Below are 57,539 nucleotides of genomic sequence, written 5' to 3' on the forward strand. Positions count from 1 at the left end.
ATAAGTTCTGCCATCAGCCCGTAAAACGCAGCGACGAGTGCGGAGCATTACGCGTTCACGCGGAACCTTTGTCGTTCATTCCGCCACGGCGGCCATGCCGCCCACCACTGCGTTAAACCCGCTATCCACGTGCACGATTTCCGCCGTCACCCCGGCCGCCAGATCCGATAACAGGAACGCCGCCGTATTCCCGACCTGTTCGATCGTCACGTTGCGCTTGAGCGGCGCGTTCTGTTCGACGAACTCGAGAATCTTGCCGAAGCCCTTGATACCGCTCGCGGCCAGAGTCTTGATCGGACCCGCCGAAATGCCGTTGACGCGCACGCCTTTCGCGCCGAGCGAGACCGCCAGATAACGCACGCTCGCTTCGAGCGAAGCCTTGGCGAGGCCCATGGTGTTGTAATTCGGAATCGCGCGCTCGGCGCCGAGATAGCTGAGCGTGAGCAGCGACGCGTCCGGCGTGAACATGGATTGCGCGGCCTTGGCGAGCGCCGGAAAGCTGTACGCGGAGATGTCGTGCGCGATGCGGAAATTTTCGCGCGTCATGCCGTCGAGGAAATCGCCGGCAATCGCTTCGCGCGGTGCAAAGCCGATCGAATGGACGAGGCCGTCGAGGCCGTCCCAGCGTTGCCGGAGCGAGACGAAGAGGGCGTTGATCTGGGCGTCGTCGGCGACGTCGCAGGGGAATACGAGATCGCTGCCGAACTCGTGGGCGAATTCGGTGATGCGGTCCTTGAAGCGCTCGCCGACATAGGTGAACGCCAACTCGGCGCCTTCACGCTTGCAGGCTTGCGCGATGCCGTAGGCAATCGAACGATTCGACAGCAAGCCGGTCAGCAGGATACGTTTGCCAGCGAGGAAGCCCATGAAATCTCCTGATCGGATCAGCGCGCCACGCACGTCGACACCATGCGCAACGGACGTGCGGATCGCGCGGGTTTATTGGGTAGAATTCTCTCACATTGCACTTGCCCACTGACCATCAAGGCCCCCATGACAACTGGCTCGCGACGGGTTCCAACGCCTCGTGCACTTCGGTGCAGCGCGATTCACCAACCCTCGCGTAACGGCCTTGCGTTTGCGCCGCGTTCCTGGCGCTCCGTCTGCGTCACGATGATGTGCGGCATGCTGGCCGTGGCCGGTCTGCTGGTGGCGCCACGGGCGCACGCGGTCTACGCGATCGCGCAATACGGCGCGCCGAAATATCCGGCGGATTTCAAGCATTTCGACTACGTCAATCCTGATGCGCCGAAGGGCGGCACGCTGGTGCTCGCCAATCCGAGCCGCCTCACCAGCTTCGACAAATTCAATCCGTTCACGCTGCGCGGCAATACGGCGCCCGGTGTCGACCTGATTTTCGAAAGCCTCACCGTCGGCAGCAGCGATGAAGTGGCAACCGCCTACGGGCTGCTCGCCGACGACATCATCATCGCGCCGGATGGCTTGTCGGTGACGTTCCACATCAATCCGCGCGCACGGTTTTCGAACGGCGATCCGGTCACCGCCGACGACGTCAAGTTCTCGCTCGACACGCTCAAAAGCCCACAGGCCGCGCCGCAATTCGCGTCGATCTTCGGCGAAATCACGCGCGCGGTGGTGGTCGATCCGCATACGATCCGCTTCGAGTTTCACCAGCGCAATCGCGAACTGCCCTTGCTCGCGGGCGGCATACCGGTGTTCTCGCGCAAGTGGGGATTGAAGCCGGACGGCAGCCGCATTCCATTCGACCAGCTTGCGTTCGAAAAGCCGATCGGCAGCGGGCCTTATCTGATCGAGCAATACGACAACGGCCGCACGATTACCTACCGGCGCGACCCGAATTACTGGGGCGCGGCGCTGCCGGTGCGCGTCGGCATGAATAACTTCGATCGCGTCGTCTACAAGCTGTATTTGGATAACACGGCGCGGCTGGAGGCGTTCAAGGCGGGCGAGTACGACGCACTGGTCGAGTATGTCGCGCGCAATTGGGTGCGGCGTGACGTCGGCAAAAAATTCGATAGCGGCGAGCTGATCAAGCAGGTGTTCCCGCAACATAACGGCACCGGCATGCAGGGCTTTATGCTGAATACGCGCCGGCCGCTGTTTCAGGACGTTCGCGTGCGCAAGGCACTCGATCTCGCGCTCGACTTTCAATGGCTCAATCGCCAGTTGTTCTTCAATCAGTACACTCGTATCGACAGTTTCTTCGCCAACACCGATCTGCAGGCGAAGGGTCTGCCTTCTCCGGGCGAGTTGGCCTTGCTCGAGCCGTGGCGCGCGAAGCTCGACCCGGCGGTGTTCGGCCTGCCGCCGAAGCAGCCGGATACCGATCCGCCCGGCTCGCTGCGCGCCAATCTGCTGGAAGCGCGCGCGCTGTTGCAGCAGGCCGGCTGGACCTATCGCGACGGCGCATTGCGCAACGCCAAGGGCGAGCCGTTCCGCTTCGAGATTCTCGACGACTCCGGCTCGTCCGCGCAGATGGAGCCGATCGTCGCCACCTTCATCCGCAATCTGCAGAAGCTGGGCATCCAGGCCACGTTTCGCGTGTCGGATTTCGCGGTCTATCAGAAGCGTCTGGACGCCTTCGATTTCGACACCACCACGATCCGCATGCCGGACGTGCAAGTGCCCGGCTCCGAGCAGATCGAACGATTCGGCAGCAAGGCCGCCGATACGCACGGGTCGAATAACATGATCGGGCTGAAGTCGCCTGTGGTGGATGCGATCCTGAGTGCGCTCGTGCATGCGCAAACGCGCGAGCAACTGGTCGACGCCACGCATGCGCTCGACCGTGTGCTGATGCATGGCTACTATGTCGTGCCGCATTGGTACAGCGCCACGCACCGCGTGGCGTTCAAGCGCGGTCTTGCGTGGCCCAAAACGCTGCCTCTGTACTATACGGCGGAAGGCTGGATTACGTCGATGTGGTGGTTCGCGCAGCCACAATCGCAGCCGCAGCCGCCGGCGCGACCTTAAACGCGCCAACGCGTCATTCATTCGGAAACGCCGCCATGTGGAGCTACATCCTCAAACGCCTCCTGCTGATGATCCCGACCTTGCTCGGCGTGCTGACGCTGACCTTCGTCGTGATCCAGTTCGTTCCCGGTGGCCCGGTCGAGCAGATGCAGCACGAGTTGCGCAAAGGCGCGGAAGGCGGCGCGCCGTTCGGTCTGCGCGCGCACAACGGCGTCGACGCGCAGCAGATCGCGCAACTCAAAGCGCTCTACGGGTTCGACAAACCGCCGCTCGAACGCTACGTGCTGATGCTCAAGCGCTTCTCGACTTTCGATCTCGGCCAGAGTTATTTCCGCCATCAAAGCGTGTGGTCGCTGATCGTTTCCAAGCTGCCGGTGTCGATCAGCATCGGCTTATGGACGTTCTTTCTGACGTATCTGATATCGGTGCCGCTAGGCATTGCAAAGGCGGTGCGCAACGGCTCGCGCTTCGACGTCGCGACAAGCCTCGTGGTGCTGGTCGGCTACGCGATTCCGGGCTTCGTGCTGGGCGTATTGCTGCTCGTGCTGTTCGGCGGCGGCACGTTCCTGCAACTGTTCCCGCTGCGCAATCTCACTTCGGACAACTGGGCGCAATTGAGCGTGGCCGGCAAGATTCTCGACTATCTGTGGCATATCGCGTTGCCGATCACGGCCTCGGTGGTGGGCAGTTTCGCCGTCGTCACCATGCTGACGAAAAACGCTTTCCTCGACGAGATCCGCAAGCAATACGTGCTCACCGCGCGTGCCAAAGGTTTGTCGGAAAAGCGCGTGCTGTGGAAGCACGTGTTTCGCAATGCGCTGTTGCCGCTGATCGTCGGCTTTCCGGCCGCGTTTATCGGCGCGTTCTTTACCGGCAGTCTGCTGATCGAAACGCTGTTTTCGCTCGACGGCCTCGGGCTGCTGTCGTACGAATCGGTGGTGCGGCGCGACTATCCGGTCGTGCTCGGCACGCTGTATCTGTTCACGCTGATCGGGCTCGCGACCAAGCTGATTTCCGATCTTTGCTATGTGTGGGTCGATCCCCGCATCCAATTCGAACAACTGGAGCGCTGATGAATCGAGCCCGTCTTTCCGCCGACGCGTCGGCGCGCTCCGAACCGGCGCGCGCGTTCGTCTCGCCTTCGCCGGCCCGCCGTGTGTGGCAGCGTTTTCGCCAGCAGCGTCTGGGCTACTGGAGCCTGATCGTGTTCGTCGTGGCGTTCGCGGCGAGCCTTGCTGGACCGCTGTGGTCGAACGACAAACCGCTCGTGGTGCGCTACGACGGCAGCCTGTATTTTCCGATGTTCAAGACTTACGCCGAGACCACCTTCGGCGGCGACTTCCCGACGCCGGCCGATTATCTCGATCCGTATATCAAGCATCGTTTCGACGCGCCGGGCAATTTCGCCGTGTATCCGCCGAATCGCTACTACTACGACACGCTGAATTACTTTTCGAAAGCGCCGAATCCGGCGCCGCCGTCGCGCGAGAACTGGCTCGGCACCGACGACCGCGGCCGCGACCTGTTTGCGCGTTTGCTGTACGGCTTCCGGGTGTCGGTGGAATTCGGGCTGGTGCTGACGCTGATCGGCACGATACTGGGCATCGCCGCGGGCGCCGTGCAGGGTTATTTCGGAGGACGTATCGATATCATCGGGCAGCGTTTGATCGAAATCTGGAGCGCGATGCCCGAGCTTTACCTGCTGATCATCTTTTCGTCGATCTTCGAACCGGGCTTCATTCTGCTGATCGTACTGCTCTCGTTGTTCGGCTGGATCGGTTTGTCCGATTACGTGCGTGCCGAATTCCTGCGCAATCGTCATCAGGACTACGTGCGGGCGGCACGCGCGATGGGGCTGTCGAACTGGCAGATCATGTGGCGGCATGTGCTGCCCAATAGCCTCACGCCGGTGATCACGTTCCTGCCGTTTCGCATGAGCGGCGCCATTCTCGCGCTGACGAGCCTCGACTTTCTCGGCCTGGGCGTGCCGTCGCCGACACCGAGCCTCGGCGAACTGCTCGCGCAAGGCAAGGCGAATCTCGACGCGTGGTGGATTTCGCTGTCCACCTTCGGTGTGCTGGTGGCGATGCTGTTGCTATTGACCTTCATGGGCGACGCGCTGCGCAACGCACTCGATACCCGTATCTCCGATGCGATGCGTGCCGGAGGCAATCAATGAGCGCGAATTTGCAAAGCAACGCGACATCGGCCGCGACACCGCCGCTGCTCGAACTGGATCATCTGCACGTGCGTTTCGGCGACACCGTCGCGGTGAGCGACGTGACGCTCGCGATCCAGCGCGGCGAGCGCGTGGCATTGGTCGGTGAATCGGGTTCGGGCAAGAGCGTGACCGCGCTGTCGATCCTGCGGCTGCTGAGCGACGCGCAGGTGAGCGGCTCGATCCGTTTCGATGGCGAGGATCTGCTCGGCAGAACCGAGCGCGAGATGCGCGGCCTGCGCGGCTCGGACATCGCGATGATCTTTCAGGAGCCGATGACCGCGCTCAATCCGCTCTACACAGTCGGCGACCAGATCGCGGAAACCATCGTCGTGCATGACGGCGTGAGCGCAAACGAGGCGCGCAAGCGCGCCGTGGCGCTGCTGGGACGCACGGGTATCGCCGAGCCGGGCAAGCGCGTGAACAGCTATCCGCATCAGCTTTCAGGCGGCCAGCGCCAGCGCGCGATGATCGCGATGGCGCTGGCGTGCCGTCCGCGCCTCCTGCTCGCTGACGAGCCGACCACCGCGCTCGACGTGACGATCCGCGCGCAGATCGTCGACCTGCTGCTGGAATTGCAACGCGACGAAGCGGAAAAACGTGGCATGGCCGTGCTGCTGATCACGCACGATCTGAATCTGGTGCGCCATTTCGCGCAACGCATCGCGGTGATGGAGAAGGGCGTGCTGGTGGAGAGCGGGCCGGTCGAACAGGTGTTCGGGTCGCCGCAGCATCCGTACACGCAACGTCTGCTGGCGAGCCGCCCGGAACGCACGGTGGTGCCGGTGCTGCCGATTTCGCCGGTGTTGCTCGAAGCGCGCGGAATCTCGGTCGACTTCAAAACCAAGCTGCCGGGCTTCGGCGGCTGGTTCCGCTCGGGACGGTTTCGCGCGGTCGCGGACGCGAACGTGTCGGTGCGCCAGGGCGAGACACTCGGGATCGTCGGCGAATCGGGTTCGGGCAAGTCGACGCTCGCGATGGCCTTGCTCGGCCTGCAGCGCACCGTGCACGGCGAGGTCGAGTTTCAGGGCAGGGCGCTCGACAGCTATCGTGGCGCCGAACAGACCGCCTTACGGTCGAACATGCAGGTTGTCTTCCAGGATCCGTTTAGTTCGCTTTCGCCGCGGCAGACCATCGAGCGGATCGTCGGCGAAGGGCTCGCGCTGCACCGGCCGGCCATGACGCCGCAAGCGCGCCGCGACAAGATGATCTCGGTGCTGCGCGAGGTCGGCCTCGACCGCACGGTGCTGCAACGCTATCCGCACGAATTCTCCGGCGGGCAACGTCAGCGGATCGCGATTGCGCGCGCGCTGGTTCTCGAACCACGCATTCTGATCCTCGACGAACCGACCTCCGCGCTCGATGTCTCCATTCAACAGCAGGTGCTGAAGCTGCTCGCCGGGTTGCAACGGAAGTACAACCTCGGCTTCGTTTTTATTAGCCACGACTTAGCGGTGATCGGGGCCATGGCGCATCGTGTCGCGGTCATGCAAAACGGTTCGATTATCGAAAGCGGCGAGGTTGAGGAGATTTTTGCGACACCCTCCCACCCGTACACCCGAAAGCTGCTGAAAGCAGCGCTGGACCATTGATTTACCGCTTTTTCACCAATTGGGTGCGCCTCTCGATTGTATTTTTCTATTTGTTTTGACATGTGAATACTTACTGGCTAGTATCGACCAAACTTTTTTCCGTAGACCCCTGATTTTTAGGCAAAAAATACCGACCAATGCAGCACAGAAACCTAACCCAGGCTTGCACGCGCGTCGTCGCCGGGATGTTCATTGGCGTCTTGATGGCAGCAGCTCCCGGCGCGTTCGCCGACGAAGTAAGCAGTTTTAATCAGAATGCCTCATATTCGACCCTCAACGGGTCGAATTCTTTGTCCACCCCTGCCTCGCAAGCAACCGCTCCCACTAGCGACAGCGGCGCCAAATCGTTCCTCTCCGGCATGGCCGGCAAAGCGGGCGATGTGGTTGTCGGTGCGCTGAATATGATCGGCGTGCGCTACCGTTGGGGTGGCAACACCCCGGATTCGGGGCTCGATTGCAGCGGCTTCGTGCGCTACGTATTCCAGGACACGCTCGGTATGGCGCTGCCGCGCCGCGCCGAGGAAATGAGCCGTGTCGGTGAAAAGGTTCGCGTGAGCGACCTGAAGCCGGGCGATCTGGTGTTCTTCAACACCATGCGCCGCACGTTCTCGCACGTCGGCATCTATATCGGCGACAACAAATTCGTGCATTCGCCCTCCACGGGCAGCACGATTCGTGTCGACGACATGGATGACGGCTACTGGGAAAAGCGCTTCACCGGCGCGCGTCGTATCGAGACCTCGTATCAGGAAGGCGAGGATCTGCGCAAGCGCGTGAACGCAACAATCGGCGGCAATCAGTAAGATCGCGGCTGCTGTTCCCGCATGAAAAAGCCTGCTTCGAACGAAGCAGGCTTTTTTGCGTTTGAGCGGCGGACGAGGCCGCCGCGGACCTGCGCGGGTCCGCGCAGCTCCGCGCAGGTCCGTTTACGCCGCGGCCCGGCTCGCCGCCGCCAGCTTGCGCTGCAATTCCGGCATCATCTTCGCCACCGCTTCCTCGCCGGCTAGAATCGCCGCGTTGCGCTGCGAGAAATCGCTGCCGCTCATGGCTGCCAGATTGGGGCGGATCACGACGTCGGCGTATTTGTCGAGTTCATAAGCCTTGATCGTCTGGCCCATGATGGTGAAAGTCTGCATCAGCACGTCGAATGAACTGGCCGTGAGGCCGCTTTCCGGGCGCTGCGAGATATCCACCGCGATCACGAAATCCGCGCCCATCTTGCGCGCGAACGACGCCGGCACCGGGCTCACCAGGCCGCCGTCCACATACTCGTGGCCGCCGATCCTCACCGGCTCGAAAATCGACGGCACGCTGCACGACGCGCGCACCGCGATACCGGTATTGCCGCGCTGGAACAGGATCGGCTGGCCGGTTTTCAGATCGGTGGCGACCACGCCGAGCGGCTTGGCCATCTTCTCGATCGGCCGGTTGTTGAGCGTCGTATTCAGGTAGTTCTGCAGCGCGACGCCTTGCAGAAAGCCGCGCGTGCGAAACGGCATGGCCCAGTCGCTGATCGACGCTTCGTCCATGGTCAATGCGAGCTTGTTCAGTGCGAAGCCGTTCATGCCCGACGCGTACAACGCGCCCACCACCGATCCGGCGCTGGTGCCGGCCACCAGATCGACCTGAATATTGCGCGCCTCGAGCCCCTTGATCACGCCGATGTGCGCGAAGCCGCGCGCGGCACCGCCGCCCAGCGCGAGCGCGATGCGCAGCGGCCGCTGCGGCTTGTCGAGGGGCGGCGTCGGCGTAACGGGTGTGACGGCGACGGGCGTGCTGTCGGTTTTGCCGCCGGTCGTGGTGCAGGCGGCCAGCACCGCGGACGCGGCGGCCAGTGAAAAGTTGCGGCGGGCGAGGCTAGGCGATGAGGGCTTCAACGAGTTCTCCAGCAACGGCGCGGGCGACGCAATCGGCGTCGCCGGTGGCCGCGATCAGGCGGATAGTCAGACGGACGGGATCGCCAGCGGCGATTCCATGCGCCGTGGATCTATCTCCGGCCGCAGCGCGCGCACATCATAAAGCAAAGCCCCGTGCGCGCGGCGGCGTGGTAATGAAACGTTGCAGAGGAAGCCCTTTGACGCTGCGCCGCGCGGCACGCACGCGCCACCTGGCCGTTCGGACGAGGGCGGGTAACACGCCTCTCGAAGGTATAATTCGGCTCTCGCATTTAATTCCTTCGTGCCCATGCACGGCGCTGTTTTGCCGAATGGGCGCGCTCCGCTGCCGCGCTTCGCGGGCGATGTCCGCCCCGAGCGCCGGCGCCCGTCTTCCGAGTAACCGCTAATGACCACCTCTGTTCGTACCCGTTTCGCACCGAGTCCCACCGGCTTCATCCACCTCGGCAACATTCGCTCCGCGCTTTATCCGTGGGCGTTCGCGCGCAAGATGAAAGGGACCTTCGTGCTGCGGATCGAGGACACCGACGTGGAGCGCTCCACCTCCGAATCCGTCGATGCCATTCTCGAAGGCATGGCGTGGCTCGGCCTCGATTTCGACGAGGGCCCGTTCTACCAGATGCAGCGCATGGACCGTTACCGCGAAGTGCTCAAGCAGATGCAGGACGCCGGACTGGTGTACCCGTGCTACATGTCGACGGAAGAACTCGACGCACTGCGCGAGCGTCAACGCGAAGCCGGCGAAAAGCCGCGTTATGACGGCACGTGGCGTCCGGAGCCGGGCAAGGTGCTGCCGCAGCCGCCGGCGGGCGTGCAGCCGGTGCTGCGCTTCCGTAACCCGCTCACCGGCGTGGTGGCGTGGGACGACGCTGTGAAGGGCCGCATCGAGATCTCTAACGAAGAACTCGACGATCTCGTGATCGCGCGCCCGGACGGCACGCCGACCTACAACTTCTGCGTGGTGGTGGACGATCTGGACATGCGCATCACGCACGTGATTCGCGGCGACGATCACGTCAACAACACGCCGCGGCAGATCAACATTCTGCGCGCGCTCGGCGGCGAGCCGCCGGTCTACGCGCATTTGCCGACCGTGCTGAACGAGCAGGGCGAGAAGATGAGCAAGCGCCACGGCGCGATGAGCGTGGTGGGTTATCGTGACGCCGGTTTCCTGCCGGAGGCGGTGGTCAACTATCTGGCGCGCCTCGGCTGGTCGCATGGTGACGCGGAAATCTTCTCGCGCGAGCAGTTCGTCGAGTGGTTCGATCTGGAGCATCTGGGCAAGTCCCCGGCGCAGTACGACCACGACAAGCTGGCCTGGCTGAATGCGCACTACATCAAGGAAGCGGATAACGCACGTCTCGCCGAGCTGGCCAAGCCGTTCTTCACCGAACTGGGTATCGACGAGGCCGCGCTCGCGCAAGGCGCCGATCTGGTGGCTGTGGTCGGCTTGCTGAAGGACCGTGCGTCGACGGTGAAGGAAATCGCTGAGAACGCCGCGATGTTCTATCGCACGCCGGCGCCGGATGCCGAGTCCGTCGCGCAGCACGTGACCGACGTGGTGCGCCCCGCGCTCGCCGATCTGGCCGCCGCGCTCAAGACCGTGGAATGGACCAAGGAAGCGATCGCCGCGGCATTGAAGGCAACGCTTGGCGCGCACAAGCTGAAGATGCCGCAACTGGCGATGCCGGTGCGTCTGCTGGTGGCAGGCACGACCCATACGCCGTCGATCGACAGCGTGCTGATGCTGTTCGGGCGTGACGTCGTGGTGGGCCGTATTGAAAAAGCGCTGGTCTGAGCGCGTTCGCGCGTGCCTTGAGCGGGTTTGCATGCGGCTTTGGAAAAAAGTCGCATGCGATTGCTCAAAGGGTATTTACAAAGCGCAAATTGGCCTCTAGAATCTCGTTTCTGTTCTGCAAGGGGGGTATAGCTCAGCTGGGAGAGCGCTTGCATGGCATGCAAGAGGTCAGCGGTTCGATCCCGCTTACCTCCACCATCAGAGCAGAGTGAAGTTGTTCCGAAGTGTGGAACCTGTAGCAAAAAAGACTTCACAAACAGCGGTAACGTAGTTAGAATATCGGTCTTTGTTGCTGGCAAAACAGAAGTTAGCGTGAGTTAGCAGCAAGATAAAGACAAATCTGAAAAGATTATGTCCCCTTCGTCTAGAGGCCTAGGACATCACCCTTTCACGGTGAGTACAGGGGTTCGAATCCCCTAGGGGACGCCAAACATCAGCGTCGCTTTAGTGTTCGATTTATTCGAGTAGTAAGCGGCACAGCTTGCAGAGAGAAAACCAACGCTCGCAAGTCATTGATAGGCAAACTGGAGCGGTAGTTCAGTTGGTTAGAATACCGGCCTGTCACGCCGGGGGTCGCGGGTTCGAGTCCCGTCCGCTCCGCCAGACAAAGCCCGTTCATACGAACTTGAACGGGCTTTTTCATTAAAGGTGTAAGCAGTACGTTGTCCCCTTCGTCTAGAGGCCTAGGACATCACCCTTTCACGGTGAGTACAGGGGTTCGAATCCCCTAGGGGACGCCAGCAAATCGGCGTCGTTCGGTTGGAAGTTTGAACGGTGCAGCGGTAACGCAGTGGTGAATGAGCCAGTCTCATGAGCCGCGGCGCAAGAAATCTGGAGCGGTAGTTCAGTTGGTTAGAATACCGGCCTGTCACGCCGGGGGTCGCGGGTTCGAGTCCCGTCCGCTCCGCCAGATTTGAGAAAGCCCACTTCGAAAGAAGTGGGCTTTTTTTATTCCACTGTCCGGCGCGCCTGGGTATGCTCGGGACAAACAGCCATTGCCAGCGCGCGTGGCCTGTTTTACCGTTGACCCGACTCTCCCTTGTCGCCCCGCCATGTTCGATCCCACCGAAGCTCCGTTACCGTTTCATCTGCGCAAAGCCAGCATGGACGATTTCGAGTTCGCCGAGGCGCTGACACGCAACAACATGGGCGGCTACTACCATCGCCATCATCTCGTCTGGCGTGGCGATCTGTTTCTCGGCAGCTGGCGCGAGTCGGAGAATTTCATTCTCGAAATGGACGGCACGCCGATCGGCGTGTTGCGCATCACCCAAGAGGGCGATTCGCTGCATATCCGCGACGTGCAGATTGCCGAAGGCCATCGCCGGCTCGGCGCCGGCACTTATCTGCTCGATGTCTCGCATCAATGGGCGCGCGAGCGCGGCCTGCGCGAGTTGCAATTGCGTGTGTTCGTCGACAACCCTGCGGCCCGCCTCTATCAGCGCAAAGGCTACAAGCTGGCCGGGCCGCGTCTTGCCCAACTGGGTGCGATTCGCCATCTGGCGCGACGGGTTTGAGGCGTGGCGTGTGACGCCGCGGTTTTACACACTCACTCAACGCTGCGCATCGCTCTCTGCATCCGCGCGATCCCGCGCCGTCTCGTCGTCCACGTCTGTCTCGCCGTGCTCGCTATGCGCCACCCGATGTTCCGAGCCACGCTCGATAAACGCGCGCGGACTTTCTCCGAAGGCACGGCGGAACATCGCAGAGAACGCGCTCTGGCTTTGATAGCCGAGTTCCAACGCGACATGCGAAAGCGGCCGCCCCTGGCTCAATAGCGGGATCGCGCGCGCCAGAATCGCCTGCTGGCGCCACTGCGAAAAACTCACGCCCAGCTCCTGACGAAACAGCCGCGCAATGGTGCGCGTGCTCGCGCCCACGCTGGACGCCCATTGTTCGAGCGACTCGCCATGCGTCGGGTCGGCAATCACCGCTTCGCACAGCGCGCGCAGACGCTTTTCGTTAGGCATCGGCACGGAGAGCGGCAGCGGCTCCGAGCGAGTCAGTTCGTCGAGTGCGAGGGCGCCCAGCAACCGCTCGCGCGTCGCCGAGATGCCGGGCGTGTCGAGCGCGGCAATCACTTCGCGCAGCAGATCCGAGACTTCGACGACGCGTGGCGTATCGAGACCGGCCGGCACCGTGCTTTCGGTGATGTAGAGCGTGCGCAGGAACGCGTCCTCGACGGCGACCACTTCGTGCGTCACGTGCGGCGGCACCCAGATTGCCCGCGAGGGTGGCACCATCCACGTCGTGCCGGTCGTCGCGACCCGCAGCACGCCGCGCGACGCATAGGCCACCTGCGCCCAAGCATGCGTGTGACGTGCGATGCGCCAGCCCGAGGGCATCTGCCGCGAACGCACACGGATCGGATGCGTTTCGTTCGGCTGGAACTCGGGCGGAATGTCGGCGAAGCGTACGAGGCTCGACAGGTTTGAGTCGGCGGACGAAGTCATGGTGAAGATCGATCCCGATAACGGAACGCGGGCAGCGCGCTCTCCAGGTACGCCGAAAACGCCGCAAGGCAAACCCCCGTGCGGGCGGACAAACCGCCGCGGGCTTCTCATTGTAGGTGTTGCAAAGGACAGGGCGTTGCATAATGTCCCGATTACGGCCCCGAGGAGAACGCCATGAGCTTTGCCACCGCGGACCTGTGCGACGCGCACGAGGACCAGTTGGCGCTCGGCACGTTGCGTGTGCTCGAGCCGGTCTTCCACCTGTTCAGCCGCGCCGAGTGTTTCAGCGGTGAGGCGGTGACGCTGAAGGTATTCGAGGACAACGCCCTCGTGCGGGCCACGCTAGAGGAGAAGGGCGCGGGCCGTGTGCTGGTGATCGACGGTGGCGGCAGCCTGCGTTGCGCGCTGGTCGGCGGCAACCTCGCGCAGATCGCGGAACAGAACGGCTGGGCGGGCATCGTCCTGAACGGCTGTGTGCGCGATGCGCTCGAACTCAACGAGGTGAACGTCGGCATTGCGGCTTTGACCACTTCACCGCGGCGCGGCCGGAAGCTCGGCGCCGGTGAACGCGACGTGGCGGTGCAATTGCCCGGCGCGCTCGTGCGTCCCGGCGAATGGATCTACGTGGATATCGACGGCGTGCTCGTGGCGAGCGCGGCGCTGAACTGAACCAGCCGGGACTCGAGCTCGAACAGAGCCGGAAACAGAACTGGAAACAGAACCCTCCCAAACCTGATTCAAGGAGAGCAAACGACGATGCAGACCGTCTTTGTATACGGCACATTGCGCGCCGGTGAAGTGAACGACATCCGCCACGCCGCGGCGCGCAACGAGATCGCCGCGCCCAATCTGCTCGGCACGGCCACGGTGCGTGGCCACCTATTCGACTTCGGCTCGTATCCAGGCCTCGTGGTCGACGAAGCCGGCGTCGACGTGATCGGCGACGTCTACGAGATCGAAGACGAACTGGTCGCCGTGCTCGACGAAATCGAGGCGGTCTATCCAGGCGTCGAAGACCGTTTCCTTGCGCGCGAGGTGATGGTGAAAGTCGACGGCAACGTCGTCAACTGCCGCTTTTATCCGGTTGCGCCGAACGTGGTGAAGGGCTTGCCCGAAATCAAATCGGGCGACTGGATCGAGCACCGCAGCACGCGCTGACCAGGCGGCGTTACGGGCGCATAAAAAAAACGGCCCGGCAGGCATACGCCTGTCGGGCCGTCCGGTCGGTCAGCCTTGCGACTCAAGCCACTTCACGCCGCGTGCTAAAGACGCGCGAAGGCGGGCTTGTTACTGCGTCGTCCGTTGTTAATGCATCGGAGTGCATTTGAATGACTGCGCCCGATGCATCCGCGAGGCCTGACGCCAGCCTCAAATTTCCTCGTACAGCGGCAGCGTGAGGAAGTCGGTGAACTGCTCCGACGTCGACATCTCTTCGAAGATCTGCGCGGCGCGCTCATACGGCCTGGTATCGCCTCCCACGGCCTGCTTTACCTTCTCGAGTTCCTGCGCCGCCAACTCGCGCACCAGTTCCGCCGTCACCTTGCGGCCATCTTCGAGCTTGCCCTTCGGCGAGCGAATCCATTGCCACACCTGCGAGCGCGAGATTTCCGCGGTGGCGGCGTCTTCCATCAGATTGTGAATCGGCACGCAGCCATTGCCCGCGAGCCACGCGCCCAGGTAGTGAATGCCGACGTTGATGTTGTTGCGCAGACCGCCTTCGGTGATCGGGGCTTCCGGACGGAAGTCCGTCAAGTCGGTGGCCGTGACGAGCACGTCGTCGCGTTGCTTGCCGATCTGGTTCGGCTTGTCGCCGAGCACCTTGACGAACTCTTCCATCGCGATCGGCACGAGGCCCGGATGCGCGACCCAGCCGCCGTCGTAACCGTCGCCGGCATCGCGCGCCTTGTCCGAACGCACGCCGCCCATCGCCTTTTCGTTCGCGGCCGGATCGTTTTTGATCGGAATCAGCGCACTCATGCCGCCGATCGCCGGCGCATTGCGGCGATGGCAAGTCTTCAGCAACAGCAGCGCGTAGGCGCGCATGAACGGCGACGTCATCGTGATCTGCGAGCGGTCGGCCAGGCAGAAGTCGCGGTCGGCCTTGAACTTCTTGATCGCCGAGAAGATGTAGTCCCAACGGCCGGCGTTCAGACCCGAGCTATGTTCGCGTAGCTCATACAGGATCTCGTCCATTTCGAAGGCGGCGACGATCGTTTCGATCAGCACCGTCGCGCGAATCGTGCCGCGCGGCACGCCAACCGCTTCCTGCGCGGCGACGAAAATGTCGTTCCACAGACGCGCCTCGAGGTGGCTCTCCATCTTCGGCAGATAGAAGTACGGGCCCGAGCCGCGCGCCACCAGTTCCTTCGCGTTGTGCACCATGAAGAGCGCGAAATCGAAGATGCCGCCCGACACGCGCTTGCCGTCCACCTTCACGTGCTTCTCGTCGAGATGCCAGCCGCGCGGACGCACGATCAGCGTGGCGACCTTGTCGTTCAGTGTGTACGACTTGCCGTTCTGTTCCAGCGAAATCGTGCGGCGCACCGCGTCCTTCAGATTGATATGGCCAGTGATCTGGTTATCCCAGCTCGGCGCATTCGAATCCTCGAAGTCGGTCATGTACGAATCCGCGCCCGAATTCAGCGCGTTGATGATCATCTTGCGCTCGACCGGACCGGTGATTTCCACGCGGCGGCATTGCAGATCCTGCGGCAGCGGCGCGATTTTCCAGTCGCCTTCACGCACGCTTTTCGTTTCGGCGAGGAAGTCGGGGCGCTCGCCGGCGTCGAGGCGCTTCGTGCGTTCCGCACGCGCCTGCAACAACTGCTGACGGCGCGGCTCGAACGTGCGATGCAGCGCGGCGACGAGTTCGAGCGCTTCGCGCGTGAGGATCGCGTCGTAGCCCGGCTTGAGGTCAGCCGTGATTTCCATGCCCTGCGGCAACTGCAACGATGAATGCGAGGACTGCGGGCTTGCCATGTTTTCTCCTTGGTCGGTCAGATTGCAAAGGTGCAAATGTTGAGATGCGGTAGGTGTGCGTCGCGTTAGCCAGCAGTAACCGTCATGCGCCAGGGCTGTGGCGCGTGCGGCTGCCGCCGGCGCCGCTGCTGCGGCCGGGCGACGCGGGGTTCTTCAGAAAAGCGAGCAGATCGGCCATGCCTCCGCCCGCGCCATGCGGCGTGACGCCCAGTTCTTCGGCTGGAGCGTTCTGCCGGTTGAGCCAGAAAGTGGTGAAGCCGAACCACGTCGCGCCCGCCACGTCCCACCCGTTCGACGACACGAAGACGATCTCACGCGGCAGCGCATCGAAGGCTTGCGTGCCGAGCGCGTAAGCGGCGGGCGAGGGTTTGTAGGCGCGCACCGCGTCGACGGAGAGAACGCGGTCGAACAGGCGCGTCATGCCGGCGCTCTTCACGGCGACGTCGAGCATTTGCGGATTGCCGTTCGAGAGAATCGCGAGGCGCGGCGGCGGGGTGGGTTCACCGCCCGCGCGCGCCGCTGAGTCAGGGGAAGCTTCGCGCAACTGGCGCAGCGCGGCCACGGCATCGGGGAAAGCGGACAGGCACGCGTATTCGTCCATCAGACGCTTCTCGGCCGTGCGGCCCAGCGTGAGCTGAAGTTTTTTTGCGGCGAAGCGCAACGCGTCGAGCGTGATGTCCCAGAACGGGCGGTAATGCGCGCCGGGTGCGTCCGCGGAATCGGCGAGCGTGCGCAACTGCGTGTATTCGATCTGTTTTTGCCGCCACAACTGCGAGAGCGCGTCGCCGCGGCCGGGGAACATCTGCTCCGCGGCGGCGATCACCGAATGCACGTCGAAAAGCGTGCCGTAGGCGTCGAAAATCACTGCTTTAGGGGAGAGTGTCGTTGTGGCCGACATTGCCGTGCACTCCTGTCAGAGGTCAGGACGGATTGTATTAGTGATGTCAGGCGCTAAAAAAGAGGCTAAACATCACTTGATCTTTTACTTTCATCCACCTAATCTGACGCGCACCGACCACTTTCCCGCCTAGACGCGGCTCCCATCGCTCATGGACCGTTTCAAGCAGATCGAGACTTTCGTGACCGTCGCGGCGAAAGGCAGCCTGTCCGCCGCGGCTTCGGCCGAAGGCGTCGCGCCGGCCATCATTGGCCGTCGCATCGACGCGCTCGAAGAGCGCCTCGGCGTCAAATTGCTGGTGCGCACCACGCGCAAGATCACGCTGACCTTCGAAGGCTCGGCCTTTCTCGAAGATTGCCAGCGCATCATTCACGAGATGCAAAACGCCGAAGCCAGCGTGTCGGCCGGTGGCGTCAAGGCGAGCGGCCATTTGCGGCTGTCCGCGCCCGCGGGTTTCGGGCGGCGGCACGTCGCGCCGCTGGTGCCGGCCTTCACGGTCGCGCATCCGGACGTGTCGATCACGCTCGACCTGTCCGACCGCCTCGTCGATCTGGTCAACGAAGGTTTCGACTGTGCGGTGCGTCTCGGAGAGTTGCCGGATTCGTCGCTGGTGTCGCTCAAGCTCGGCGAGAACCGCCGTGTCTGCGTGGCGTCGCCGTCGTATTTGAGCCGGCGCGGCGCGCCGCACAGCCTCGCCGATCTTGCGCATCACAACTGTCTCGCGCTCGGCGCGAGCGCCAACCAGCAGCGCGGCTGGATGTTCCAGCAGGGCGACAAGGTCGTGTCGATCAAGGTGTCCGGCACGATGGAATGCTCGGACGGCGCGGTGCTGCACGAGTGGTGTCTCGAAGGCTACGGACTCGCCTGGCGCTCGTGGTGGGAAGTCGGCACGGACATCGCGGCCGGGCGACTCGTCAGCGTGCTCGACGAATTCGCCGCGCCGCCCATCGGCATTCACGCGGTGTTTCCGCAGCGCCGTCACTTGCCGCTGCGCGTGCGACTGTTTCTGGACTTTCTCAAGCATACGTATGGTCACCCTGACTACTGGGGTTAGCTGCGCAGGCCAGGCGCGCAGCGGATGGCACGCAGCGCACAAGGGGTTTCCGATATGCGGACAGACCCTCAACAGATTCATACGCTCAATTCCGCGACCTACAATCGATTCAAGCGGCTTGTAAGCCGAGCCTCGTTGGACGCTGATGCCGCGCTCTGCGCAGTCGGCGACGGAGGGCATCATGTTCAGGCACATCCTGGTTCCGACCGACGGTTCCGACCTGTCACGCAAGGCAATCGACGGCGCCATCGATCTCGCGCAAGCCGTCAATGCCCACGTGACCGCCTACGCGTGTCTGCCGCAATACCCGTACTCGCCGTTCTCCGACGTCGTGGTCGAACCGCCCTCCGAATTCCTGCAGCGCAGCGAGCGCGAAGCGCGCGTGCATCTGCGCGAGGTGGAGACGGCCGCGCGCCGTGTCGGCGTCACGGTCGACAGCAGGACCAGCGTGCATCCCGCGCCGTATCTCGGCATTATCGAAGCGGCGGAGCAGGGCGGCTGCGATGTGATCTTCATGGCCTCGCATGGCCGCCGCGGTTTGGGCAGCCTGCTGATCGGCAGCGAAACGCAACGGGTGCTCACGCATACGAAGATTCCGGTGATCGTGTATCGCTGAAATCGCGGGCGAAAAAAACGCGCCGGCGGTGAGGCCGGCGCGCGCTGTGTTCGCCGCACAATCCGTTGCGCTGGCTTTCTCTCCACTGCTGCTGCGAGCTCTCCCAAGTTCCGCTGCGAGACTTCGGCCGTCGGGTGCGATTCGACTTCCGCCCCGACGGCTTGCTCCTCCCTGTGACGGCGGCTCTCTGACGGCGCCGCTTTTCGTCTATCTGCCTTGTTCCAGCGATCAGACCGCGTGCCTGCTTACGCGACCTTCTTGTCGAAGAACTGTTCGTCTTCCGTCGAGCCGTGCAGCGCCGTCGTCGATGCCTCGCGCTCGACCGTTTGCGTCACGGCGTCGAAGTAGCCCGTGCCGACTTCGCGTTGATGCTTGACCGCGGTGAAGCCCTTTTCGGCCGCAGCGAATTCAGCCTGCTGCATTTCGACGAAGGCTGTCATCTGGTTGCGGGCATAGCCGTGCGCGAGGTTGAACATCGAGTAGTTCAGCGCGTGGAAGCCGGCCAGCGTGATGAACTGGAACTTGTAGCCCATCGCGCCGAGTTCACGCTGGAACTTGGCGATGGTCGCGTCGTCCAGGTTCTTCTTCCAGTTGAACGACGGCGAGCAGTTGTACGACAGCAGTTGATCCGGGTACTCCTTGTGGATCGCGTCGGCGAATTTCTTCGCGAACTCGAGGTCCGGCTTGCCGGTTTCGCACCAGATCATGTCGGCGTACGGCGCGTAGGCGAGGCCACGCGAGATCGCCTGTTCAAGACCCGGCTTGGTGCGGTAGAAGCCTTCCACCGTGCGTTCGCCCGTCAGGAACGGCTTGTCGTTGTCGTCGATGTCCGACGTGATCAGGTCGGCGGCTTCCGCATCGGTGCGCGCCAGCAGCACGGTCGGCGTGCCGGAGACGTCAGCGGCCAGACGCGCGGCCGTCAGTTTGGCGATGTTTTCACGCGTCGGCACCAGCACCTTGCCGCCCATGTGACCGCACTTCTTTACCGAAGCCAGTTGATCTTCGAAGTGCACGCCCGCAGCGCCTGCTTCGATCATCGCCTTCATCAGTTCGAATGCATTCAGCACGCCGCCGAAGCCGGCTTCCGCATCCGCCACGATCGGCTGGAAGTAGTCCACGTAGCCCTCGTCGCCCGGATTCTTGCCTTCCGACCACTGGATCTGGTCGGCGCGCGTCAGCGTGTTGTTGATGCGCTTCACGACGAGCGGCACCGAGTTCGCCGGATACAGCGACTGGTCCGGGTACATTTCACCGGCGACGTTCGCGTCGCCCGCCACTTGCCAGCCCGACAGATAGATCGCCTTGAGGCCGGCCTTGACCTGCTGCATGGCCTGATTGCCGGTCAGCGCGCCGAGCGAGTTCACGAACGGCTCGTTGTTCACGCTTTCCCAGAGCTTTTCCGCACCGCGCTTGGCGAGCGTGTGCTCGACTTGCACCGAACCGCGCAGGCGGATCACGTCTTCCGCCGTGTAGCTGCGCTTCACGCCTTTCCAGCGCGGATCGGTTTCCCATTGCTGTTGGAGTTGCTTGACTTGTTCTTGACGGGACATGGTGTGCTCCTTGGTTGCCTGTATGGATGGGTGACTCTTTTCTTCGTCGAAGCGGCCAGCCGGTTGAGGCGTTTCGTTCCGTGAAGTCTTGTATAAGAGTCTAGGCAAATCGGTGATCACGCAACAGCCGCCCGGATGGCCTTTTTGAATATTTATTTTTATTTAAAATCAATGAATTACGATGTGTGTTTCGCATTAAGAAACGACTTTTTCCATCTTGCAATGGGCGCTCTTGTGCCGTGCAGCACGATTTTTTACGACGCAAAAAAATTTTCCACATCGTGAAATTTGGGGCGCGCCGACTGACGGGCGAAAAAAAACCGGCGCATGAGCACCGGTTTCTTCCGACTGACGAACGGCGAGAAGCCGTCCGGGTCTTTTTTCAAGCTGACTGCTGACAGTACCGGATGAGCGCCGCAACGGGCCGAAGCCTTGATGCAGAGTACGCCCGTCTCAGTACTTAGCTGCCGCGACGCGCCGTGCGCGGGCCGTCGCTGCGGCGTGCGCCGTAGCCGCCGTCACGCGAACCGCCGTAGCCTTCACGCGAACCGCCGCCGAAGCCGCCTTCGCGCGAACCGCCGCCAGCCGACTTACCGGCCCAGCCGCCGCCGGTGCCGCTACCGCTGCGCGCACCGCCGCCGTTACCGGCCGGCTTGCCCGAACCGCTGCCGAAGCGACGGCCACCGCCGTTGCCACCGCCCGGACGGCCGCGGCCGCCAAAGCCAGGACGGCCGTTACCCGACGGAGCCGACTTGCGCGGCTCGAAGCCTTCGACGACGCTGACCGGCAGCGGGGTACGCACGAAACGCTCGATGCGCTTGAGCGCGCCTTGCTCGGCGTGGTGCACGAGGCTCACCGCGATGCCCGAGCGGCCAGCACGGCCGGTACGGCCGATACGGTGCACGTAGTCTTCAGCGAACTTCGGCAGGTCGTAGTTAAACACGTGCGTGATGCCCGGGATGTCGATACCACGAGCGGCGACGTCCGTTGCCACCAGTACGCGGACACGGCGCTCGCGCAGTGCCTTGATCGTGCGGTTACGCGCGCCTTGCGGCAGATCGCCGTGCAAAGCTGCCGATTCGAAACCGGCATCGGCCAGACGACCTGCAAGCTGGTCGGCGTCCATCTTGGTTGCCATGAACACGATAGCCTGGTCGAGGCCCTCGTCGCGCAGCAGATGGTCGAGCAGACGATCTTTGTGATCGCGGTCGTCGACGTAATGGACGGTTTGCGCGATGTTGGTACGTTGTTCCAGACGCTGGACGATCTCGATACGCTCCGGATCCTTCAGCAGGCGGCCCGTCAGCGAGCTGATCTTGCCGTCGAGCGTGGCCGAGAACAACATGGTTTGACGCGAAGCCGGCGTAGCGGCAACGATCGTCTCGATGTCTTCGATGAAGCCCATGTCGAGCATGCGGTCGGCTTCGTCGAGCACGAGGATCTGCAGTTGCGACAGGTCGATGCGGCCGCGTTCGAGGTGGTCGATCAGACGGCCCGGCGTGGCAACCAGGATTTCCGGGTTCTTGGCCAGCAGCATCAGCTGTTGACCATAAGCGACGCCGCCCAGAATGCTGACGGTGCGCAAGCGCTTCAGGTGCTTGCCGTACGTGGCAGCGGCGGTGGTGACCTGCATGGCGAGTTCGCGGGTCGGCGTCAGAACCAGCATGGTCGGACGGGCAATCGGTTGCGGACGACGCGTGCGGGCGCCGTCAGCCGGACGCGGCTCACGCGGCTGGCTGGCTTGTGCTTTTTGCAGTTGCGAGAAACGTTCGATGGCGGGCAGCATGAACGCGGCGGTCTTGCCCGAACCGGTCGGGCTCGAGACCATCAGATCGCGGCCGGCGATGCCAGCCGGGATTGCGCGTTGCTGAACCGGAGTCGGGTTTTGATAACCAGCGGCGGTCAGCGCGGAGACGACATCCGCGGAGAGACCGAGCGACGCGAACGACGGGCCGGTCGGCACTGCGGCTTCTGCTGCGACGGCTTCCGGAGCGGCAGCAACGGCTGCGGCTTGTGCGGGTGCTGCGTCGCGGCTTTCGAGACCGAGGGCTTGATCGGCGATGGCGTTCAACGGGCTGCTGGGGGTATTGCTCGAAGTCATGAGAATCCTTGGTAAATCCTTGGTACACACGGAATTAAAACGTCGGCGCCAATCGGCATACCCAAGTCGTCGGATTCAGCGAGCAAAGAAGCAGCGAGCAAATCGAAAAACGGGGGCAGCTCGCGGCAATGAAGGCGAGCTTTTCGTTAGAAGCTGTATCGGATGCGACATGCCAACACGGCGTGCCGCCAGCCTGGGACATGATCGCCCGGAGGGGCTAGGCAGGAGGGGACAGGTTCTAAACTGGATTGGAGCTAAACGCTACGAGGCGCTGCGCCGCAAAGGCCGCTAGAGGAAGCCGGGCAAAGCAGTGAAGCGCAGGCAGCATTGTATAGCCTTTTGCTGCACTGCGCCACTATTAGGAATTTTCCTGGCGGAAAAGTTTGTGCCGGGGTGCTGTTCGAGCGGCTCGTCAGGCGGCCGCGCCGGCCGGCTATCGTCGTGCCGGCGCGGTTCAGGGCGATTCGCCGTTGGCCGGGGCGGATCAGGCAATCGTTCGCGTGAAGTCGCCCGGCGTCGATCGGGACCAGTCAGGCCGACGCGCCGCTCTTGAGCGATTCGACGAGTTCGACGTATTGCTGCTTCGCGGCGTCTTGCGCGGTGCCTTTGAGCGCGGCCCACGCGTCGTACTTGTATTTGCCGACGATGTCGGTGAAGCCGGGTTTGTCGCCCTGAACGTCGCCGCGGGTGGCCTGCTTGTAGAGCGCGTAAAGGCGCAGCAGCGTGAGATTGCCCGGACGCTCCGGCAGTCGCTGGACGTCTTCGTGGGCTTGGGTGAACTGGGTGTCGATGTCGGTCATTGTCGTTTGCCCGCCAGGCGGGATCGGGATTGAACTCGGCTGACGATCATAACAACTGGATGCCGCGGCAGGGGCCGAGGGCTCACTCCAAACGCGGGCCGGCGATCCGGCGCAAGACGGATCGCCTCGGGCGCGAGGCGAACCGGTTTGGCGTAAACCGTGCCGCTGCTGGGCACAAGCCACATGCGCCTCGCGCGAGGTAGACCGCTTTCGCGCGATCCAAACCACTTGGCGCGAGGCAAACCACCTTCGCGCGACCCAAGCCACCTCGGCGCATGCCAAACCACATTTGCGCGCGCCGTGCCGATTACAATACGGTCCATGACTCAAACTGTGCTCCTCGCCCTCGATACCTCGACCGAATTCTGCTCGGTAGCGCTTCTGTCCGTCGCCGGCAACGCGGCCGGCGCGACGCCTGAAGAGGCCCGCGCCAAACCGCATCTGTGGGTGCGCCACGAGCAGACCGGCGCGGTTTCCAGCACGCGCCTGCTCCCCGCCATCCGCGAACTTTTCGACGAAGCCAGCCTGACACTGGCGGACTGCGACGCGATCGCCTTCGGTTCCGGTCCCGGCTCCTTCACCGGGTTGCGTACCGCCACCGGTGTCGCCCAAGGCCTCGCGTTCGGCCTGAATCTGCCGGTCGTGCCGGTCAGCACGCTGCTCGCCTGTGCCGAGAGCGCCCGCCTGCGCGATCCGTCGGCGACGCGCGTGCTCGCCGCGCTCGACGCCCGCATGGACGAAATCTATTGGGCCGATTACGCGTGGGACGACGCGCAAGGTGAATGGCGCACGCTGCAGGCGGCTTCGCTCGACGCGCCGGACCGGCTCGTTTTGCCCGACGTCGCCTTCACGCTGGCGGGCAATGCCGCCGCGGCGTTCGGCGCGCGGCTGCCCGCGGTCGCCGCGGCGCGCAGCGTCGACAGTGAAGCGTTGCCGCATGCCGTGCCGCTCGCGCACGCCGCGCTGCGTGCGTTGCGGGCGGGCCGCACGGTGCCCGCCGACCAGGCCGCGCCGGAATACGTGCGCGACAAGGTCGCCCAGACCACCGCCGAGCGGGTCGCCGAGAAAGCTGAAAAAGCCGCCAGGGCCGAGCAGGCCGCCCGACTCGCGCACGACACAGCGCAAGGCGAGGGCCGGCAATGAGTGGCGTGTTGCTCGCGGACCGCTACATGTCGCCGATGACTGAAGGCGATCTGGACGAAGTCGCCGCCATCGAAAAAATCGCATATGAGTTTCCCTGGAGCCGGGGCAATTTTGGCGACTCGCTGCGCAACGGCTACTTCGGCGTCTGTCTGCGCCATGTCACGGGCACCCTGATCGGCTATTGCGTGCTGATGCCGGTCGTCGACGAAATGCATCTGCTCAATCTGTGCGTGACGCCCGCGGCGCAAGGCGCCGGCGCCGGGCTCGCGCTGCTGCGCGAAGCCGTGCGCATCACCCGCGCTGAAAAGCTCGAGGGGCTGTTGCTGGAAGTACGGCCGTCGAATCATCGGGCGATCCGGCTTTATGAGCGCTTCGGCTTCGCTTCGATCGGGCGGCGCAAGAACTATTATCCGGCGCGGCATCGCAGCCGGGAGGACGCCATCGTGATGCGTTTCTCGTTTGCCACGGAGGGCGCAGATGGCGCTGCATGAATCGGTTCTGGAAGAGTTCGGACTCACACCGCTGTGGGTGCGTCGGGGCATGGCGGCGGAGCAGCAGCCGGTTGCTGAACCGCAGGCGCAAGCAGCGGCCGCGGTCGGGCAGGACGCGGCTGTGCCGGTCGCACTGGATGCGCGTCGTGATGATGCGCGTGGGGCGGCGCCAGGGCTGCCGCCCGTCGCTCGCACGCAGGAAACCTCGCAGCCCGCGATGCGCGCGGCCGACGCTCACCAAGCCAACGCCGCGCCGGCGCCAGGCGAACGCGGCGCGTCTGGACGTCCGGATCAGGCATCGCCCGCGGCCGGGGCACGCGAACGGTTCGCTGAGCGCCAGCCGCCCGCTGACACGCGCTCAGGCGAGTCGTCGCGGTCCATGCAGAGCGGTGCGCAAACCGAACCTCAAAGGCTGCCTTCACAAGACCCGATGCCAGGCCGGATGCAAGCGTCGGTCGAGGCAAGCCAGCCGCAAGCACCGCAGTCGGCACGGCCCGGGCAACCCCGCAGCCCCGAGCCACCGGCGTTCGACGCGCCACCCGACGACGATTTCGCCTGGTTCGACGATCTGCCGACCCAGGCTCCCGCGGACGCACGCCACGAAGCCCCTGCGGCGCCGGCAATCCACACGCTCGACTGGGACGCGCTGAGCGAGCGCGTCGCCGCCTGCCAGCTTTGCCGTCTGTGCGAGAAACGCACGAACACGGTATTCGGCGTCGGCGATCGCGGCGCCGACTGGATGCTGATCGGCGAAGCACCGGGTGAGAACGAGGATCGTCTGGGCGAACCGTTCGTGGGCCAGGCCGGCAAGCTGCTCGACAACATGCTGCGTTCGCTGACGCTCGCGCGTGACACCAACGTCTATATCGCCAACGTGATCAAGTGCCGGCCGCCCGGCAACCGTAATCCCGAAGCGGACGAAGTCGCGCGTTGCGAGCCGTATCTGCAACGTCAGGTCGCGCTGGTCAAGCCGAAGCTGATCGTCGCGCTCGGCCGCTTCGCGGCGCAGAGTTTGCTGAAGACCGAGGCGAGCATTTCGTCGCTGCGCGGCCGCGTGCACGAATACGAAGGCGTGCCTGTGATCGTCACCTATCACCCGGCGTATCTGTTGCGCAGCCTGCCCGATAAGGCGAAAGCCTGGGCCGACCTGTGCCTCGCGCGCGACACGTGGCGGGCGGCCGGCGGCACGCCGTCGAACGCGTCGAAGTGACGTCCGGCGAGGGTCCGGCGATCGGTCCCGCCGCGATGCCCGGCATCGATGCCGCGAGCCGCGATGCGCTGCTCGACACGTTGCGCGACGCCGCCGTGCGCGATCTCGCCTGGCTGCTGCTGAGCACCGATCTGTTGCGCCCGCAACCACCGATCGGCGCGCTGGCGAATCCCTTCGACACGCTACAGGAAGCACAGGCGACCCTCGACTGGCTGCGCGCGCTCGACGCCGCGCCTGAACCCCTGCATCACGAACTCGCGGCGACGCGCATCACGCGCCTCGGCCGCTACGCCGAACGGCTGCTCGGCTGGTTCCTGCAACATGGGCCGGCTGCTCGGCTGGTGGCGGCGGGCGTGCCGCTACGGCGCGGGGGCGTCACGCTCGGCGAATGCGATTTTCTGGTGCAGACGCGGCAGGGCACGCGGCTTCATTGGGAGCTGGCCGTGAAGTGTTATCTGCATGCCGGCGATGGGCGCGCGCAGTTATCAGACTACGTCGGCCCGAATCTGAAAGACCGCTTCGATCTGAAACTCGCGCATGTGCTGAATCATCAGTTGCCGTTGAGCGCGCGTGAGGAGTTCGCCTCGGTCGGCTACGCGGGTCCGTGGACGCCGCAGATGTTCATCAAAGGTTGGCTGTTTTATCGGCATGGCGAAACATCGGTCGATCCGGTCGAACTCGATCCGGCACATGGTCGCGGCTGGTGGGTGACGCGCAGTGATTGGCCGGCGTTCGCGGCGGCGCATGCGGAGAAATGGCGGACATTGCCGCGGTTGGAGTGGCTGGCGCCGCGACGCCATGCGCCTCTTGATGTACGGACCGCGGGCCTCGCATTCGTCGATGCGAAAACGCTCGCCGGGCAAACGTTGCATCAGCACGGACCGGCGATGGTCGGCGCGTTCGTCGAGGACAGCGCAGGCAATCTGATCGAGCGCTCGCGCGGCTTTATCGTGCCGGACGAGTGGCCCGAGTTCGCGCGACACTACGCGCGGCAGTAGCGGCGCTTCACCACCACCGATAAAAATGATGCACCGGCCCCACGCCACCGCCGACGTCGAGCCGATCGCTCGCCTGCAGCGCGCCGGTCAAATACTGCTTGGCATCGGCGACGGCGCTCGCCAGATCGCCACGCTGTGGAATCAGCGCCGCAATCGCCGACGACAGCGTGCAGCCCGTTCCATGCGTATTCTTCACCGGCACCCGCGGCCCGCCTAAACGAAGCGTGCCGCTTTCCTGCACCAGCCAGTCCGGACTATCCGTGGCGCTCAAATGGCCGCCCTTCATCAGCACCGCGCGTGCGCCGAGCGCGCGCAGTGCTTCGCCTTGCTCGACCATGCCGGCTTCGTCGGTCGCGGCTTGCACGCCGAGCAGCGCGGCCGCTTCCGGCAGATTGGGCGTCAGCAGATCGGCGAGCGGCAGCAATTCGTCGCGCACCGCCGCGACCGCGTCCGGCAGCAGCAGCGCGTGGTTGCTCTTCGAAATCATCACCGTGTCGAGCACGATGTGCTTCGGCTTGTGGCGGCGCAATGCATCGGCGACCGCGCGCGCGATCGGCGCGTTCGCCAGCATGCCGATCTTCACGGCGTCGATGCGGATGTCGTCGAACACAGCATCGAGTTGCGCGGTAATGAAGCCGGGGTCCGGCGCGTGAATCGCGGTGACGCCGCGGGTATTTTGCGCGGTGAGCGCGGTGATCACGCTCGCGCCGTACGCGCCGAGTGCCGAGAAAGCCTTGAGGTCGGCTTGAATGCCGGCGCCGCCGCCGGAATCGGAACCGGCGATCGTCAGCACATTGGGAATCGGTTGAGTCATGGCAAAGCGAGGAAGGAGGAAGGCGCGGGCCGCGACGTGAGCGGACGACCCGCCGTGAATCAGTGTTTGACTTCGCCGATCAGCGCGACTGAGTCGAACGCGCGCTGGTTGGCCTGGTGGCGCCGCATCACGAACCACATCATCACGCAGACGAAGGTGCCGAACAGCACGATCACCGCCGTGACCGGCACGTCGAGCCACACGAGCACGGCGTAGAGGCACAGCATGACGAGCACGGAGAGGTTTTCGTTGAAGTTCTGCACGGCGATAGAGTGACCGGCCGACAACAGCACGTGCCCGCGATGCTGGAGCAGCGCGTTCATCGGCACGACGAAAAAGCCCGACAGGCCGCCGACGATCATCAGGAAAATATACGCGACGATCAGATAGCCGGGTAAATGCACGCGGCCGAAATAAATGCCCCAGTGGGCAGGGAACAGGTCGCGTGTATAGAAGGCCATCAGCATCACGGCAATGCCCATCATGATGCCGACCGGCAACACCGACAGCGACTTCTTCAACGGCACGCGCGAAGCCGCGAAGATCGCGCCGGCCGCCACGCCCACGGCCACCACTGCCTGCAGAATGGCCGCTTCGGACAGCGACATGTTCAACGACACCTCAGCCCACTTCAGCACGATGAATTGCAGCGTCGCGCCCGCGCCCCAGAACAGCGTGGTCACGGCGAGCGAAATCTGGCCGAGTTTGTCACGCCACAGCACGAGGAAACAGTCGGCGAAATCGGTGACGAGTTTGATCGGGCCGCGTTCCTGTTTCGGATAGCGCGCGCCGGTGTCGGGAATGCGCAGATTGAACAGCGCCGCGATAACGTAGATGGCCATGATGACCAGCATCGCGGCTTCGGCGGGCGTGTTGACGGACGGTATGTGGTGCCGCAGGATCGGCGCGGCAATATGCGGGCTGATGAGCGCGCCGCCGAGCACCGTGCCGAGAATGATCGAGCCGACGGTCGTGCCTTCGATCCAGCCGTTCGCCGCGACCAGCCGGTCAGGCGGCAACAGCTCGGTGAGAATGCCGTATTTGGCGGGCGAGTAGGCCGCCGCGCCGAAGCCGACGATCCCGTACGCGAGCAGCGGATGCGCGCCCACCAGCATCGTGATGCAACCGACGACCTTGATGGTATTGGTGATGAACATCACGCGTCCTTTCGGACGGGAATCGGCGAAGGCGCCCACGAACGCGGCGAGAACGACGTACGACAGCACAAAGAACAGCTTGAGCAGCGGCGTCATCCAGTTCGGGGCGTGAAGATCTTTCAGCAGTGCGATAGCAGCGATCAGAAGCGCATTGTCGGCCAGCGACGAAAAAAACTGCGCGGCCATGATGGTGTAAAAACCTTTTTTCATCTGATGCGATGCTGTCCTCGCTGCGGTCTGTCCGCCCCGGCCGCTGGTTGAGCGTCCGGGCTTATGCCGTTCGTCGAAATGGGTTGTGCGCACGGCTTTATATCATGAAAATAGATGCATTCGGACTAGCAGAATCCTTGATCGCACCGCCCAGCGGGCTACGGAGCGCTGAAAACGCACTGTAAGCCGCTGATTCGCAAGCGTCTTTACGAAAATATCCCATGCCGCGCCCGCTCTCAGCCACGATTCATACCTCCGCTCTCGCCAATAATCTCGCCGTTGCCCGGCGCTATGCACCGAAATCCAAAATCTGGGCCGTCGTCAAGGCCAACGCATACGGGCACGGCCTTGCGCGCGTTTTTCCGGGCCTGCGCGCAACCGACGGCTTTGGGTTGCTGGACCTCGAAGAAGCCGTGAAGTTGCGTGAATTGGGTTGGGCCGGCCCGATTCTTCTGCTCGAAGGCTTCTTTCGTCCGACCGATATCGACGTGATCGACCGCTACAGCCTGACCACCGCGCTGCATTCGGACGAACAGTTGCGCATGCTTGAAATGGCGCGCCTGTCCAAACCGGTCAATATCCAGTTGAAGATGAACACCGGCATGAATCGCCTCGGTTACACGCCGGAGAAATTCCGCGCCGCCTGGGAGCGGGCGCGCGCTGCCCAAGGCGTCGGCCAGATCACATTGATGACCCATTTCTCCGACGCCGACGGCGATCGCGGCGTGGACTATCAGGTGCAGGCGTTCGAGCGCGGTGCGCAAGGCATTGCCGGCGCGCGCAGCCTTGCCAACTCGGCGGCCACGCTGTGGCATCCTGCCACGCATTTCGACTGGGTGCGCCCGGGCATCATCATGTATGGCGCATCGCCGTCCGGCGTCACGGCGGCGATCGAAGGCACCGGCCTGCAGCCCGCCATGACGCTCGCCTCGGAACTGATCGCCGTGCAGACACTTGCCGAAGGCCATACGGTCGGCTACGGGTCGTCTTTCAAGGCGCGCGGGTCGATGCGCATCGGCGTGGTGGCGTGCGGCTACGCGGACGGCTATCCGCGCGTCGCGCCGGAAGGCACGCCGGTGATCGTCGACGGCGTGCGCACGCGGGTCGTCGGGCGCGTCTCGATGGACATGCTCACTGTCGACCTGACGCCGGTGCCGACCGCCAACGTCGGCTCGCGCGTCGAGCTGTGGGGCACCTCGCTGCCGATCGACGACGTCGCACAGGCGTGCGGCACCATCGGCTATGAGTTGATGTGCGCGGTGGCGCCGCGTGTGCCGGTGCGGGCGGAGTAAGGGTACGCAACCGAGGCACGCAACCCGGCACGCGCGCCCGGCCCCGCGGCAAGCGTTTCAATCCCAAAGAACAGCAACACAGGCAATAACGCGTGGCAAAACCCAAAACGTTGTACATCTGCAGTGAATGCGGCGGGCAATCGCCGAAATGGGCCGGGCAGTGCCCCTCGTGCAATGCATGGAACACGCTGGTCGAGTCGGTGGCGGAAGCGCCGTCCACGCACCGCTTCCAGTCGCTCGCGAAGAGCGCGCCCGTGCGCCGTCTCGCCGATATCGATGCATCCGACGTGCCGCGCTTTTCCACCGGCGTGAGCGAGTTCGACCGCGTGCTCGGCGGCGGGCTGGTGCCGGGCGGCGTGGTGCTGATCGGCGGCGATCCGGGCATCGGCAAATCGACGCTGCTGCTGCAATCGCTCGCTGAAATCGCCGCCGACAAACGCGCGCTCTATATCAGCGGCGAAGAGTCGGCCGCGCAGATTGCGTTGCGCGCGCAACGGCTTTCGTTGCTGGAGCCCGGCTCGAAGGCAAGCGAGCTGCAATTGCTGGCGGAAATCCAGCTCGAAAAAATTCAGGCGACGATCGCGGAGCAGCGGCCCGATGTCGCGGTGATCGACTCGATCCAGACGGTCTATTCCGACGCGCTGACATCCGCGCCGGGCTCGGTCGCCCAGGTGCGCGAGTGCGCGGCGCAACTCACCCGCATTGCCAAGCAGTCGGGCACCACCATCATCATGGTCGGCCACGTGACCAAGGAAGGCGCGCTGGCCGGGCCGCGCGTGCTCGAGCACATCGTCGACACGGTGCTGTACTTCGAGGGCGACACGCATTCCTCGTATCGTCTGGTGCGCGCGATCAAGAACCGCTTCGGCGCGGTCAACGAACTCGGCGTGTTCGCCATGACCGAGCGCGGCTTGCGCGGCGTGGCCAATCCGTCGGCGCTGTTTCTGTCGCAGCACGAACAGTCGGTGCCGGGTTCCTGCGTGCTGGTGACGCAGGAGGGCACGCGGCCGCTGCTGGTCGAGGTGCAGGCCCTTGTGGACTCGGCCAACGCGCCGAACCCGCGGCGCCTCGCCGTCGGTCTGGAGCAGAACCGGCTCGCCATGCTGCTGGCGGTGCTGCACCGGCATGCCGGCATCGCGTGTTTCGATCAGGACGTGTTCCTGAACGCCGTGGGCGGAGTGAAGATCACCGAGCCCGCCGCCGACCTGGCCGTGCTGCTCGCGATTCACTCGTCGATGCGCAACAAGCCGCTGCCCAAGGGGTTGGTGGTGTTCGGGGAAGTGGGCCTCGCCGGCGAGATCCGGCCGTCGCCGCGCGGTCAGGAGCGCCTGAAGGAAGCCGCCAAGCTGGGCTTTTCGGTTGCGGTGATTCCCAAGGCCAATGCGCCGAAACAGCCGATCGAAGGCTTACAGGTCGTTGCGGTCGAACGGATCGAACAGGCAATCGACCGGGTCCGCACGCTCGAATAGACCGGGGTTCGGGCGCCTGGCGGCGCCCGACGTTCTGTAATGGCCGGTAAATATCTCCATATTGGCTGTAACCTACCCGACATTCCTTTTTCCTAAGCTGCAAGGGTATGCATCCCTTCTGATGCCCGAAAAAGGATCGCGCCTTGAAACAGTCATATGAAACCGTAGCCGAACAGCCGATACAGGTGCGTGGCTGCCGCGTCTCCGCGCCTATTCGCCAGCCTTGGGGCGGCGCTTGCCGGATCGTCGAGTGGATCGACACCGCAGGGCAGATTTCCCGACGGGTGGTGGCCGAAGACGCCACGGCCGCTGAAGTCCGCGCGACGATCAATCGTCATGTGGAAGGCCGCAAGCACGTGCTGTACGACGACGAAAAGACGCCGCGTCAGACTTTGCCGCGGCAGGCGGTAGCGCGGCGCTGAGGGCTTGCGCGGCGCGGACCTGCGGGTGTGGGCGTGGTGATCGGTTTTGTGGCCCGGTTGCCGGTCATGCCACTTGAGACCGATGCCGCGGAGGGTGCGACGAAGCCAGCGCCGCTAACGCGGCTAGTGAGGCTGATCAGCCTAACGGAGCGAACGCGCTTCATATCAAGCGCGTGTTACCGACCAGCCTTGGCTGGCCCCCGCGCGCGCTACCTGATCAGCCTGTCTTCCTCGTCTGCACCGTCTGCACCGTCTGCGCTCGCCGCCTCGTAAGTCTGCGGATTGAACAGCGGATGGCGCGCGGCTTCCGCCGCCGTCAGCACCGGCGAGACGCAGCAGTCGAGCGACTCCAGTAGCAAAACCCATTCTTCCAGCGAACGCTTGCCGATCACCTCGGCGAGTTCTTGCGTGAGCGCGGCGGCGTCCGGGCCGCCGATCGCCTGGCCGAGGCTCCAATGGCGCGTGGCCCATTCAGGCCGGTCGAGCGCCATGCAGAGCGTTTCCCAGAACTTCAGTTCGAGCGCGCCGACCGCGAGCCAGCGGTTATCGAGCGTGCGGTACAGGTTGTAGCACGGCACGCCGCCATTCAGCAGGCCGGCGCCGGCGGCAGGTGCCGCACCGTCGTTGGCGAGCGCGACCTGCGCCACCACGTTGTGCGCGTAGGTGACGTGCGTCATGGAGACATCGACGAAGCGGCCTTCGCCGCCGCGCGACACATGCCATAGCGCCGCGAGAATCTGCGTGACCGCGCTGAGGGCGCCGCCGAGCAGGTCGGCAATCTGGAAATTCGGCAGGATCGGCGCGCCGTCACGGCCCGCCAGTTGATCGAGCACGCCCGCGTAGCCGATGTAGTTCAGATCGTGGCCGGCATGGTCGACGAACGGACCGCTCGCGCCGTATCCGCTGATTGCGCAGTAAACCAGCCGGGGATTGAGCGCGTGCAGTGTTTCGTAGCCGAGGCCCAGCCGCTCCATCACACCCGGCCGGAAACTCTCGATCAGGACGTCCGCTTCCGCGGCGAGAGCGCACAGCACGTTGCGTCCCGCCTCGGACTTGAGGTCAAGGCGCGTTTCGCGCTTGCCGCGATTCACGAGCCGGTAAAACGCGCCGGGCCGCCCCGCCACGCGATCGCTCGACGACTGCATCATCGTGCGAGTGGGGTCGCCGGCGCCGGGCGCTTCGATCTTCAGCACGTCGGCGCCCAGTTCGGCGAGCCGCAGGGCGGCAACCGGGCCCGGCAGCAGGCGCGTGAGGTCGAGCACGCGCAAACCCTGTAACGCGGGCGGCGCGGAGGCGGCCGGCGACGTGGCCGAACCCGCTGCCCGTGGAGTGGCCGAAGACTTGGCCGAAGCGGCAGCCGAAGATGCGGCCGGACTCGCCGCCGATGAAGCAGCCGCCGCCGCCGCCGACGCCCCACCCGAAGCCCCAGGCGTTGAGACGGATGAATTCCCGGATGACAAAGCCAAGCTCCCGTCGATGCCGGCGCGGACCTGAAACAGCGTGCCGTCAGCCGATTTGTTCGAGTTCCTCATGAGTCTCGAGCCATTCGGCTTCGAGCGCTTCGAGGCGCGCGTTCACATCTGCCTGACGGCGGATCGCCTCCGTCAGTCTGCTTTTCTGCTCGGGCTCGTAACTTGCCGGGTCGACGACGAACGCATCGAGCGTCGCCTTCTCCGCGTTGAGCGCGTCCATTTCCTTTTCGATCTTCGTGATCCGGCTTTGCAGCGGCTTTTTCAGATGCGCAAGCTTCTGACGCGTTTCCGCCTCGAGGCGTCGCTGTTCCTTGCGGTTCACGCCGTCCGGGCCACTGTCGCCGCCATTGCCGCCGCTCGCCGCTGCATTCGCCTTGAGCGCCGCGCGCTGTTCGGCCGCGTGTTGCAGCAGCCAGTCGCGGTAGTCGTCGAGATCGCCGTCGAATTCCTGCAGGCGATGTTTCGCGACCAGCATGAACTGATCCGTCGTGGCGCGCAGCAGATGCCGGTCGTGCGACACCAGAATCAGCGTGCCTTCGAACTGCGCGAGCGCCATGGTCAGCGCGTGACGTGTTTCGAGATCCAGGTGGTTGGTCGGTTCGTCGAGCAGCAGCAGGTTCGGCTTTTGCCAGATGATCAGCGCGAGCGCGAGGCGGGCTTTTTCGCCGCCGGAGAAGGGCGCGATCTTCGAGGTCGCCATCTCGCCGGAAAAATTGAAGCTGCCGAGGAAGTCGCGCAATTCCTGTTCGCGCGTGTCCGGTGCGAGACGTGCGAGGTGCTGCAACGGCGTGTCGTCCGGACGCAGCGTTTCGAGCTGATGCTGCGCGAAGTAGCCGATGCGCAGCCCCTTGCCTTCGCGCACGTGGCCGCCGAGCGCCTCGAGCGTGCCCGCCAGCGTCTTGATCAGCGTGGACTTGCCCTGGCCGTTCGCGCCGAGCAACCCGATGCGCTGACCATTCTGGATCGACAGCATGACGTGATCGACAATTGGAATCTCGACCGCGGGTTCGCCTTCGCTGCGGTAGCCGCAGCGCACGTCTTCCATCACCATCATCGGGTTCGGCGCGGAATCGGGCGTGCGGAATTCGAACGTGAATGGCGAGGACGCATGCGCCGGCGCGATCAGCTCCATCTTTTCCAGCGCCTTGACACGGCTCTGCGCCTGGCGCGCCTTGGTGGCCTGCGCCTTGAAGCGATTGATGTAGCTCTGCAAATGCTCGACCGTGCGCTGCTGCTTTTCGTACGCACTCTGCTGCAACGCGATCTGCTGCGCGCGCAGCACTTCGAATTGCGAGTAGTTGCCGCCGTAGCGCTTGATCTGCTGCTGTTCCAGATGCAGCGTCACATTGCAGACCGAATCGAGGAATTCGCGGTCGTGCGAGATCACGATCAGCGTGCCCGGATAACGGGCCAGCCAGTCTTCCAGCCAGACGATCGCGTCGAGATCCAGATGGTTGGTCGGTTCGTCGAGCAGCAGCAGATCGGAGCGGCACATCAGCGCCTGAGCCAGATTCAGGCGCATGCGCCAGCCGCCCGAGAAACTGCTGACGGGCTCGCGAGTCTGGTCGAGCGTGAAGCCGAGGCCGAGCAGCAGGGCTTCGGCGCGCGCCGGCGCGGTGTAGCCGTCGGCGTCGGCGAACGCGGCGTGCGCTTCGCCTTCGGCCGCGCCGTCATGCGCCGCGGAGGCGGCGGCAATCGCCGCTTCGATCGCGCGCAAGGCGGCGTCGCCGTCCAGCGTGTAGGCGAGGGCGGTCTTGTCCGCGGCGGGCGTTTCCTGCGCGACGTGGGCGATCTGCCAGTTCGGCGGGATCGAAAAATCGCCGCCGTCAGCGTGCAGTTCGCCGAGCAGCACGGCGAACAGCGTCGACTTGCCCGCGCCGTTCGCCCCCACCAGGCCGGCCTTCTCGCCAGGGTTGAGGGTGAACGTGGTGTTGTCGAAAAGCGGCTTGGTGCCGCGCGCGAGGCTGAACTGGTTAAAGCGGATCACGAAGAGGCCGGCTGAAGAAAACCGCTATTTTAGACTGCCGGGCCCAACACCGGGCGCTCGACCGGGATCGGCCATTCGGCCGACTGTATCGGCGAGACTTTTGGCATAGACTGACGGCTTTCACGGGGGAGCATATGACATCGATTTATTCGTTTTCGGCACGCACATTGGGCGGCGAGGAAGTCAGCCTTGGGCAGTATGAAGGCAAGGTTTTGCTGATCGTCAACACGGCGAGCGAATGCGGGTTCACGCCGCAGTACGCGGGCTTGCAGAACCTGTACGACACCTACGCCGCACGCGGACTCACGGTGCTCGGGTTTCCCTGCAACCAGTTCGGCAAGCAGGAGCCGGGCGACGCCGCGCAGATCGGCAGCTTCTGCGAAAAGAATTACGGCGTCACATTCCCGATGTTCGACAAGGTCGACGTGAACGGTGCGAACGCACATCCGCTGTTCAGTTATCTGACGGGCGAGGCGCCGGGACTGCTCGGCCTGGAAGCGATCAAGTGGAATTTCACCAAGTTCCTGATCGGCCGCGACGGCAACGTGGTGAAGCGCTATGCGCCGCTGACGAAGCCCGAGGCGATCACCGAAGACATCGAAAAGCTGCTGTGAAGGGGCGGCCGCTACAGGATCGGCGAAAAGAGACGCGCCACATGCATTAACACGCGTTTCAAAGCGGTTGCCTTGCGGTATTCGTTGCGGTCGATTTCGCGCGATTCGGCGAAGTCGGCCAGCAGCATCGTTTCGACCTCTTTGGCGAAGGCGCGGTCAACGGTCAGCACCATGATCTCGAAGTTCAGCCGGAATGAGCGGTTGTCGAGATTCGCGCTGCCGATTGCCGCGGCCACGCTGTCGATCAGCACGACCTTCTGGTGCAGGAAGCCCGGCTGGTAGCGGAAGATCCGGATCCCCGCACGCAACGAGTCGTACGCATAGAGTTTCGAGGCGGCAAACACGACCAGGTGATCGCGCCGGCTCGGAATCAGAATGCGCACGTCCACACCGCGCAGCGCCGCGAGCCGCAACGCCGCGAACACGGACTCGTCGGGGATCAGGTAGGGCGAGGTGATCCAGACCCGCTCGCGCGCCGCGTTGATCGCTTCGACGAAAAACAGCGAGCAGGTCTCCTGCTTGTCCGCGGGACCGCTTGGCACGACGAGGCAGTGCATGCCTTGCCCCGCTGCGGGGTCGGCGACCGGAAAGGGCGGCAGGTCGAACTCGGGCAACTGCTGCGTGGCCCAATGCCAGTCTTCCGTGAACACGAACTGGATGCTGGCGACCGCCGGCCCGCGCACCTCGATATGGGTATCGCGCCACGGCGAGAGCGGCGGCTTGCCGCCGAGATATTCAACCCCCACGTTATGTCCGCCGACAAACGCGCGTTCGCCATCCACCGAAACGATCTTGCGGTGATTGCGGAAGTTCAGTTGCAGGCGGTTGACGAAGCGGCGATTGGTGGCGAACGGATGCGTTTCCACGCCGCCCGCGCGCAGCGCCGCCACGTAGCGGTGCGGCAGATCGAAGCTGCCGATGCTGTCGTACAGGAAGTAGACGCGCACGCCTTGTTGCGCTTTCGCGATCAGCGCGTCTTTAAGCATCTCGCCGAGCGCGTCGTCGCGCACGATGAAGAACTGCACGATCACGTAGCGGCGCGCGTGCTCGATAGCGTCGAAGATCGCCTCGAAGGTGGCCGCGCCGTTCACCAGCGTGCGCACCGAGTTGCCAGGCAGAAACGGCATGCCGCCGAGGCGCGTGAGCGAATGCACGAGCCGGCCCCCGAGTTCCAGCGTCGGCAGTCCCGCTGACGAAGCACGCGTGTCCCATTCCGGCGGATGCGCGCGCGTGCGCAGCAGTTCGTTTTCGACGCGGCGCGCGTCCGCGTAGCCGGCGAACTTGCTGCGGCCGAGGAACAGGTATGGCACCAGCGTCAGATAAGGCATCGCGACCAGCGACACGGCCCACGCAATCGCGCCTTGCGAAGTGCGCGTGTTGAGAATCGCGTGACATGCCGCGGCCACGCCGAGAATGTGGCAGAGGGCGACCAGCGTGCCGATGTGAAGCAGGTCGAATTGCATAGGCGGCGTTGGGTTGGCGAAGCGCTGCCTGGGCCGGCTCGATGAGCGCCGGGCAGCTGACCGCGCCCATCTTACCGAACGCGCGTGCGTTGGGGGGAATGGTCGAGCCACCGTCAGGCTTGGAGGGCGAGTGCCCGAATGCGAGGTGGTCGACGTGGCAAAACATCTTTTGCGTTTGCCTGGCCGGAGGCGCGCGAGTTGGGCCTTGGGGAACCTGGTCGAGTTTTTGGCTCAAAGGGAGCGCTCGTGAGGCCTGCCTCACTCGGAAGCGCGATATTCCGCGATTGGGCGCGATTGCGAACGCCCGGAAAAGCAGCTTCGCCCAGACGCGGTGCGCACGGCACAACAACCCCGCTGCGCACCGCATCCCGAAGAAGCGATAAGACCTCAAACCGGCAAATCAGCCGCCTGGATCAGAAATACGTTGTCGTCGCCGGCGCTGGTCGAGAGCCAGACGAGATCGAGCCCGCCGAACGCCGCTTCCACGTGCTGCCGCTCGTTGCCGATTTCGACGACCAGCACGCCTTCGTCGGTCAGCCAGTTGCGCGCCTCGGCAATGATCCGCCGCACGATGTCCATGCCGTCGACGCCGCCCGCCAGCGCCATGTCCGGCTCGTGCTTGTATTCAGCCGGCAGATCCTGCATCGACGCCGCGTTCACGTACGGCGGGTTGCTGATGATCACGTCGTAGCGGCGCTCCGCGAGCGGCGCGTACAGATCGCCTTCGAACAGGGCGACGCGGTCGTCGAGCTTGTAGTCCGTGACGTTGCGCGCGGCGACTTCCAGCGCGGGCGCCGACAGATCCACGGCGTCGATATCCGCATTTGGGAACGCGTGGGCGGCGAGAATCGCGAGGCAGCCGGAACCCGTGCACAACTCCAGCACGGCGCTCACCTGCTCGGGGTCTTCCACGTAGGGCTGCAAACCATCCTGCAGCAGTTCGCCGATAAACGAACGCGGCACGATCACGCGCTCATCCACGTGGAAGCGAAAGCCGTGCATCCAGGCTTCCTGCGTGATGTAGGCGGCCGGCACGCGTTCGGTGGCGCGGCGTTCGATCACGTTCAGCACGGCGTCGATTTCAGCCGCGGTCAAGCGCGCGTCGAGGAACGGGTCCAGCAGATCGAGCGGCAGATGCAGCGTGTGCAGGACCAGATAAACGGCTTCGTCGTAGGCATTGGCCGAGCCATGGCCGAACGAAAGTTCGGCCTGGTTGAAGCGCGAGACCGCGAAACGCAGCAGGTCGCGAACGGTGGAAAACGGGAGCGTCATCGCAATAGTCCTTGGTTCAGGCGATCAGTTGTTCGAGCACGCGGCGATACACGTTCTTCAGCGGCTCGATGTGTGCGACTTCGATATGTTCGTCGATCTTGTGGATGCTGGCGTTCAGCGGGCCGAACTCGATCACCTGATTGCAGATGCGCGCAATGAAGCGGCCGTCCGAGGTGCCGCCGGTGGTCGACAATTCCGTGCTCACGCCGGTTTCGTCCTTGATCGCCTTGGCGAGCGCGTTCGACAGATCGCCGCGCGGCGTGAGGAACGGCAGGCCGCTCACGGTCCATTGCAGGTCGTAGTCGAGATCGTGCTTGTCGAGGATCGCGTGCACGCGGGCCTGCAGACCTTCCACGGTGCTCGCCGTCGAAAAGCGGAAGTTGAACATCACGTCCGCATGGCCCGGAATCACGTTGGTCGCGCCGGTGCCGCTGTGAATGTTCGACACCTGCCACGTGGTGGGCGGGAAATATTCGTTGCCGTCGTCCCAGCGTTCGGCGACGAGTTCGGCCAAGGCGGGCGCGAGCAGATGCACCGGATTCTTCGCCAGATGCGGATAGGCGATATGACCTTGCACGCCCTTGACGATCAGCTTGCCCGACATCGAACCGCGCCGGCCGTTCTTCACCATGTCGCCGAACTGCGCGCTCGAAGTCGGTTCGCCGACGACGCAATAGTCCATGCGCTCGCCGCGCGCCTGCAACGCCTCGACGACCTTCACGGTGCCGTCGGTGGCGGGGCCTTCTTCGTCGCTCGTGATCAGGAAGGCGATCGAGCCGCGATGCGCCGGATGCGCGGCGACGAACTCCTCGCTCGCGACGACGAAGCCCGCGATCGACGCCTTCATGTCCGCCGCGCCACGGCCATAGAGCTTGCCGTCACGATGGGTCGGCTCGAACGGCGCCGAGCGCCATTGTTCGAGCGGGCCGGTCGGCACCACGTCTGTGTGGCCGGCGAACGCGAGCAGCTTGCCCGCGGTGCCGTCGATGCCGCGTTTGACGGCCCACAGGTTGGTCACGCCGTTCGATTCGATGGTCTCGTGCTCGAAGCCGAGCGCGGACAGGCGCTCGATCAGGAGGCGCTGGCAATGCTGGTCGTCGGGCGTGACAGACGCGCGCGCGATCAGTTGTTCGGTAAGGGCGAGGGTGCCGGACATGGATTCGATACAGCCACTTTGAAATGAAAAAATGCCGGCTGGCGGTTGAACACCGCAGCCGGCAACAGCTTTTTGAGTCACGCGGCCGAGGCCGCGTTTTACCGCGTGTTGCGTTCGGTGCGCGCGCCGAGACTTGCGTACGCGCCGGCTAGCCACTCCGACGTTCAGCTTCGCGCGCCGATCAGACGAACCGCGCCGCTCTCACGCGAACACTCACGCGAACAGCGCCGTGTACTCGTCCGCGGAAAAACCGAGCGACTTGACGCGCCCGTTGACCACCAGCACCGGCCGCTTGATCACCGACGGCTTGTGGATCATCAACGCGATCGCACCCGACTGCGTGTCCGCGGCCGCTTTCATGTCGTCGGACAGCGCGCGCCACGTGGTGCCGCGCCGGTTCAGCAAGGCGTCGAGCTTCACGTCTTTCAGCCAGTCCTGCACGAGCGGTTCGGTCACGCCGTGTTTCTTGAAGTCGTGGAACTCGAACTCGACGCCGTGCTCTTCCAGCCACACGCGGGCCTTCTTCACGGTGTCGCAGTTCGGGATGCCGTAGACGACGGTTTTCGTGCCGCGCGCCATCAGTCGCCTCGCAGCAGCTCGTTCAGGCCGACCTTCGCGCGCGTCTTGGCGTCGACCTTCTTGACGATCACGGCGCAGTACAGGCTGTGCGTGCCGTCTTTCGACGGCAGATTGCCCGCCACCACCACCGAGCCCGCCGGAATGCGGCCGTACGTGACTTCACCGGTTTCGCGGTCGTAAATCTTGGTGCTCTGGCCGAGGTACACGCCCATCGAGATCACCGAGTTTTCTTCGACGATCACGCCTTCCACCACTTCCGAACGCGCGCCGATAAAGCAGTTGTCTTCGATGATGACCGGGTTGGCCTGCAGCGGCTCCAGCACGCCGCCGATGCCCACGCCACCCGAGAGGTGCACGTTCTTGCCGATCTGCGCGCACGAACCGACGGTGGCCCACGTGTCGACCATCGAGCCTTCGTCCACGTACGCGCCGATGTTGGTGTACGACGGCATCAGCACGACGTTCTTCGCGATGAACGAGCCGCGGCGCGCGATAGCGGGCGGCACCACGCGGAAGCCGCCGGCGGCGAAGTCTTCAGCGGTGTAGTTGGCGAACTTCGAGGGCACCTTGTCGTAGAACTGGCTGTAGCCGCCAGCCGGCATCGGCGCGTTGTCTTCCAGGCGGAACGACAGCAGCACGGCTTTCTTCAGCCACTGATTGACGACCCAGTCGCCGTCCTTCTTTTCCGCGACGCGGAGCAGGCCCTTGTCCAGTTGCTCGATGGCGTGGGCGACGGCTTCGCGCACGTCGGCGGGAGCGGCCTTCGGCGACAGTTCGGCGCGGTTTTCCCAGGCGGTGTCAATGATCTGCTGAAGTTGTTGCGACATATGCGTGCTTTATCGAAGAGTTGAAGTCTGAAGAAGGGATGCGGTGCGCGGGGTGGCGATCGACGAAAACTCAACCCGCCAGCGCACGGCAAAAGTCGACGATTCGCTGCGCGCCCTGGGTGCATTCGTCGACGCCGGCGACAAGCGCCATACGCACGAAATTGCGGCCGGGGTTCACGCCGTGCGCGGTGCGCGCGAGGAACGAGCCCGGCAGAACCGTCACATTATAGTCGGCGTAGAGGCGCTGGGCGAACTCCGTGTCCGTGAGGCCCGTGCGCGAGACGTCCGCCCACAGGTAGAACGCGGCGTCCGGCAGGCGCACGTCGAGCACCTCGGCGAGCATCGGCGTAACGGTGGAAAACTTTTGCACGTACTTCGCGCGGTTCTCGCGCACGTGCGCCTCGTCGTTCCAGGCCACGATGCTGGCACTCTGGAACACCGTCGACAAGGCCGCGCCGTGGTATGTCCGGTATAGCAGGAAATCCTTGAGAATCGCCGCGTCTCCCGCGACGAAGCCCGAGCGCATGCCCGGCACGTTGGAGCGCTTGGACAGGCTCGACAGCATGACGAGACGCTCGAAACCGCGGCCGAGCTTGTGCGCCGCTTCAAGGCCGCCGAGCGGCGGGTTGGCTTCGTCGAAATAGATTTCGGAGTAGCACTCGTCCGAGGCGATCACGAAGCCGTAGCGGTCCGACAGCGCGAACAGCTCGCGCCAGTCGTCGAGCGTGAGCACCGCGCCGGTCGGATTGCCGGGCGAACAGACGTAGAGCAGTTGCGTGCGTGCCCAGATGTCGGCCGGCACCGCCGAATAGTCGCAGGCGAAGTTGCGCGCCGGGTCGCTATTCACGAAGTACGGCTGCGCGCCGGCCAGGATCGCGGCGCCTTCGTAGATTTGGTAGAACGGGTTCGGACAGAGTACGATCGCAGGCTCGCCGTCAGCATTCTTTTTCGGGTCGAGCACGGTCTGGGCGAGCGCGAACAACGCCTCGCGCGAACCCGACACCGGCAGCACCTGGGTGGCCGCATCGACTGGCGGCAGGTTGTAGCGGCGCGTGGCCCACTTCGCGATCGATTCGCGCAGCGCCGGCGATCCGATCGTGGCCGGATACGACGACAACCCGCCGAGCGAGGCCACCACGGCGTCGCGAATCAGCGCGGGTGTGGGATGTTTCGGCTCGCCGATGCCGAAGCTGATATGCGCGAGACCGGCGCTCGGCGTGACGTCCGCGAAAAGCGCGCGCAGCTTTTCGAACGGGTAGGGCTGAAGAGAGTCGAGTAGCGGATTCACTGGGCGGATCGAGCCTGATCGAAGATGAGCGAGAGACGGCTGCGGAAAAGCATGCAGCAAAAAGCGGGGCACGCGCCGGCGGCGGTAAAAACGTACAAAACACGCTGAACGGCCGGCAGCAGCGGCGGGCGAATGATTATAGCGTGGCAAGGCCGGCATGGCGGGCATACGGTGGCGTGGCGGTTTGCGGGTATGCATGACACGGCGGCGTCGCGCAGGCGATCCACGGTAGCGCGATGAAGGCAAGTGAAACATTGAGCAGATGAAGGACATCGCGCCGTTGAGTAACGGCGCAACCCGCCAGGCGGCGCAGGCAATGCGCTGCAGCGGGAACGACGCGAGCCGCCGACGGTTCGCGCAAGAAGAAGCAGGAGCAGCAATGTACACAGCAGTCTTGGAGACATCCGGACACAACAGGCGCAGGAGCGCCGCGGTCCACGCAAGGAAAGCCCCCAGCCCCTCCGCAACGGGCATCGCGATCCGCGACAGACACACCCCGAGCACCTCCGCAAGGAGCACCGCACCATGACCAGCTGGCTTCGCAACGGTTGGCCGACGCTCGCGATCACGCTGGGCGCATCGGTGTGGGGGATGATCTGGTATCCCTTGCGCATGCTGAATGCGCTCGGCGTGACCGGCACGGCGGCCAGCGCGCTGACGAGCGGCGCCGGTTGCCTGTTCGTGCTGCTGGTGCGCTATCGCGCGCTCAAGACCGTGCGCTGGCACTGGCTGCTGCCGGCGCTCGCTCTGGCCGCGGGCATCACCAATCTCGGCTTCGTGTGGGGCTCGATTCACGGCCAGGTGATGCGCGTGCTGCTGCTGTTCTATCTCACCCCGGCGTGGACCGCGCTCTTCGCGCACTTCATCCTGCATGAACGCTTGACCTGGGCGGGCGCGGGCCTCGCCGCGCTGTCGCTGGCCGGCGCGATGACCATGCTGTGGTCGCCGCAACTCGGCATCCCCGTGCCCGGCAATCTCGCCGAATGGGCGGGCCTCGCGGGCGGCATGGGCTTCGCCATGAGCAACGTGCTGATTCTTAAGACGAGCCGCGTGCTGCCGGACATGAAACCGGAAATGCGCACCGCGACGATCTTCGGCGGTGCGGCGTTATTCAGCGCCTGCGCTTCCCTGTTCGAGGCCATGCCCGCGCCGCCCACCGGCGCGCATCTCGGCACGGCGGCCTGGCTGGTGCTCGGGCTCGGCTTTCTGCTGGCATCGAACAATATGCTGGTGCAGTACGGTCTCGCGCGCGTGCCGGCCAACCGGGCCTCGATCATCATGCTGTTCGAGATCGTGGTCACGGCGCTGTCCGCATGGCTCTTCGCCGGCGAGACGCCCGGCCCGCGCGAGTGGGCGGGCGGCGTGTGCATCGTGCTGGCTTCGGCGCTGTCCAGCTGGGTGCATCGGACCAAGGCCATGCCGCCCGATCCGGCCATTCAGGAGGTCAGTCTCGCTGACGGACGCGATGCCGGACCCGACGACCGTAAGGACGGCAAAAACCGCCCACGCGCGATGGTATGATTGCCCCTCATTAGCCGGCGCATGCCTCGATGCATGAAGCCGGCACCCGAGGCGCGAGGGTTCGCGGGCCGTATCGCTCTGTCGGCGAACGGCTGGCGCGGCCTTCACGAGCCACCTATTTTTTCCCTTTTCAAACAGCGAAATCGCCGTGCGTCTGACCTCGATCAAACTCGCTGGCTTCAAGTCATTCGTCGATCCCACGCATTTCCAGGTCCCGGGCCAGCTAGTCGGCGTGGTGGGACCGAACGGGTGCGGCAAGTCCAACATCATCGACGCCGTGCGCTGGGTGCTCGGCGAATCGCGCGCCTCCGAACTGCGCGGCGAGTCGATGCAGGACGTGATCTTCAATGGCTCGACCGCGCGCAAGCCGGGTAGCCGCGCCAGCGTCGAACTGGTGTTCGACAACGCCGACGGCCGCGCCGCCGGCCAGTGGGGCCAGTATGCCGAAATCGCCGTGAAGCGCGTGCTCACGCGCGACGGCACCTCGAGCTACTACATCAACAATCTGCCGGCGCGCCGCCGCGACATTCAGGACATCTTCCTCGGCACCGGCCTCGGGCCGCGCGCGTACGCGATCATCGGGCAGGGCATGATCGCGCGCCTGATCGAGGCGAAGCCGGAAGAGCTGCGCGTGTTTCTCGAAGAAGCTGCGGGCGTGTCGAAGTACAAGGAACGCCGCCGCGAAACCGAGAACCGTCTGCACGACACGCGCGAGAATTTGACGCGCGTCGAAGATATCGTGCGGGAACTCAGTTCGAATCTGGAGAAGCTCGAAGCGCAGGCCGTGGTCGCCACCCGTTACAAGGAACTGCAGACCGACGGCGAAGAGAAGCAGCGGCTGTTGTGGCTGTTGCGCAAGAACGAAGCCGGCAGCGAGCAGGAACGCCAGCAACGCGCGATCGAACAGGCCCAGATCGATCTCGAAGCGCACACCGCCAGGCTGCGCGAAGTCGAAGCGCAACTCGAAACGCTGCGCGTCGCGCATTACTCCGCCAGCGACGCGATGCAAGGCGCGCAAGGCGCGCTCTACGAGGCCAATTCGGAAGTCAGCCGGCTCGAAGCCGAGATCAAGTTCATCGTCGAATCGCGCAATCGCGTGCAGGCGCAGATCGCCGCGCTGAACGCACAGCGTGAGCAGTGGCAATCGCAGGCGCAAAAAGCGCAAGACGATCTCGAAGACGCCGAGGAACAACTGGCCGTTGCCGAAGAAAAAGCCGCGCTCGCCGAAGACGAAGCGGCCGCCAGGCACGACGCGATGCCCGCGCTCGAAGCGCGCTGGCGCGACGCACAAACGGAGTTGAACGCCGAGCGCGGCGGTATCGCGCAGACCGAACAGGCGCTCAAGCTCGAAGCCGCGCATCAGCGCAATGCCGATCAGCAATTGCAGCAATTGCAGGCGCGTCACGAGCGGTTGAAGTCGGAAGCGGGCGGTCTCGACGCCCCCGACGAAGCGCAGCTCGAAGACCTGCGCATGCAGCTCGCCGAGCATGAGGAAATCCTGCACGACGCGCAAACGCGTTTGTCCGACGCGCAGGAAACGCTGCCGCGCCTCGACGGCGAACGCCGCACCGCGCAGGAACGCGTGCAGGCGGAAAGCGCCCAGATTCATCAGCTCGACGCGCGCCTCGCCGCCCTCAAGCAACTGCAGGAAAACGTCCAGACCGAAGGCAAGATCCAGCCGTGGCTCGAAAAGCATGAGTTGGGCAGCCTGCCGCGTTTGTGGAAGAAGCTGCATGTCGAAGCCGGTTGGGAAGCCGCGCTCGAAGCCGTGCTGCGCGAGCGGCTCGCCGCGCTGGAAGTGTCGAACCTCGACTGGGTCAAGGCCTTCGCGACCGACGCGCCGCCCGCCAAGCTCGCCTTCTACGCGCCGCCCGTCGCCGGTCAGCCTGCCGCCACGCCGCCCGCATTGCGGCCGCTGCTGTCGCTGGTGCGGATCGACGACGCGGGCATCCGCGCGGTGCTGAACGACTGGCTCGGCCTCGCGTTCGTCGCCGACGATCTGCAGCAGGCGCTCGCCATGCGCTCGCAACTGCCGGAAGGCGGTTCGTTCGTCGTCAAGGCGGGGCATGTGGTGACGCGCGTCGGCGTGCAACTGTATGCCGCCGATTCCGAGCAGGCCGGCATGCTGGCCCGTCAGCAGGAAATCGAAAATCTGGCGCGCCAGGTTCGCGCGCAAGCCTTGCTCGCCGACGAAGCGAAGGCCGCCGCGATCCGCGCCGAAGCCGCTCACACGCAAGCCGCCCAGCTGTTGACCGATGTCCGTCAACAGGCCGAGCGCGCCACGCAGCGCGTGCACGCCCTGCAAATGGACGTGCTCAAACTCACCCAGGCGCACGAGCGTTACATCCAGCGCAGCACGCAGATTCGCGAGGAACTCGCGGAGATCACCGCGCAGATCGAAGAGCAGCGCGCCATGCGCGCGGAGTCGGAAGCGAACTTCGAGCGTCACGATGGCGAACTCGCCGAATTGCAGGCGCGTTTCGAAGATCATCAACTGGCGTTCGAGGCGCTCGACGAGCAACTCACCGCCGCGCGCGCTCAGGCGCGCGATCTCGACCGTGCCGCCACGGACGCGCGCTTCGCGGCGCGCAACATGGCGAACCGCATCGACGAATTGAAGCGCAGCATTCAGGTCGCGCACGAGCAGAGCGAGCGTGTGGCCGCGTCGCTGGAAGATGCGCGCGCCGAACTGGAAACCATCAACGAGCAGACCGCACATACCGGCTTGCAGGACGCGCTCGATATTCGCGCCGTCAAGGAAGAGGCGCTGCATGCCGCGCGCCTCGAACTGGACGATCTCACCGCCAAGCTGCGTGCCGCCGACGAAACGCGTCTGACCGCCGAGCGCGTGCTGCAGCCGCTGCGCGACCGCATCAACGAATTGCAGTTGAAGGAACAGGCGGCGCGCCTGAACGGCGAGCAGTTTATCGAGCAACTGGCCGCTGCCGGTGTCGACGAGGCTGAACTGCAGGCCAAGCTCCCGCCGGACATGAAGCCGTCGTACCTGCAAGGCGAAGTCACGCGCATCAACAACGCCATCACCGCGTTGGGCCCGGTCAACATGGCCGCGCTCGACGAACTGAAGGCGGCGACCGAGCGCAAGTCGTTCCTCGACTCGCAATCCACCGACCTGAACAGCGCGATCGAAACGCTCGAAGACGCCATCCGCAAGATCGACGCGGAAACGCGCACGCTCCTGCAAGGCACCTTCGACCAGGTGAACCAGCATTTCGGCGAACTGTTCCCGCGGTTGTTCGGCGGTGGCCAGGCGAAGCTGATCATGACCGGCGACGAAATTCTCGACGCCGGCGTGCAGGTGATGGCGCAACCGCCGGGCAAGAAGAATTCGACCATTCATCTGCTGTCGGGCGGCGAGAAAGCGCTGACGGCGACAGCGCTGGTGTTCGCGATGTTCCAGTTGAATCCGGCGCCGTTCTGTCTGCTGGACGAAGTGGACGCGCCGCTCGACGACGCCAACACAGAACGTTTCGCGAACCTCGTGCGGGCGATGTCGGACAAGACCCAGTTCCTGTTCATCTCGCACAACAAGATCGCGATGGAAATGGCGCAGCAGTTGATCGGCGTGACCATGCAGGAGCAGGGCGTGTCGCGGATCGTTGCCGTCGACATGGAATCGGCCGCCGGTTTCGCCCAGAATATTGTTTGAGTTTGATTTGAATTGAGCCTCGCGGGTGTCCGCGTTCAGCGCAGCGGCCGGTGGTCGCGCGACACGTGGAGCGGGCGCAAAGCCGCGCAGATAAAAGAATTGCTGATGGAGCATGCATGGACGAGTTGACACTCGGTTTGATCGGCGCGGGTGCCGTGGTGGTCGGGGGCGTGGTCGTGTACAACGCGTGGCAGAGCGCGAAGGTGCGCCGCAAGATGCCGCGGCCGATGCCGGCCGACACCGCCGAAAATCTCGCGCGGGACGATCAGGAGGAACAGAGCCCGTTCATCGAACCGGCCCGGCCGACCACGCGCCGTGAGCCCGTAGTGGGCGCCGAGGCGGCGGATCCAGGCACGGCGGCGCGCGTCGAACCGACGTTCGGCGGTCAGGCAGCCGGCACGGCGCCGCTCGACACGGCCGCCGATATTCAGGCCGAGACGACCACGCCGAACGGCTATCCGGAAGCCGAGGGCGTGGCCGAAGCCGAACGCGACGCAAGCGCCGAGACCGCGCAAGCCCGCCAGTCCGGCGAACCCGTGGAACCGATTCTGCCGGCCGCCACGACGATCTCGTCGGCGCCGCCGGCTATTGTCGATCGGCGTATCGACTGCATCGTGCCGATCCGTTTGAACGGTCCGGTCGCGGGCGACAAGGTGATTCCGCTCGCGCAGCGTCTGCGCCGCGCGGGCAGCAAGCCGGTGCATATCGAAGGCAAGCTCGAAGGCGGCGCGTGGGAACTGCTGCAAAACGGCGCGCGCTATGAAGAGCTGCGCGCGGCCGCGCAACTGGCCAATCGCAGCGGCGCCCTCAACGAACTGGAGTTTTCCGAGTTCGTGACCGGCGTGCAGCAGTTTGCCGACGCGCTGGATGCGTCGCCGGAATTCCCGGACATGCTCGAAACGGTCGCGATGGCGCGCGAGCTCGACGGCTTTGCCGCGCAGTGCGACGCGCAGTTGTCGATCAACGTGCTCTCCGACGGCGCGCCGTGGTCCGCCAACTACGTGCAGGCGGTCGCTTCACAAGACGGCTTGCTGCTTTCGCGCGACGGTACGCGTTTCGTCAAGCTCGACGCGCGGCAAAGCCCGGTGTTCATGCTGCAATTCGGCGACACCAACTTTTTGCGCGACGACCTCACCTACAAGGGCGGCCAGATGATCACGCTGGTGCTCGACGTGCCGGTGGCCGATGAAGACATCCTGCCGTTCCGTCTGATGTGCGACTACGCGAAATCGTTGGCCGAGCGCATCGGCGGGCGGGTGGTCGACGACGGCCGCCGTCCGTTGCCGGAAACCGCGCTGCTCGCGATCGAAAAGCAGTTGATGACGCTTTACGCGAAGCTCGAACAGGCGGGCATTCCGGCAGGCTCGCCGGCCACGCGGCGGTTGTTCAGCCAGTAAATTTTTTTACGTCTTATCGCTGTCTCCGACGGCCGCACAATGTGCGGCCGTCGTCGTTTCAGGCCGCGGCTTCACGTGCGCATTTCGAGCCGACGCGCAACGCGCCTAAACTGGCCATTCGGCCGATGTAAAGGGGCACGCTTCCTGCGATAATCCAATGTCTGAACTTCACTGAAGACCCTTCCGACAGCATGGCCCGAACCTCCGCCTCACATCCCGCAACCAACGCCCCGGCCGAGCGTGCCGCGTGGCTGCGCGCGGAACTCGAACGCGCCAACTACGCGTACTACGTGCTCGACCAGCCGGATTTGCCTGACGCGGAATACGACAAGCTGTTCAAGGAACTGGAGAGTATCGAGACGGGGCATCCGGACCTGATCGTGCCGGATTCGCCCACCCAGCGCGTGGGCGGCGAGGCGGCGAGCGGCTTCGAGCCGGTCGTGCACGACCAGCCCATGCTGTCGCTGAACAACGGTTTCGCCGACGAAGACATCGTCGCGTTCGACAAGCGCGTCGGTGACGCGCTCGGCAAGAACGCGAGCGAGCCGCCAGTGCCGGTCGACTACGCGGCCGAGCTGAAATTCGACGGCCTCGCCATCTCATTGCGTTACGTCGACGGCGCGTTCGTGCAAGCCTCCACGCGCGGCGACGGCACGACCGGCGAGAACGTCACCGGGAACGTTCGCACGATTCGCTCCATTCCGCTCAAGCTCAAGGGCAAGCTTGTCCCGCACGTGCTCGACGTGCGTGGCGAAGTGCTGATGTTCAAGCGCGATTTCGAGCGTCTGAACGAACGTCAGCGGGCCGCGGAACAGAAGGAATTCGCCAATCCGCGCAACGCCGCGGCGGGCAGTTTGCGGCAGCTCGACTCGAAGATCACCGCGCAACGGCCGCTGTCGTTTTTCGCTTATGGCATTGGCGTGCTCGAAGGCATGGAGATGCCGGCCACGCATAGCGAACTGCTCGACTGGTACAAGGAACTCGGCTTGCCGGTGAATAGCGAGCGGGCCGTGGTGCAGGGCGCCGAGGGCTTGCTGGGCTTTTTCCACGGCGTCGGCGAGAAACGCGAGAAGCTGCCGTACGACATCGACGGTGTGGTCTACAAAGTCAACCGGCGCGATGAACAGGATGCGCTCGGCTTCGTGTCGCGCGCGCCGCGCTTCGCGCTGGCGCACAAATTCCCCGCGCAGGAGGCGCTGACCAAACTCGTCGCGATCGACGTGCAGGTCGGCCGGACCGGCGCGATCACGCCGGTGGCGCGGCTGGAGCCGGTGTTCGTCGGCGGCGCGACGGTGACGAATGCCACGTTGCACAATGAAGACGAAGTGCGCCGCAAGGATATCCGCATCGGCGACACGGTGATCGTGCGGCGTGCCGGCGACGTGATTCCCGAAGTGGTGAGCGCGCTGCTCGACCGGCGTCCCCCCGACGCCCGCGAATTCGTGATGCCCACGCAATGTCCGGTGTGCGGCTCGAATATCGAGCGCTTGCCTGACGAAGCGATCGCGCGTTGTACCGGCGGCCTGTTCTGTCCCGCGCAGCGCAAGCAGGCGCTCTGGCATTTCGCGCAGCGGCGCGCGCTGGATATCGACGGCCTCGGCGAAAAGATCATCGACCAACTGGTCGACCAGAACCTCGTGCGTACGCCGGCCGATCTATTCAACATCGGTTTTGCCACGCTCGCCGAACTCGACCGCTTTGCCGAAAAGTCCGCGCAGAACCTGCTCGATTCGCTCGAAAAAGCCAGGCACACCACGTTGGCGCGCTTCATCTACGCGCTCGGCATCCGGCATGTGGGCGAATCCACGGCGAAAGATCTCGCCAAGCACTTTGGCTCGCTGGATCCGATCATGGACGCCTCGGTCGAAGCCTTGCTCGAGGTCAACGACGTGGGGCCGGTGGTCGCCGAGTCGATTCATCAGTTCTTCGCCGAGGAGCACAACCGCACGGTGGTCGAGCAGTTGCGCGCGCCGGGCAAGGTCACGTGGCCCGAAGGCCCGCCCGCGCCGAAAGCGCCTGTGGGCGTGCTGGCCGGCAAGACGGTCGTGCTGACCGGCACCTTGCCGAGCCTTGCCCGCGAAGAGGCGAAGGAAATGCTGGAAGCGGCCGGCGCGAAAGTGGCCGGCTCCGTATCGAAGAAAACGGACTATGTGGTGGCGGGCGCCGATGCTGGCAGCAAGTTGGCGAAGGCTGAGGAACTCGGCGTGCCCGTACTCGACGAAGATGGTATGCGTAAGCTCCTGGAGGGGCAGTTATGATCCGCGAAATTCTCAAGATGGGCGATCCGCGCCTTTTGCGCATTGCCGATCCGGTCGATCACTTCGACACGCCCGAACTGCATGAGCTCGTCAAAGACATGTTCGAGACCATGCACGACGCGAACGGCGCGGGCCTTGCCGCGCCGCAGATCGGCGTGAATCTGCAGGTGGTGATCTTCGGCTTCGGGCACAACGAGCGCTATCCGGACGCGCCGCCGGTGCCGGAAACGGTGCTGATCAACCCGACCATCACGCCGGTCTCGCTGGATATGGAGGAGGGCTGGGAAGGCTGCCTGTCGGTGCCGGGCCTGCGCGGCGCGGTGAGCCGCTTTTCGATGATCAAGTATCACGGCTTCGATCAATACGGCAAGCCGATCGACCGTGTCGCCGAGGGCTTTCACGCGCGCGTGGTGCAGCACGAGTGCGATCACCTGATCGGCAAGCTGTATCCGATGCGGATCAACGACTTCGCGAAGTTCGGCTTCACGGAAGTGCTGTTTCCGGATATGGATCCGAATAGCGACGATTGAGGCGGCTTGTGCTGCTTCGGGCACTGCGGCGCTGGCGTATTCGGCTTGGTGCAGCGCAGGGATAAAAAAACCCCACGCGATCGCGTGGGGTTTTTTGTTGAGGCGTGGGTCAGGCGCGCGGCTTTAGAACGACTCGTCCGGCGACAGATAACGCCATTGGCCCGGCGGCAGCGCGCCCAGCATCACACGGCCCATGCGCACGCGCTTCAGGCCGATCACTTCGAGGCCGACGAGTTCGCACATGCGGCGAATCTGGCGCTTCTTGCCTTCGCGCAGCACGAAACGCAATTGCTCGCCGTTCTGCCAGTTCACTTGCGCGGGCTTCAGCGGCACGTCGTCGAGCGAGAGGCCGTGGCACAGCAATTCCAGACTTTCCGGCGGGAAGTGGCTTTCGACGTCGGTGGTGTGCTCGCCGAATGCCACGCGCACCAGATACTCCTTGTCGATCTCGGAATGACCGCCGATCAGTTGCTTGGCAATCCGGCCGTCTTGCGTCAGCACCAGCAGGCCCGTCGAATCGATGTCCAGGCGGCCAGCCGGCGCAAGCTGGCGCAAATGCGCGACCGAGAAGCGGATGTCCGACTGATCGCCTTCCCAGCGATTCTCCGGCGTGACCAGCGTGATGGCCGGCTGATAACCGTCTTCCGCCTGACCTGAGACCAGGCCCACCGGCTTATGGATCAGCACCGTCACCTGGCTCGATTGCGCGGCCTCGGCGGCGGGGTCGATCTCGATGCGCTGGTCCGGTCGGACCTTGGTGCCCAACGTGTCGATGCGCTCGCCGTCCACCAGCACCCAGCCTTTTTCGATCCACTCATCGGCTTCGCGGCGTGAGCACATGCCGAGTTCGGACATCAGCTTGGACAGGCGCAGCATGCCTGGCGCGTCTTCGTAATCGCGACGCGGGGTGCGCGGAGCGGCATCGATTTCGCCGGCGCGCTCGGCTCGGGCCGCGCCACGCGGCTTGTCGGCGCGCGCGGGACGGTCGTCGCCGAAACGGCGGCCGGCGGCCGGCAGTGTCTTGTCGAAGCTGCGGGCCGGGCGCTCGCCACGCTCGCTGCGTTCATTGCGGTCGGCGCTGCGCGCCGGACGGTCGCCGAATTCGCGTTTGGCCGGGGCGCGTTCGCCACGCTCGTCGCGCGGAGCGCGTGCCGGGCGATCTGTGCGGTCGCTGAAACCGGTTTTGACGGGCTTGGCGAAGCTGCGATCGCCACGATCGGATGCACCGCGTTCGCCTTCGAAACGGCGCGGCGCGCTATCGCTGCGCGGCCCGCGCTCGCCGCCTCGTCGGTCTTGCGGAGCACCACGGTCGCTGCTGAAACGCGGGCGGTCGGATGCGTCGCGTTCATGGCGTTCTGGGCGCTCTCCACGCGGAGCGCCTTCCGACGGACGGCCTGCGCCCGGACGTGCTCCGCTGAACGGACGCCGTTCGCCGTCGTCGCGGCGTGGGGCGCGCTCGCCGAAGCTGCGCGGCGGGCGTTCGCTGCGATCTGTGCTGCCTTCGAAGCGACGGGGCGCGCGTTCGGGTCGGTCGCCGGTTTCGCGACGTGGCGCGCGGTCAGCGCGGTCCGCGGCGCCTTCGAAACGGCGCGGGGCGCGTTCGCCTGCGCCTTCAAATCGGCGCGGCGCGCGTTCCGGTCGATCACCACCGCCCTCGAACCTGCGCGGAGCCCGTTCACCGCGATCGCCGGCACCTTCGAAACGGCGCGGGGCGCCGCCGGTACGGTCACCACCGCCTTCAAACCGACGCGGAGCGCCTTGGCCGCGCTCGCCGTCAGCCCGGCGCGGCGCGCGTTCGCTACGATCGCCGCCACCCTCAAAGCGGCGCGGCGCACGCTCACCATCATCCCGACGCGGAGCACGATCGCCGCCACCTTCAAACCTTCGCGGAGCCCGTTCACCGTCAGCCCGGCGCGGCGCGCGTTCGCTACGATCGCCGCCACCCTCAAAGCGGCGCGGCGCACGCTCACCATCATCCCGGCGCGGAGCACGATCGCCACCGCCTTCGAACCGACGCGGCGCACCACCCGCGCCCTCGCGGCGCGGCGGTCGATCCGATGCCGCGCGCGGCGCGCCACCGGCGTCCCGCTCGCGCGAAAACGACCCTTCAGCCCTGGCGGGACGCGCAGGACGTGCGCCGGCACCGGCCGGCTTGCCAGCGCCCGCCGGCCGCTTACCGCCGCCGGCCGCGCCGGCGCGTTCATCCCGCGCCCCGCCGGGAGCCGGCGTCGCCGGCCTGGGTCCCGCCGGGCGCGTCGGCTTACGCGCCGACGTGCTGCCGGTACGGACAGGGGCGCGTTCGGACGAAGCCGGCCGCGGGTGCTTGGCTGTTAATTTGACTCGCATGAAATCTCACACTGCGATCGCGCGCAGCAGTTCGGTCTCGACCTGAATTTGCAGGCGGCTGTCCGACAGACCGTGTCCATCCAGCAGGAACACGTCTTCGACGCGTTCGCCGAGCGTATTGATCCGCGCCGAAGCGACGCCGACCCGATGCTCGGCCAGCACACGCGCGATCGAATAAAGAAGGCCTGGCCGGTCGTTCGCCGACACGGACAGGATGTAGTATTGGCCGCGCTCGTCGGCCCGAAGGTCGACGCGCGGGGTAACAGGGAAGGTCCGCGACAGCCGCGACAAACGGCCTTTCGACGGCCCGGGGAGCAGGGTGCCGTCACCGGTGAGGCGGGCGGTCAGTTCCTGTTCGACCAGATTGGCAATATCGCGATAATGCACGTCTTCTTCGGTATGCGCGACGAGGAAATTATCGAGCGCGTACCCATGCCGAGTCGTGCTGACCCGCGCATCGAGCACCGACAGGCCGTTGCGGTCGAAATACGCGCAAATGCCGGCAAACAGATCCGGCTGATCCTTCACGTACACCAGCACCTGGAGCGCCTCGCCGATCGGCGACGGACGGGCCCGCACGATCGGCGTGGGCGTTTCCACGTGGCGGTACAGCACCCGTGTTTGCCACGCGATATCCGCCGCGTCGTGACGCAGAAAATAGCCGATGTCGAGCTTGTCCCACAGCGCCTTCTGCGCGCCTTCCGGCACGGTTTCGAGGCGCAGCAGCGCGAGCGCTTCTTCCTGACGCGACTTCAGCTCCGAATGCGCATCCGGGCGCGCGCCGCCCAGCACGGCGAGCGTGGCGCGGTACAGGTCTTCCAGCAGCTTGCCTTTCCACGTGTTCCAGACTTTCGGGCTGGTGCCGCGAATATCGGCCACGGTCAGCAGATAGAGCGCCGTGAGGCGCCGCTCGGTGCCGACCAGTTCGGCGAACCGCTTGATGACCTCCGGGTCGCTCGTGTCCTGCTTTTGCGCGACCTGGCTCATGGTCAGATGTTGCTGAACCAGCCACACGACCAGTTCGCCGTCCTCGCCCTCGATGCCGTGATTGCGGCAGAAGCGCCGCGCGTCGGCCATGCCGAGCGTGGAATGGTCGCCGCCACGGCCTTTGGCGATGTCGTGAAACAGCGCCGCGACGTACAGCACCCACGGCCGGTCGAAGTTGGCGATCAACTGGCTGCAGAACGGATATTCGTGCGCGTGCTCGGCCACCGCGAAACGCCGCAGATTGCGCAGCACCATCAGGATGTGCTGGTCGACGGTGTAGACGTGATACAGGTCGTGCTGCATCTGTCCGACAATGCGCCGGAAGTTCAGCAGGTAACGCCCCAGTACGCTCGTCTGGTTCATCAATCGCAGCGCGTGGGTGATGCCCGCCGGCTGCTTCAGGATGTCCATGAAGAGGCGCCCGTTTTCCGGATCGCGCCGCCAGTGCTGGTCCATCACGTCGCGGGCGTTGTAAATTGCGCGCAGCGTGCGCGCCGACAGGCCCTTTACGCCGGGCGTCTGTTCGTACAGCAGGAAGGCCTCGAGGATCGCGTTCGGCTCGCGCTGGAACACGTCGTCGCTGGCGATTTCCAGCATGCCCTGCTTTTCGACGAAGCGGTCCGACAGCACGCGCGTAATGCCGCTCGTGCTGGGGAAGAGCTGCGCTTCAATGTTCTGGATCAGGATCGTGGCGAGCTGCGTGACCGCCTTGGCGGACCAGTAATAGCGGCGCATCAGCTGCTCGCTCGCGCGCTTGGTCGCGGTCGGCTTGTAGCCGAAGCTCTCGGCCACCGCCGTTTGCAGGTCGAACACCATGATGTCCTGACGACGCCCGGCAATCACATGCAGCCGGGCGCGCAGCGCCTTCAGGAAACTCTCGTTGCGGCGCAACTCGCGCGCCTCGCGCTCGGTGATCAGGCCGCGTGCTTCGAGTTCACGCCAGCTGCTGCCGAAACCGGCCGCCTGGGTGATCCACAGGATCAGCTGCAGATCGCGCAGCCCGCCCGGGCTTTCCTTGATGTTGGGTTCGAGCGAGTAGGGCGTGTCCTGGAATTTCGCGTGGCGCTGGCGCATTTCCAGCACTTTGGCCTGGAAAAAGGCTTTCGGATCGAGCGCTTCGCGGTAACGCTTCGCGAAGTCGTCAAACAGCTCGGCGCTGCCGGTAATGCGCCGTGCCTCGAGCAGCGAGGTGCGCACCGTGACGTCGTTGGCGGCTTCTTCGAGGCATTGCGACACACTGCGCACGCTGCTGCCGAGTTCCAGCCCCAAATCCCATGCGAGGCTGATAAAGCGTTCGATGCGTGGTTCGAGGTGCCCGATCGGCGCGTCGGGCAGCAGGACCAGAATGTCGATATCGGAATGCGGCGCCAATTCGCCGCGCCCGTAGCCGCCTACCGCCACTAGCGCCAGTTCGGGCGGCAGTTCGCAGGTGTTCCAGGCCGCGCGCAGGGAGTTGTCAGTGGCGCGCGCCAAGGAGGCCATCAACGCGTCGACGTTGGTGGCCGTCCTGAAGCGTTCCAGCAGTTGGGCTTTGGCCACTTTGTACTCCGCCTTGAGCGACGTGGCAGGGGATTGGGCGACGGCTGGAACACTACTCATTGGCAGGGAGGCGCAGAGGTGGGAAGTCGGTCAGGCCGTGGCCGCGACGACCGGCGGACGCGCGGGCGTGCCGGCGGAGACGGTCAGCACGTCGTAGCCGGTTTCGGTGACGAGGATCGTATGTTCCCACTGCGCCGACAGGCTGCGGTCTTTGGTCTTGACGGTCCACTGGTCCGGCATGGTGCGAATGTCGCGACGGCCGGCGTTGATCATCGGTTCGATCGTGAAGATCATGCCGGTTTGCAGTTCGAGCCCGGTGCCGGGACGGCCGTAGTGCAGGATCTGCGGGTCTTCGTGGAATACCGTGCCGATGCCGTGGCCGCAGTATTCGCGCACCACGCTGTAGCCGTGGCCTTCCGCATGTTTCTGGATCGCGTAACCGATATCGCCGAGATGCGCGCCCGGGCGCACCTGGTCGATGCCGAGCCACATGCATTCGAAGGTGGTCTGCACGAGCCTCT

General features: G+C 64.6%; 45 protein-coding genes and 5 tRNA genes (1 of these 50 only partly in view). 29 read left to right on the plus strand and 21 right to left on the minus strand.

Going from position 1 to position 57,539, the window contains the following annotated elements:
- Nucleotides 1–75 precede the first annotated feature (75 nt).
- Nucleotides 76–867: an enoyl-ACP reductase FabI gene (gene fabI, locus B0G73_RS08035; protein WP_106279557.1), complete on the minus strand. Its 792-nt coding sequence runs from the start codon at nt 865–867 to the stop codon at nt 76–78.
- 258 nt (nt 868–1,125) lie between these two features.
- Here fabI and B0G73_RS08040 point away from each other — a divergent pair, with 258 nt between their 5' ends.
- The 5 genes from B0G73_RS08040 to B0G73_RS08060 all read left to right on the plus strand — a co-directional run bounded on the left by B0G73_RS08040 (nt 1,126) and on the right by B0G73_RS08060 (nt 7,568).
- Complete coding sequence (locus B0G73_RS08040) at nt 1,126–2,955, plus strand: extracellular solute-binding protein (RefSeq protein WP_258193224.1); 1,830 nt, start codon at nt 1,126–1,128, stop codon at nt 2,953–2,955.
- A 35-nt stretch (nt 2,956–2,990) separates the two neighbouring features.
- The gene (locus tag B0G73_RS08045) at nt 2,991–4,028 is read left to right on the plus strand and encodes a microcin C ABC transporter permease YejB (RefSeq protein WP_106279561.1); all 1,038 of its coding nucleotides are present in this window, start codon (nt 2,991–2,993) and stop codon (nt 4,026–4,028) included.
- The gene (locus tag B0G73_RS08050) at nt 4,028–5,134 is read left to right on the plus strand and encodes an ABC transporter permease (RefSeq protein ID WP_106279563.1); all 1,107 of its coding nucleotides are present in this window, start codon (nt 4,028–4,030) and stop codon (nt 5,132–5,134) included. The genes B0G73_RS08045 and B0G73_RS08050 overlap by 1 nt, the downstream gene beginning before the upstream one ends.
- Entirely contained in the window at nt 5,131–6,765 is a 1,635-nt protein-coding gene (locus tag B0G73_RS08055) for an ABC transporter ATP-binding protein (protein WP_106279565.1), read from the plus strand. Before B0G73_RS08050 ends, B0G73_RS08055 begins: the two co-directional genes overlap by 4 nt.
- A 137-nt stretch (nt 6,766–6,902) precedes the next feature.
- Nucleotides 6,903–7,568 carry a C40 family peptidase gene (locus B0G73_RS08060; protein ID WP_106279567.1) on the plus strand — a complete coding sequence of 222 codons (666 nt, stop codon included), beginning with the start codon at nt 6,903–6,905 and terminating at the stop codon, nt 7,566–7,568.
- Between the two features lie 123 nt (nt 7,569–7,691).
- On the opposite strand, the gene B0G73_RS08065 is transcribed toward B0G73_RS08060, so the two are convergent.
- Nucleotides 7,692–8,642 (minus strand): patatin-like phospholipase family protein, encoded by a 951-nt coding sequence (locus tag B0G73_RS08065; protein ID WP_106279569.1) that lies wholly within the window; start codon nt 8,640–8,642, stop codon nt 7,692–7,694.
- Nucleotides 8,643–9,048: 406 nt separating this feature from the next.
- Between B0G73_RS08065 and gltX the strand changes: the two genes are divergently transcribed.
- From gltX to B0G73_RS08100, 7 genes are all read left to right on the plus strand, one after another.
- Complete coding sequence (gene gltX, locus B0G73_RS08070; RefSeq protein WP_106279571.1) at nt 9,049–10,458, plus strand: glutamate--tRNA ligase; 1,410 nt, start codon at nt 9,049–9,051, stop codon at nt 10,456–10,458.
- 122 nt (nt 10,459–10,580) lie between these two features.
- Nucleotides 10,581–10,656: transfer RNA gene (locus B0G73_RS08075), tRNA-Ala, on the plus strand.
- Between the two features lie 155 nt (nt 10,657–10,811).
- Nucleotides 10,812–10,887: transfer RNA gene (locus tag B0G73_RS08080), tRNA-Glu, on the plus strand.
- 97 nt (nt 10,888–10,984) lie between these two features.
- Nucleotides 10,985–11,061 (plus strand) — tRNA-Asp (locus B0G73_RS08085).
- Nucleotides 11,062–11,122: 61 nt separating this feature from the next.
- A tRNA-Glu gene (locus B0G73_RS08090) sits at nt 11,123–11,198 on the plus strand.
- Between the two features lie 93 nt (nt 11,199–11,291).
- Nucleotides 11,292–11,368 (plus strand) — tRNA-Asp (locus tag B0G73_RS08095).
- Between the two features lie 142 nt (nt 11,369–11,510).
- Nucleotides 11,511–11,975, plus strand: coding sequence for a GNAT family N-acetyltransferase (locus tag B0G73_RS08100; protein ID WP_106279573.1), 465 nt, complete (start codon nt 11,511–11,513; stop codon nt 11,973–11,975).
- A 36-nt stretch (nt 11,976–12,011) separates the two neighbouring features.
- Here B0G73_RS08100 and B0G73_RS08105 read toward each other — a convergent pair whose 3' ends face one another.
- Nucleotides 12,012–12,911: a helix-turn-helix domain-containing protein gene (locus B0G73_RS08105; protein ID WP_106279575.1), complete on the minus strand. Its 900-nt coding sequence runs from the start codon at nt 12,909–12,911 to the stop codon at nt 12,012–12,014.
- Nucleotides 12,912–13,085: 174 nt separating this feature from the next.
- Here B0G73_RS08105 and rraA point away from each other — a divergent pair, with 174 nt between their 5' ends.
- The gene (rraA, locus tag B0G73_RS08110; RefSeq protein ID WP_106279577.1) at nt 13,086–13,580 is read left to right on the plus strand and encodes a ribonuclease E activity regulator RraA; all 495 of its coding nucleotides are present in this window, start codon (nt 13,086–13,088) and stop codon (nt 13,578–13,580) included.
- Between the two features lie 87 nt (nt 13,581–13,667).
- Complete coding sequence (locus B0G73_RS08115) at nt 13,668–14,069, plus strand: gamma-glutamylcyclotransferase (RefSeq protein ID WP_106279579.1); 402 nt, start codon at nt 13,668–13,670, stop codon at nt 14,067–14,069.
- 210 nt (nt 14,070–14,279) lie between these two features.
- On the opposite strand, the gene aceB is transcribed toward B0G73_RS08115, so the two are convergent.
- Complete coding sequence (aceB, locus tag B0G73_RS08120; protein WP_106279581.1) at nt 14,280–15,890, minus strand: malate synthase A; 1,611 nt, start codon at nt 15,888–15,890, stop codon at nt 14,280–14,282.
- 82 nt (nt 15,891–15,972) lie between these two features.
- Nucleotides 15,973–16,788 carry a haloacid dehalogenase type II gene (locus B0G73_RS08125; protein WP_106279583.1) on the minus strand — a complete coding sequence of 272 codons (816 nt, stop codon included), beginning with the start codon at nt 16,786–16,788 and terminating at the stop codon, nt 15,973–15,975.
- 151 nt (nt 16,789–16,939) lie between these two features.
- Here B0G73_RS08125 and B0G73_RS08130 point away from each other — a divergent pair, with 151 nt between their 5' ends.
- Nucleotides 16,940–17,842, plus strand: coding sequence for a LysR family transcriptional regulator (locus B0G73_RS08130; protein ID WP_106279585.1), 903 nt, complete (start codon nt 16,940–16,942; stop codon nt 17,840–17,842).
- Nucleotides 17,843–18,023: 181 nt separating this feature from the next.
- Nucleotides 18,024–18,458 carry a universal stress protein gene (locus B0G73_RS08135; protein ID WP_106279788.1) on the plus strand — a complete coding sequence of 145 codons (435 nt, stop codon included), beginning with the start codon at nt 18,024–18,026 and terminating at the stop codon, nt 18,456–18,458.
- A gap of 245 nt (nt 18,459–18,703) precedes the next feature.
- On the opposite strand, the gene aceA is transcribed toward B0G73_RS08135, so the two are convergent.
- The 3 genes from aceA to B0G73_RS08155 all read right to left on the minus strand — a co-directional run bounded on the left by aceA (nt 18,704) and on the right by B0G73_RS08155 (nt 22,909).
- Nucleotides 18,704–20,008, minus strand: coding sequence for an isocitrate lyase (aceA, locus tag B0G73_RS08140; RefSeq protein WP_106279587.1), 1,305 nt, complete (start codon nt 20,006–20,008; stop codon nt 18,704–18,706).
- Between the two features lie 460 nt (nt 20,009–20,468).
- Entirely contained in the window at nt 20,469–22,109 is a 1,641-nt protein-coding gene (locus B0G73_RS08150; protein ID WP_106279591.1) for a DEAD/DEAH box helicase, read from the minus strand.
- A gap of 530 nt (nt 22,110–22,639) precedes the next feature.
- Nucleotides 22,640–22,909 (minus strand): acyl-CoA-binding protein, encoded by a 270-nt coding sequence (locus B0G73_RS08155; protein ID WP_106279593.1) that lies wholly within the window; start codon nt 22,907–22,909, stop codon nt 22,640–22,642.
- A 321-nt stretch (nt 22,910–23,230) separates the two neighbouring features.
- Between B0G73_RS08155 and tsaB the strand changes: the two genes are divergently transcribed.
- From tsaB to B0G73_RS08175, 4 genes are read left to right on the plus strand one after another with little or no spacing between them, the layout of a single operon-like run.
- Nucleotides 23,231–24,052: a tRNA (adenosine(37)-N6)-threonylcarbamoyltransferase complex dimerization subunit type 1 TsaB gene (gene tsaB / locus B0G73_RS08160; RefSeq protein ID WP_106279594.1), complete on the plus strand. Its 822-nt coding sequence runs from the start codon at nt 23,231–23,233 to the stop codon at nt 24,050–24,052.
- Nucleotides 24,049–24,543, plus strand: coding sequence for a ribosomal protein S18-alanine N-acetyltransferase (gene rimI, locus B0G73_RS08165; protein WP_012433475.1), 495 nt, complete (start codon nt 24,049–24,051; stop codon nt 24,541–24,543). Before tsaB ends, rimI begins: the two co-directional genes overlap by 4 nt.
- Nucleotides 24,530–25,753: a uracil-DNA glycosylase family protein gene (locus B0G73_RS08170; RefSeq protein WP_181196513.1), complete on the plus strand. Its 1,224-nt coding sequence runs from the start codon at nt 24,530–24,532 to the stop codon at nt 25,751–25,753. The genes rimI and B0G73_RS08170 overlap by 14 nt, the downstream gene beginning before the upstream one ends.
- Nucleotides 25,750–26,751 carry a DUF1853 family protein gene (locus B0G73_RS08175; protein ID WP_374957001.1) on the plus strand — a complete coding sequence of 334 codons (1,002 nt, stop codon included), beginning with the start codon at nt 25,750–25,752 and terminating at the stop codon, nt 26,749–26,751. The genes B0G73_RS08170 and B0G73_RS08175 overlap by 4 nt, the downstream gene beginning before the upstream one ends.
- 7 nt (nt 26,752–26,758) lie before the next feature.
- Here B0G73_RS08175 and thiD read toward each other — a convergent pair whose 3' ends face one another.
- Nucleotides 26,759–27,565, minus strand: coding sequence for a bifunctional hydroxymethylpyrimidine kinase/phosphomethylpyrimidine kinase (thiD, locus tag B0G73_RS08180; protein ID WP_106279596.1), 807 nt, complete (start codon nt 27,563–27,565; stop codon nt 26,759–26,761).
- A gap of 59 nt (nt 27,566–27,624) precedes the next feature.
- A complete protein-coding gene (lplT, locus tag B0G73_RS08185) occupies nt 27,625–28,932 on the minus strand; it encodes a lysophospholipid transporter LplT (RefSeq protein WP_106279598.1) in 1,308 nt (435 codons plus the stop codon).
- A gap of 221 nt (nt 28,933–29,153) precedes the next feature.
- Between lplT and alr the strand changes: the two genes are divergently transcribed.
- The 3 genes from alr (at nt 29,154) to B0G73_RS08200 (ending at nt 32,115) form a co-directional block, all read left to right on the plus strand.
- Nucleotides 29,154–30,224, plus strand: coding sequence for an alanine racemase (alr, locus tag B0G73_RS08190; RefSeq protein ID WP_106279600.1), 1,071 nt, complete (start codon nt 29,154–29,156; stop codon nt 30,222–30,224).
- A gap of 92 nt (nt 30,225–30,316) precedes the next feature.
- On the plus strand, nt 30,317–31,693 hold the full coding sequence (gene radA, locus B0G73_RS08195; RefSeq protein ID WP_106279602.1) for a DNA repair protein RadA: 1,377 nt from the start codon (nt 30,317–30,319) through the stop codon (nt 31,691–31,693).
- Nucleotides 31,694–31,836: 143 nt separating this feature from the next.
- Nucleotides 31,837–32,115 carry a DUF2866 domain-containing protein gene (locus B0G73_RS08200; RefSeq protein ID WP_106279604.1) on the plus strand — a complete coding sequence of 93 codons (279 nt, stop codon included), beginning with the start codon at nt 31,837–31,839 and terminating at the stop codon, nt 32,113–32,115.
- A gap of 209 nt (nt 32,116–32,324) precedes the next feature.
- Here the strand turns inward: B0G73_RS08200 and B0G73_RS08205 are convergent, their stop codons facing one another.
- Together B0G73_RS08205 and B0G73_RS08210 are read right to left on the minus strand one after the other, a co-directional pair.
- The gene (locus tag B0G73_RS08205; protein ID WP_258193225.1) at nt 32,325–33,647 is read right to left on the minus strand and encodes a CaiB/BaiF CoA-transferase family protein; all 1,323 of its coding nucleotides are present in this window, start codon (nt 33,645–33,647) and stop codon (nt 32,325–32,327) included.
- Entirely contained in the window at nt 33,622–35,574 is a 1,953-nt protein-coding gene (locus B0G73_RS08210; protein ID WP_106279606.1) for an ATP-binding cassette domain-containing protein, read from the minus strand. The genes B0G73_RS08205 and B0G73_RS08210 overlap by 26 nt, the downstream gene beginning before the upstream one ends.
- Before the next feature lie 134 nt (nt 35,575–35,708).
- On the opposite strand from B0G73_RS08210, the gene B0G73_RS08215 reads away from it, so the two are divergent.
- Complete coding sequence (locus tag B0G73_RS08215; protein WP_106279607.1) at nt 35,709–36,188, plus strand: glutathione peroxidase; 480 nt, start codon at nt 35,709–35,711, stop codon at nt 36,186–36,188.
- A gap of 11 nt (nt 36,189–36,199) precedes the next feature.
- Here the strand turns inward: B0G73_RS08215 and cls are convergent, their stop codons facing one another.
- From cls to dapC, 6 genes are all read right to left on the minus strand, one after another.
- Nucleotides 36,200–37,651, minus strand: coding sequence for a cardiolipin synthase (cls, locus tag B0G73_RS08220; protein ID WP_106279609.1), 1,452 nt, complete (start codon nt 37,649–37,651; stop codon nt 36,200–36,202).
- 387 nt (nt 37,652–38,038) lie between these two features.
- Entirely contained in the window at nt 38,039–38,923 is an 885-nt protein-coding gene (gene prmB / locus B0G73_RS08225; protein WP_106279611.1) for a 50S ribosomal protein L3 N(5)-glutamine methyltransferase, read from the minus strand.
- Between the two features lie 16 nt (nt 38,924–38,939).
- The gene (dapE, locus tag B0G73_RS08230) at nt 38,940–40,079 is read right to left on the minus strand and encodes a succinyl-diaminopimelate desuccinylase (protein WP_106279613.1); all 1,140 of its coding nucleotides are present in this window, start codon (nt 40,077–40,079) and stop codon (nt 38,940–38,942) included.
- 213 nt (nt 40,080–40,292) lie between these two features.
- The gene (locus B0G73_RS08235; RefSeq protein ID WP_012433461.1) at nt 40,293–40,658 is read right to left on the minus strand and encodes an ArsC family reductase; all 366 of its coding nucleotides are present in this window, start codon (nt 40,656–40,658) and stop codon (nt 40,293–40,295) included.
- Complete coding sequence (dapD, locus tag B0G73_RS08240) at nt 40,658–41,485, minus strand: 2,3,4,5-tetrahydropyridine-2,6-dicarboxylate N-succinyltransferase (RefSeq protein ID WP_012433460.1); 828 nt, start codon at nt 41,483–41,485, stop codon at nt 40,658–40,660. The genes B0G73_RS08235 and dapD overlap by 1 nt, the downstream gene beginning before the upstream one ends.
- A gap of 70 nt (nt 41,486–41,555) precedes the next feature.
- The gene (dapC, locus tag B0G73_RS08245) at nt 41,556–42,773 is read right to left on the minus strand and encodes a succinyldiaminopimelate transaminase (RefSeq protein WP_106279616.1); all 1,218 of its coding nucleotides are present in this window, start codon (nt 42,771–42,773) and stop codon (nt 41,556–41,558) included.
- A 525-nt stretch (nt 42,774–43,298) separates the two neighbouring features.
- On the opposite strand from dapC, the gene B0G73_RS08255 reads away from it, so the two are divergent.
- From B0G73_RS08255 to def, 5 genes are all read left to right on the plus strand, one after another.
- Nucleotides 43,299–44,294, plus strand: a complete 996-nt coding sequence (locus B0G73_RS08255; RefSeq protein ID WP_106279619.1) for a DMT family transporter — start codon at nt 43,299–43,301, stop codon at nt 44,292–44,294.
- A 148-nt stretch (nt 44,295–44,442) separates the two neighbouring features.
- Complete coding sequence (gene smc / locus B0G73_RS08260; RefSeq protein WP_106279621.1) at nt 44,443–47,961, plus strand: chromosome segregation protein SMC; 3,519 nt, start codon at nt 44,443–44,445, stop codon at nt 47,959–47,961.
- 116 nt (nt 47,962–48,077) lie between these two features.
- Complete coding sequence (locus tag B0G73_RS08265; RefSeq protein ID WP_106279623.1) at nt 48,078–49,358, plus strand: cell division protein ZipA C-terminal FtsZ-binding domain-containing protein; 1,281 nt, start codon at nt 48,078–48,080, stop codon at nt 49,356–49,358.
- A 191-nt stretch (nt 49,359–49,549) separates the two neighbouring features.
- Nucleotides 49,550–51,616 (plus strand): NAD-dependent DNA ligase LigA, encoded by a 2,067-nt coding sequence (gene ligA / locus B0G73_RS08270; RefSeq protein ID WP_106279625.1) that lies wholly within the window; start codon nt 49,550–49,552, stop codon nt 51,614–51,616.
- Nucleotides 51,613–52,146, plus strand: a complete 534-nt coding sequence (gene def, locus B0G73_RS08275; protein WP_012433453.1) for a peptide deformylase — start codon at nt 51,613–51,615, stop codon at nt 52,144–52,146. Before ligA ends, def begins: the two co-directional genes overlap by 4 nt.
- Nucleotides 52,147–52,269: 123 nt before the next feature.
- On the opposite strand, the gene B0G73_RS08280 is transcribed toward def, so the two are convergent.
- The 3 genes in view from B0G73_RS08280 to map are tightly spaced (at most 30 nt apart) and all read right to left on the minus strand, a layout consistent with a single transcriptional unit that may run on beyond the window.
- Entirely contained in the window at nt 52,270–54,492 is a 2,223-nt protein-coding gene (locus B0G73_RS08280) for a pseudouridine synthase (protein ID WP_106279627.1), read from the minus strand.
- A 6-nt stretch (nt 54,493–54,498) separates the two neighbouring features.
- Nucleotides 54,499–57,078 (minus strand): [protein-PII] uridylyltransferase, encoded by a 2,580-nt coding sequence (locus tag B0G73_RS08285; protein ID WP_106279629.1) that lies wholly within the window; start codon nt 57,076–57,078, stop codon nt 54,499–54,501.
- Nucleotides 57,079–57,108: 30 nt separating this feature from the next.
- Nucleotides 57,109–57,539: the 3' portion of a type I methionyl aminopeptidase gene (map, locus tag B0G73_RS08290; RefSeq protein WP_106279631.1), read on the minus strand. Its footprint extends 379 nt past the window's final position; only the last 431 of its 810 coding nucleotides appear in the window; its start codon lies beyond the right edge, outside the window; its stop codon occupies nt 57,109–57,111.

It is taken from the genome of Paraburkholderia sp. BL25I1N1 (assembly GCF_003002025.1).
Lineage (GTDB): Bacteria > Pseudomonadota > Gammaproteobacteria > Burkholderiales > Burkholderiaceae > Paraburkholderia.

What these genes read in the sequence shown, in the direction of transcription:
- fabI (WP_106279557.1), bottom strand. Translation starts at nt 867, where the DNA reads ATGGGCTTCCTCGCTGGCAAACGTATCCTGCTGACCGGCTTGCTGTCG.
- B0G73_RS08040 (WP_258193224.1), top strand. Translation starts at nt 1,126, where the DNA reads ATGCTGGCCGTGGCCGGTCTGCTGGTGGCGCCACGGGCGCACGCGGTC.
- B0G73_RS08045 (WP_106279561.1), top strand. Translation starts at nt 2,991, where the DNA reads ATGTGGAGCTACATCCTCAAACGCCTCCTGCTGATGATCCCGACCTTG.
- B0G73_RS08050 (WP_106279563.1), top strand. Translation starts at nt 4,028, where the DNA reads ATGAATCGAGCCCGTCTTTCCGCCGACGCGTCGGCGCGCTCCGAACCG.
- B0G73_RS08055 (WP_106279565.1), top strand. Translation starts at nt 5,131, where the DNA reads ATGAGCGCGAATTTGCAAAGCAACGCGACATCGGCCGCGACACCGCCG.
- B0G73_RS08060 (WP_106279567.1), top strand. Translation starts at nt 6,903, where the DNA reads ATGCAGCACAGAAACCTAACCCAGGCTTGCACGCGCGTCGTCGCCGGG.
- gltX (WP_106279571.1), top strand. Translation starts at nt 9,049, where the DNA reads ATGACCACCTCTGTTCGTACCCGTTTCGCACCGAGTCCCACCGGCTTC.
- B0G73_RS08100 (WP_106279573.1), top strand. Translation starts at nt 11,511, where the DNA reads ATGTTCGATCCCACCGAAGCTCCGTTACCGTTTCATCTGCGCAAAGCC.
- B0G73_RS08105 (WP_106279575.1), bottom strand. Translation starts at nt 12,911, where the DNA reads ATGACTTCGTCCGCCGACTCAAACCTGTCGAGCCTCGTACGCTTCGCC.
- rraA (WP_106279577.1), top strand. Translation starts at nt 13,086, where the DNA reads ATGAGCTTTGCCACCGCGGACCTGTGCGACGCGCACGAGGACCAGTTG.
- B0G73_RS08115 (WP_106279579.1), top strand. Translation starts at nt 13,668, where the DNA reads ATGCAGACCGTCTTTGTATACGGCACATTGCGCGCCGGTGAAGTGAAC.
- aceB (WP_106279581.1), bottom strand. Translation starts at nt 15,890, where the DNA reads ATGGCAAGCCCGCAGTCCTCGCATTCATCGTTGCAGTTGCCGCAGGGC.
- B0G73_RS08125 (WP_106279583.1), bottom strand. Translation starts at nt 16,788, where the DNA reads ATGTCGGCCACAACGACACTCTCCCCTAAAGCAGTGATTTTCGACGCC.
- B0G73_RS08130 (WP_106279585.1), top strand. Translation starts at nt 16,940, where the DNA reads ATGGACCGTTTCAAGCAGATCGAGACTTTCGTGACCGTCGCGGCGAAA.
- B0G73_RS08135 (WP_106279788.1), top strand. Translation starts at nt 18,024, where the DNA reads ATGTTCAGGCACATCCTGGTTCCGACCGACGGTTCCGACCTGTCACGC.
- aceA (WP_106279587.1), bottom strand. Translation starts at nt 20,008, where the DNA reads ATGTCCCGTCAAGAACAAGTCAAGCAACTCCAACAGCAATGGGAAACC.
- B0G73_RS08150 (WP_106279591.1), bottom strand. Translation starts at nt 22,109, where the DNA reads ATGACTTCGAGCAATACCCCCAGCAGCCCGTTGAACGCCATCGCCGAT.
- B0G73_RS08155 (WP_106279593.1), bottom strand. Translation starts at nt 22,909, where the DNA reads ATGACCGACATCGACACCCAGTTCACCCAAGCCCACGAAGACGTCCAG.
- tsaB (WP_106279594.1), top strand. Translation starts at nt 23,231, where the DNA reads ATGACTCAAACTGTGCTCCTCGCCCTCGATACCTCGACCGAATTCTGC.
- rimI (WP_012433475.1), top strand. Translation starts at nt 24,049, where the DNA reads ATGAGTGGCGTGTTGCTCGCGGACCGCTACATGTCGCCGATGACTGAA.
- B0G73_RS08170 (WP_181196513.1), top strand. Translation starts at nt 24,530, where the DNA reads ATGGCGCTGCATGAATCGGTTCTGGAAGAGTTCGGACTCACACCGCTG.
- thiD (WP_106279596.1), bottom strand. Translation starts at nt 27,565, where the DNA reads ATGACTCAACCGATTCCCAATGTGCTGACGATCGCCGGTTCCGATTCC.
- lplT (WP_106279598.1), bottom strand. Translation starts at nt 28,932, where the DNA reads ATGAAAAAAGGTTTTTACACCATCATGGCCGCGCAGTTTTTTTCGTCG.
- alr (WP_106279600.1), top strand. Translation starts at nt 29,154, where the DNA reads ATGCCGCGCCCGCTCTCAGCCACGATTCATACCTCCGCTCTCGCCAAT.
- B0G73_RS08205 (WP_258193225.1), bottom strand. Translation starts at nt 33,647, where the DNA reads ATGAGGAACTCGAACAAATCGGCTGACGGCACGCTGTTTCAGGTCCGC.
- B0G73_RS08215 (WP_106279607.1), top strand. Translation starts at nt 35,709, where the DNA reads ATGACATCGATTTATTCGTTTTCGGCACGCACATTGGGCGGCGAGGAA.
- cls (WP_106279609.1), bottom strand. Translation starts at nt 37,651, where the DNA reads ATGCAATTCGACCTGCTTCACATCGGCACGCTGGTCGCCCTCTGCCAC.
- prmB (WP_106279611.1), bottom strand. Translation starts at nt 38,923, where the DNA reads ATGACGCTCCCGTTTTCCACCGTTCGCGACCTGCTGCGTTTCGCGGTC.
- dapE (WP_106279613.1), bottom strand. Translation starts at nt 40,079, where the DNA reads ATGTCCGGCACCCTCGCCCTTACCGAACAACTGATCGCGCGCGCGTCT.
- B0G73_RS08235 (WP_012433461.1), bottom strand. Translation starts at nt 40,658, where the DNA reads ATGGCGCGCGGCACGAAAACCGTCGTCTACGGCATCCCGAACTGCGAC.
- dapD (WP_012433460.1), bottom strand. Translation starts at nt 41,485, where the DNA reads ATGTCGCAACAACTTCAGCAGATCATTGACACCGCCTGGGAAAACCGC.
- B0G73_RS08255 (WP_106279619.1), top strand. Translation starts at nt 43,299, where the DNA reads ATGACCAGCTGGCTTCGCAACGGTTGGCCGACGCTCGCGATCACGCTG.
- B0G73_RS08265 (WP_106279623.1), top strand. Translation starts at nt 48,078, where the DNA reads ATGGACGAGTTGACACTCGGTTTGATCGGCGCGGGTGCCGTGGTGGTC.
- ligA (WP_106279625.1), top strand. Translation starts at nt 49,550, where the DNA reads ATGGCCCGAACCTCCGCCTCACATCCCGCAACCAACGCCCCGGCCGAG.
- def (WP_012433453.1), top strand. Translation starts at nt 51,613, where the DNA reads ATGATCCGCGAAATTCTCAAGATGGGCGATCCGCGCCTTTTGCGCATT.
- B0G73_RS08280 (WP_106279627.1), bottom strand. Translation starts at nt 54,492, where the DNA reads ATGCGAGTCAAATTAACAGCCAAGCACCCGCGGCCGGCTTCGTCCGAA.
- B0G73_RS08285 (WP_106279629.1), bottom strand. Translation starts at nt 57,078, where the DNA reads ATGAGTAGTGTTCCAGCCGTCGCCCAATCCCCTGCCACGTCGCTCAAG.